This window comes from Rhodococcus ruber (assembly GCF_027270735.1).
Classification (GTDB): domain Bacteria; phylum Actinomycetota; class Actinomycetes; order Mycobacteriales; family Mycobacteriaceae; genus Rhodococcoides; species Rhodococcoides rubrum_A.
In genome coordinates this window covers 113,388-156,055 of sequence record NZ_JAPWIJ010000012.1, presented here as the reverse complement: position 1 = coordinate 156,055, position 42,668 = coordinate 113,388, and the positions used below count along the sequence as shown (strand labels likewise).

Below are 42,668 nucleotides of genomic sequence, written 5' to 3'. Positions count from 1 at the left end.
CGGACTCGGACATGCATCGGTGCACACCCTCGGACCCACCGACGTCGTCGCACCGGCAGGTTTCGCCCGTCCCTCGAGCAAGAGGCTCCCTGGGATTGGCTTCAATTGTGTGGCAGCGGAAAATCGACACTTCTGAGGTGCCTCTACCGGGCGCTGACCCCGTCGGCGGGGGCGGTGCGGGTCGATGGCGTCGACAACCGCACTGTCAGCATGCGCCTGAACGCTCTGCAGGTGGCCGCGCTCACCCAGGATTCGCCCCTGCAATTCGACTTCACCGCTGCCGAAGTCGTCGCGACCGGCCGACCTCCCCACGGACGCACCGGGCACGACCGCGGTCCGCGAGAACAACATCATGGCCCTTCCCTACGCGGCGCTCGTCGAAGGCCCACGCAATCCGCAGGCGGTAACCGACGTCGCCGAATTCCTGCGATCGAAAGGTTTGTAACAGCGATCACGGCACGCGACGCCTGACCGGTACGTCGGAGCGCCCCGGCACGCCGCATGTGGATAGGTGATGGATGCCGTGGCATTGGATCGATCCAGACCGACAGTCATCGTATGCCGCGGATGCTGTTGCGGCACTGCCGACAAGCATCCGGACATCGACCACGACGCCGAGCTCGAGAGTCTGCGCAACTTGGTCGATGGTGTCGGCAACTTTCGCGTCACCGAGTGTCTCGGACCATGCGAACGATCGAACGTTGTCGTGGTCGCCCCATCGAGATGCGGGCATCGAACCGGTGGCCGACCAACGTGGCTCGGTTTCGTTCTGGGCGCAGGAATGAAGGAAGAGATTGCAGGTTGGCTCGACAGCGGAGGACCTGGGCTTGCCGAGATGCCGACGTCTCTCGCTTCCCACTGCTTCGAGCAGCGGCGGCAATAAGCTCGGGGTAACCGCGGGCGTCGATACGAAAATCATCTGTGTGACAGAGGATTGAGAATTTTCGTCGATGCGAGCGGATGGAGTTGTGGCTCAGCGGATGGCTAGCGCCGTCGACGAACGAGGCGGCACGGTGAAGCGCAGTTTCCGCACCCACACGCCCCAGCCGCGTGGGGACGCCGATCCTTGAGTTAGGTTAGGCTCAACTCGAATCGATCCTGAGGAGTTATCACGTGGCGACCAAGACGGTGCAGCGCTTCTTCTATGCCGAGGTAGTGAGTACCGCACGCATCTCGCCCTCGATCGTGCGAGTCGTGTTCGGCGGCGACGGATTGGCCGGCTACACGTCGAACGGTGTTGCTGACGAGTGCGTCTCGCTCTACTTCCCAGGTGGGAGCGAGGACAGGCCGCCGGCGATGACCGAGAAGGACGGCGACTGGGCGTACCGCGACATCGACGAACCCGAGCACCGCAACTACACGGTTCGGAGCTGGGACGAGGCCGCCAAGGAAATGACGATCGACTTCGTCGCGCACAAGGGCGGCATCGCGGCGGCGTGGGCCCTGGCAGCGGCACCCGGTGACATCGTCGGGCTCTGGGGACCGCGCGGCTGGTACAGCCCGCCGAGTGGCACGGCGTGGCAATTGCTCGTCGCCGACTTGACGGGGCTTCCAGCTCTGTCTCGAGCTGTCGAAGAGTTACCGGAGGGGTTCCCGGTTCGGGCGATCGTGGAAGTCCTCGACGACGGTGACAAGATCCCGATCGAGACGAAGGCCGACCTGAGCATCGAGTGGCTGATCGGCGGTAACGGTCATGGGCCGTCGCGACTGGTTGCCGCCGTGCGCGCCGAGGTCCTTCCGGATGGACCGGGCTACGTGTGGTTTGCCGGGGAGGCAGCCTCGAGCCGGGATGTGCGCAAGTATCTGCGCGCAGAGCGTGGCTTCGGCAATGCTCAGTTCGAGACCATCGGATATTGGCGCGTTCGCGCCGAGGAGTGGTTACAGAAGTACGAAGCGGTCGAAGACCGGCTTCACGGCGAATATCAGCAGTTGATCGACGCCGGAGTCGAGGAGGCGGACGCCGAGAACCGCTGGGAGGAATTGCTCGAAGAAGCCGGGCTATAGCAGTGTTCTGTCGATGAGCCACAGATCTGTCACTCGCGGTAAGTCAGCTCGTCGCGGGGCACTCTTCTATCCGACTTCTGTTGAAGCGGACGCTACTTCGTCGGTTGTCGGATGCGCTGTCGGCCCAGCGGTGTGACTGCAGGCATGCCCGTAACCGGGTCGGGCTGAACGACGCACTCGAGTCCGAAGACCTCGTACACGAGGTCGGCGGTGACGATGGCCGACGGCGCGCCTTCGGCAACGATGGCACCGTCCTTCATCGCGATGAGGTGCGTTCCGTACCGGGCTGCGTGGTTGAGGTCGTGCAGTACCGCGACGAGCGTCCGGCCGAGGTGATTGAGGTCCGTGAACAGTTCGAGGAGTTCGATCTGGTGGGCGATGTCGAGGAAGGTGGTCGGCTCGTCGAGCAGCATGATCTCGGTCTCTTGCGCCAAAGCCATTGCCACCCAGACGCGTTGGCGCTGTCCGCCGGAAAGTTCGTCGACCGGCCGCCCGGACAACTCGGTGACGCCCGTCGCGTCCATTGCCGTCAGCACGGCAGACTCATCGGATGCGGTCCACTGGCGCAGGAGCTTCTGATGCGGGAATCGGCCGCGGGCGACCAGGTCGGCGACGGTGATCCCGTCCGGTGCGACGGCGCTCTGCGGCAGCAGACCGATGCGGCGGGCGACCTCTTTGGTCTTGTACGACCTGACGTCGACCCCATCGAGTATCACCTGCCCTGAGTTCGGAGTGATGAGCCGAGACAACGCACGCAGCAGGGTCGACTTTCCGCAGGCGTTCGGTCCGACGATGACGGTGAACGACCGGTCGGGAATCGACACGGTCAAATGCTCGGCGATGATTCGTCTGTCGTAACCGATCGTGGCGGAATCGACGCTCAGTCGATCGGAGGGAACCGGTGTGCCGGCGCGACCAGTCGGTGTGGAGTGACCGCCTGAGTGGAGGTTCGTGTTCGGCAATCGTCTGGTCCTTCTACAAGAGACCGGGGGCCTCGCGCCTTCGAGATTTCAGCTGTCCGGATGAACAGACCTTGGCGACCGCGGACCCACGCGGGGTGCACGGTACCGAAGATAGCCTAGCCTTAACTAATTTCAGTTGCTACTCTCCGGTGCGAAATGTCCGCATTACAGACCGGACCTGCCGGTGGTGTGTTTCTGCGAATGACTGACCAGCCCGAATTTTCGAAGTACACGAGAGGAACCTCCATGAAACCGCTTCCCGCGCGAAAACGCGCGACGGCACTGTTTGCGGGCCTGGTGAGTGTCGGCCTGGTGCTCACGGGTTGCGCGAGCGACTCGTCCGACGGTGCCACCAACGGTGCATCCAGCGACAGTGCGTCGAGCACCGGTGCTTTTCCGGCCACGGTCGACGCCGCCTACGGTGACGTCACCATCGAGAAGAAGCCCGAGCGAATCGTCGCTGTCGGAACGGACTGGATCGGGTTGTTGGACATTCTCGGAGAGAAGCCCGTTGCGGTGTCGGGGGAAAAGTCCGATCTCGACGACTACCCGTGGTTGCAGGGCCGCTACGACGGCGACTTCGACGCGGACCTCTTCACTGCGGACTACACGGACTCGCCGGAGGCTATCGCGGCGCTGCAGCCAGACCTGATTCTGACCAGTGTCTGGAGCGTCGACGAGCAGCTCTACGAGCGGCTTTCTTCCATTGCGCCAACATATGTCGGTCTGGAGACGAGGGACGAAGGCGGCGATACCAGCTGGCAGGACAATCTCACGTCGCTTGCGGCCCTCACCGGGCACGACGAGAAGATCGTCGAGGAGACCGAGGCCACATACGACGCCGCGCTGTCGGATGCCGCCGCGAAACTGCCTGGCCTGCAGGGCAAGACGTTCCAGCTGGGTGTGCTCAGCGGCGAAGATCAGCAGCTGTGGCTCACTGAGTATGCGAACGAGCCCATCGAGGCCTTGGGCTTGACGCCCGGAGACGGGCAGCCGACAGGGGAGGGCGACAGTATCGGGGCGAACGCACCCAAGTACTCGCTGGAGAACATCGACAAGTTCTCCGCTGACGTCGTGTTCATCGTCACTCATGAGTCTGCCGATCCGGAGAACAAGTTCAGGACGGCGTTCGAGGCCGATCCTCGAGTTCCCGAGCTTGTTGCCGCGAAGCACGGGACGCTCGTCTACCTCTACGGTCCGCAGTGGCTCGCGGTGAATCCGCCGACTCCATCGAGCGTGCAGTGGTGGCTCGACGAGGTTGTTCCGCAGTTGGAGGCTTCGGCGCTCAATACGGGCGCCTAGCCAGACCGAATTTCTGATCCAGCCGCCTCGTGGCGAACGAGGCGGCTGGATGTGCGCTCACCATCAGGAGATATGTCGAGTGACAACCCGAACCGGTCATGATCCTCCGCCCGCGCAAACGCAGGAGGGGGTTCGCCGCGCAACCGCGTCGACGAGCCTGGGACGTCGGGCGCTGGGATTGCTCGTCGCGATCGTTTCGCTGGTCGTCTTGGTGGTCCTGAGCATCGCCGTCGGTTCGAAGGACATTCCGCTGCCGGTTGTGTTCGATGCACTCCTGCACAACACGGGCAGGGGCGACGCGTTCGTCGTGTGGGACATGCGGATTCCGCGAACCGCAGTGGGTTTCGCCGTCGGCCTGGCGCTCGGGGTGTCCGGCGCACTGATCCAGGCGTTGACTCGCAATCCGCTTGCCGATCCCGGCATTCTCGGGGTCAACGCAGGTGCCGAATTCTTCGTCGTGGTCGGCATTGTGGTGTTCGGGGTGACCACTGTCAGCGGTTACGTCTGGTTCGCGTTTCTCGGTGCGTTGGTCGTCACCGTCGTTGTCTACGTGATCGGTTCGATGGGGCGCGGCGGTGCAGACCCCGTCCACCTGACGCTGGCGGGTGTCGCATTCGGCGCGGTCCTGTCCGGAATAGTGACCGGGTGGGTTCTGACCGATCCGCAGACGTTCGATCGGATGCGCGGTTGGTACGCAGGCAGTCTCGTCGATCGAGGGTGGGACGTTCTGCTGCCGGTGCTCCCGTTCTTGGTCGTCGGCGTGGTGCTGGCAGCGATCGCAGCCAGTTCACTGAACACCATCGCACTGGGCGACGATCTGGCCAGCGCGCTCGGTGCGAACATCGTTCGCACGCGGGTGATCGTGATCATCGCGGTGACGCTGCTGGCCGGCGGTGCGACGGCGATCGCCGGTCCGATCGGCTTCGTCGGCCTGATGGTTCCGCACGTCGCGCGCTGGATCGTGGGACCGGATCAGCGCTGGATCATCGGACACACGCTCGTTCTGGCCCCGTCGCTCGTGCTCGCCGCCGACATCGTCGGTCGTGTCGTCATCCGGCCGGGTGAGTTCCCGGTAGGCATCGTGACCGCGTTCGTCGGCGCTCCGGTGCTCATCCATCTGGTACGCCGAGCAAAGGTGAGTGGCCTGTGAATCCACCAGGTCTCGCGAGGGCGACCGAACGGCGGGTGGACTTCGGGCACCGCACATTCGTCGTTCGCAAGGCTGGCTCCGCTCTACGCTGGCATGGCCGCAGTGTCGTCGTATGCGTCGTTCTGGCGGTGTCGGCGCTTGTGGTGACGGTGTGGGCATTGACCCTCGGGGACTATCCGCTGAGCCTTGCGCAAGTGTGGGCGGCGATCATGAAAGATCCGGAGGCCGGTTTCGCTCGCACCGTCGTCGTCGAATGGCGGGCACCGCGGGCAGTTGCGGCGCTCGTTTTCGGTGCTGCGTTGGGGGTATCGGGCGCGGCTTTCCAGTCGCTGATCCGTAATCCGCTGGCGTCACCGGACATCATCGGATTCACTGCAGGGTCCTATTCCGGCGCGTTGGTCGTGATCATCGTGATCCACGGTTCTTATCTGCAGTTGGCCGCCGGGGCACTAGTCGGCGGTATCGCAACGGCAGCTGTTGTCTACCTTCTCGCGTGGCGGGGTGGGGTGCAGGGATTTCGCCTGATCATCGTCGGAATCGCTATGTCCGCGATGTTGACCTCGCTCAATTCGTGGCTGATGCTCAACGCAAACCTCGAGGTCGCGATGAGTGCCGCAGCGTGGGGTGCCGGATCGCTCACCGGGACGACCTGGAATCAAGTCCTGTCGGGCAGTGCCGTCATCCTCCTGCTCCTCGGCGTCATGGCTGTGTTCTCGCCCGCCCTCAGGCAGCTCGAACTCGGTGATGACGCCGCGAAGGCCACAGGTGCGCGTGTGGAACGCGTCCGTCTCGTCGTGCTCGTGATCGGTGTCGCGTTGACCGCGACCGTCACGGCTGCGGCAGGCCCGATCGTGTTCGTCGCGCTGGCGGCCCCGCAGATCGCCCGTCGCCTGACTCGCAGCCCAGGCATGACCCTCGCGCCTGCAGCGTTCACGGGAGCGTTCTTGCTGGCCGGGGCCGACGTCACGGCGCAGCACGTACTCCCGGTCGCATTGCCGGTCGGTGTCGTGACCGTGGTCGTGGGAGGCGGCTATCTCGTGTGGTTGCTCATCCGAGAGGTGCGTCATCGCCGCTGAGATCAGTGGCCTCGGGAGGCTCGACTACACCCCTGAGTGACGGTGTTCCGGTAGAGGCGTCGAAGCGTTGGATGTGTGGCGAACTGATTGTCGCACAACGGCTCTCATGAAACGTGGTTTGCTGTACCCGAGCGGAACAGTGTCCTGACGGCCCCATGACTACCGCTCAGGCGAACATGACGGTGGCTCTCGTGCACGCCGGCACGGGGAAGTCGAGTCCGTACCGTGGCTCGTCACGGGTCAAAGCTCCGCGGCAGATCTGTATCCAATCATCAACTGCTGCCCAAGCTTCCACCTGGAAGGCATACCGACCCGGTGCACGCCGGCGGCTGCGGCGTCGATGTCGCCGGTAGGTATGCGATGGTGACCGAGGGCGGGCTGGTGGTCACCGAGGCGGTGCCACCGTCCGGAGCGAGCGATGACCCGCCGCCTCCGGCACCACCGAGGGCCAGTCCAATCCCGTCGAGCGTGACGGAGCCTGCTCCTCCGCCGCCTCCGCCGTACCAACCACCTCCGCCACCGCCACCGTTGATGGCCAACACATTCCCGAGTAGGTACTCACCACCGGTGCCGCCGACACCGAAACTTCCCGACCCGGCCTGTCCGAGACGTGAGCTTGCGGTGTCCCCTCCTGCGCCTCCAGCTGCTATCGTGCCTGCTCCGCCACCCAGGGGGCCAACTCCGGGCGCACCTGCATCGCCGCCCTCCCCGTCAGTGCCGCTGCCTCCGCCCCCGCCCGCTACCACTACGCGAGTGGCCAGATCGTCGGGCCCGGTGCGAATGTCGGAGGCTCCGCCACCGCCGCCGCCCGTTCGGTTGCCGGCCGGTCCTGCTTCCGTGCGGCCGCTGTTGCCTCCGCCGTTCGCGCCGCCGGTTGCGCCGGTACTCTGACCGACGAAGTCGCCGCCGTTTCCGCCGACGGACACGTACAGGGTTCGTGTTTCTGCAGGTACCGAAACGGTTGAGGCCACGACTGCAGCTTTCCCGCCAGGGATGAACGCGCCGCCGGAGTAGACGTAGTTCCCACCGCGACCGCCGATTGCAGTGACCTGCACCGACGTAACCCCCTCTGGAAGAGTCAAGGCGGTAGCACCAGAGGTATACGTGCACGTCACCAGTCCCGCCGCTTCGGCCTGAACGCATTGCGCAGGAAGCGGATCCGCCGACGAAAGTGCGGGGAGTACGAGCGTTGAAGTGCCCAATACGACGGCAATCAACCAACGTCGCGCCGAAAAGATATTTACCATCTGATTCTCCTCATTCGACCTAGCTACCGCGATCTTTCGTCGCCCTTGCCCAGTAGCCCCGACTGACTTTGTGCACCGAAGTTTTCGGTGGTGATGGGGGAGGCGGTGTGGTCGTATTCGTGTCGGATGCTTTCTCCGCTCGTGGTGGTGACTGTGATGGTGGCCAGGTGGGGGCGCCTGGGCGGTGTGATGCGTACGGTCATGGTGGTTCCAGACCGCGCCGCTTGCAGGTGTTCGACGATCGAATGATGCAGTCTCAGTGTGATTTCGGGTGTGCAGCCGTCGAGTGCACCGTCGTCGAGCAGGATGACCGCCACTCCGCGCGCGCGTGCGTCCCATACCGCTTCGGTCAGTGCTGGGGTGTCGAGGGTACGGGCACGGATGCCGTCTCGTAGTCGGGCTTCGAGCAGAACCAGGACTTGTTTGTCATCGGAGTTGGGTGAGGGGTGTTCGGTAAGGTGACCCAGCGCCGGTCGGGCGAGGTCGTCGAGGCGCGCAGTTTGGCGGCGGTGCTCGTGTATGGAGGCGACGGCGGCGGCACGTTCGGCCGCGCGGACGGTCTGCGCTGCACGCAGCGAAAATACCTCTCGTGCAGCGGGTCTGAGTAATGCAGCGAATACGGTGGCCGCTGTCATCACTGCGACGGCAGGGATGACGACCTGACTGGCGGACTCGGCATCGAGTCCCGCGCGGAGTGTCCATGCAGTGTAAAGGGCGCAAGAGGCAAGGTGACCGGTCCACGCCCAGCCTGCGCTCCCGCGCGCGCACAAGAACGCACACACCACCAGCCCGCCACTGAGTGCGGCGGCGTTGCGCAACGGGTCGCCGATCGGCTCGGAAAGTCCGGTAGCTGCGAGCACGATCTGCACAGGTGCTGTCAGTGCGCAGGCACCCGCCCAACGCCGGTTCAGCGGATCACCGTCGACGGTGATCACGATCCAGATGCCTGCAGCGAGCACCGTCAGCGATCCGATCGCCGCCGCAGGGTCCATGCCCGCAGTGATCGATGCGACCGTGGCCACGGCGGCGCACAAGAGAAAGATTGCCGCCACTGCAATCGACCACCGCGAGGTGATACCGATGAGATCGGAGACTACCTCGGCAGGGGGCAGGCGCGTCGTCGGCCCGGTGATTCTCCGGACGCCTCTGGCCTGGTCCGGCGCAGCTGCGGATGTGGTGGTTCTGGTCCAGTGCAGTTCGACTCGGGTGCCCGAGCCGACACCGGTCGTGATGGCAGATCGGCCACCGGGGATCTGTGTCATCCGGCCCGTGATGCTGTGCTCGATTCCGAGCCTACCCGGCGTCACGATCTGCGGATCGAACCCGCGTCCTCGGTCGAGGATCACCACCCCGAGGCTGTCGGTGGTGATGTCGAGGGCGACCTGGGTCTGCGCCGCGGTGCCGGCGTGCACGATGCTGTTGCGTACTGCTTCGGACGCCGCATCGGTCACTGCAGACACCGCGTCGAGGGGATAGACCGATGCGAGGTCTTCGACCCCAGCGACGGAGAGGGTCACCGATTCGCTGATCGGGGTGATCACTGCGCGCAGACCGTCGATCACTGCGGTCGCCGTGACAACCTCGTCTGTGCTCGACGCGGCGACCTCGTCGAGTGCAGACAGCGCTGCGCGCGCTTGGGCCGGAATACGGTGTGGTGTGGTCGTGCGTGCGGCTTCGAGTAGAACGGCGAGGACCCGGTCGTGTACGAGCGCGTCGAATTTTGCGCGCTCACGCTCGCGTGCCGCGCTCGCAGCAGCGGTGGCCGCAGCTCGCGCAAAGGATATTTCGGTAGCATCGAGCAAGTACGAGGTGCGCACCGCCATGATCGTCGCGGCGACGAACACCCCACTGAACCCCACTGCCCACACCGTTTCCGTGCAGACCCTCAGCCACAACGGGTCTGGGGACATCAATGCCGTCTGATTGATCACCGACGAGCCCGCCGTGGCCACCACTTGTACTGCAGCTACCCACACCGGGCGCCATATCAACGCCGCACACAGTCCGACCAACCCCGAAAACCGCACCAACCAGGTACTGCTCGAGCCCGAGACGGCGTCGCCTGCCCACGCAGGCAGCCAGCTCACTGCCGCTGCGCCATACCCGGCGACCGCGCAGAGCGCCGTGATACGAATCGCGCGTTCGGCTGCCGGTCCGGCCCGAAACGACAACGCCGACAAAGCTATTCCCGGACCAACCGCCACTACCAGGGCGGCTGGAGTCCACCACCACGCAACCGTGGCACCGCCGTGACCGATCTGCGCTGCGGTGACAGCCAAGTAGGCGAGGTATCCGATTCCGATGAAACGCGCCAGTAACCGGCGGATCCGCGCACCCCCGGACTGCGCGCCCACGGCCGTCGGCGCAACGTCGTGCAGGGGCCGGGGGTCGGTGCAAGCAGCCGCCCGCGAGGTCGTCACCGGCGCCTGATCCGGGGCGCACGCGCAGGCATCGGCAGCCACCCGTCTTCCACTGCCCGCTTGAACAATTCGAGTTTCGACTGCGCAGGCCGGCCGGCCTGCGCGTACTTGTCGCGGATCCGCTTGAGGTATTCGTGCACGGTGTCGACCTGCACTCCGATCTCGCGGGCGACTTGCGCGGACGTCTCGCCGGCGGCGTAGAGCGCGAGCACCCGCTGCAACTGCGGACTGAGTTGCACGGCATCCAGATCGGGGTCGGCGTCGAGAGCGGCTGCCCACTCGGTACCTAGCACTGTGTCTCCACGGCCGGCGGCCCGCACAGCAGCGATAACCTGTTCTTGCGGCGCGGCTTTGAGGACCACGCCCGACACTCCCGCTTTCGCTGCCGACCGCAACAACTCCGGGTATTCGCCCGAGGTGTACACCAGCACGTGCGCTCCAGCCGACTGTAAGCGTTCGACATTGCCCTGCGGGGTCGAGCCGTCGGCCAGACGCAGGTCGAGCACCACCACATCCATATCCGGTGACCGGCACAGCAACCCCGACACCGTCTGCGCCGACCCCACCCAGACGATGTCAGCACACGTGCCCAGTACCCGTTCGATGCCCCACACCGGGGACTGGTGGTCATCGACCATCCCCACCCGCAGCCCCGCCGTAGCGCTCACCCGCGTCCCCTCTCGTACCGCTCGGAGCCGGCTCGTTTACACCGATCCGTTCGTCGATCCGTGCTGCGCCGAATACATGATCGTAGAGCCGCAGAGGCAGTGCAGGACAGTCCCCATTATGGGGTGTTCCAACGCGGCGGTCACGTGTTGTGATCGTGGGCGCCACGTAGGCACGGCGCGTGTACCTCCGACGACAGCAAAGGACATACCGACAATGAACACCTCACGCACTGTCATCGACCACCACATCGAGGCGTTCAATGCGCGCACCCCCGACCGCGAACCATGGTCGAGCGGTGCCGAACTCGTCTCACCCGGCGGAACGTTCACCGGACGCGACGCAGTGCTGGGGTTCCTGTCGGTCTTCCAGAACGCCTTCTCCGAGGGCCGGCTCCGTGTCGACTCGGCTGTGATCGAAGGAAGCATGGCTTCAGTGGAAGGCCGATTCGACGGCACGCACGACGGCATCCTGCAGAGTCCGTCAGGACCGGTCGAGGCCACCGGCAAAACGGTGTCGTTCCGATGGAGCGCGACCTACCTCACCGACGGCGACGAACTGGTCTCCGAACACCTGTACTTCGACCAACTCGATTTCCTCGGACAACTCGGCCTGCTACCCGAATAGTCATGTCGACGTGCGTTTTTGGGCGACGTCGATAGTCGCTGCGCAGCGACCGCAGTCAGATCCAGCGCAACCTGCGTCCCACCGGATCACACAGCTTCGCAGGGCTGGGGTGAATCTACGAATCGAACACCACTCGCGTTGCTCAGCCGTTGGAACCATCGTCCGTCGCGGTGAACGATCAGCTGCTGCCGAACGTTCCGGTAGGGAGGCACACCGACCCGGTGCACGCAGTCGGTGGTGGCGTGGAGGGTGGTTGGTAGGTGATGGTGATCGAGGGTGGGGCGGTGGTCAGTGCGACGGTGCCTCCGTTCGGGGCCAGTGACGATCCGCCGCCACCGCCGCCGAAGCTGACACCCGCACCGCCACCTCCGCCGCCACCTCCGCCGAACCAGCCGCCACCACCTCCGCCGCCCGAGCTGTATCTGTCGGCACCGCCGGTGCCGCCGACACCGAAGCTCCCGGGAAGCCCGCTACTCGAGTCGCTACCTCCTCCGGCACCTGCGGTGGTGTCGGTTCCGGCACCACCGGAGTAGCCGGCCCCAGTGCCGCTGGCACCGGCGGCACCGCCCGTGTGGAAGAAGGTTGCGCCGCCGCCTGCGCCGGCCACCACCAGTCGTGAGGCCAGGTCGAGGGGGTCGGTGCGGACATCGGAGGCCCCTCCACCACCGCTGCCGACATAGTTCGGTTGCGACGGTGCGCCGCCGTTGCCGCCGCCGTTCGCTCCGCCGACACCGACACGATTGCCCCCATCGGTGTCACTGCCGTTGCCGCCGACGACCGCGTACAGGGTGCGTGCGCTGACTGGGACGGTAGCGGTCGCAACCGCACCCTGACCGCCGGTCACGACATAGCCGGTGACCCGCGAGTCGTTTCCGCCTCGGCCGCCGATGGCGGCAATCTGTATCGAGCTCACCCCTACGGGGAGGACCAATGCGCTGGTACCGGAGGTGTAGGTGCATGTCACGGGACCGACGGGGTCGGGTTGGGTGCATTCGGCGGGCAGTGGGTCCGCCGACGCTGTAGCGGGCACAGCGAGTAAGCAGGCACCCGCTGCAGCAGCGACCGTCCAGTACCGCGCCGACGACATACTGTTCATGCGAATTCTCGTCTTTCTTGTTGTCCCACAGAGAGATTTCTGTCGTGATAGAACCACGTCCGAGCATGCGCCAACACCCCATAATTGGGACTACCCGTCGTCCGCGCACTGCTCTACCGCACAGGAGATGCGGACACCGCCCAACCCGGCTCGCCCTTCGTGGACCACGGTGAGAACCGTTCGATGCCCGATCGACTGCGGACCAACGAACAAGGCAGTGATCGTCCAGTCCGGCGAGGTTCCGACAGTCCCACTCTTGGCGCTGGTCCATCCTCGTCCCAGCTGTCTCCTCGGCGTGTCGAACCAAGGACCGGATCCACCGTTATACAGACAGTCCCGTCGATCTCGGCTCGTCCGGCACCCTGTTCACGTATATGGGTAGGGCAGGTCGGTGTCGACGTCTTCGTCGACGAGTAGCCGGCGTCCGAGTTGCGGGAACGCGCGCTGGGAACACGAGGTGCGTTCGCACACTTTGCATCCGGGACCGATGGGTATCGATGCACCGGGGGAGTGGACCGGCAGGTTGTCGGCGTAGACCAGTTTGTTCGCATACGCGATGTCGCATCCGAGGCCGATCGCGAAACTCTTCCGTGGTGATCGGTATCCGAGTCCGCCGCTGTCGGTGGCGCGCGCAATCCACAGATAGGAGCGGTCGTCGGGCATGGTCGCGATCTGTGTCAGTATTCGTCCCGATGCCGCGAATGCGTCGTGCACAACCCACAGTGGGCAGCTTCCACCGACACGTGAGAAGTGGAATGCGCTCGCGGACTGACGTTTCGAGATGTTGCCAGCTCGGTCGGTGCGAACGAAGAAGAACGGAACGCCCTTCGCGCCTGGTCGCTGCAGCGTGGACAATCGGTGACACACGGTTTCGAAGCCGACCTCGAAGGTCAGCGACAGCAGATCGATGTCGTATCGCAGCGACTCCGCAGCGGCGAGGAACCGTTCGTAGGGCAACAGCAGGGCTCCGGCGAAATAGTTGGCCAGCCCGACGCGGGCCAGCTCTCGGGCCTGAGTGCTCAGGTGCGTATCGGCATCGACGATCGTGTCTATGGTCGTCGACTGCGAGAGAAAAGCCAGCTGGGTTGCGATCTGGTACGCGCGTTGCCCGGCGGTCAGTCGACGTGCGAGCAGGAGAGTCCCGCCGGTGTCGTCGAAGATTCGTTTGGGGCCGAGTAAGCCAGGATCGTCGTCGCCGATAGTCACCGTGATGCCGTGGTCCGCTTCGATGACCCGTGCGAGTTGTAGATCGAGTGCCCCGATACCGAGCCCACTTCGATCGAAGAGTTCCTCGGCCGCAGTGTCCAATTCGGCGATGTGGTTGCGGCGGTCGTAGAAGAAGTCTCGGACTTCCTCGTAAGGCATCGGGGCATGGCCGCCCGACGGGACGTTTGGTCCGCGCCCGTCCAGTCCGACCGTGAGCCGGTCCACCTGATCGGTCGCTGCATGGAGCTTGCGGTGCAGCGAGACGAGCGTGCGCCCGATGTCCGGCATGCGCGAGACCAATTCCTGGACGTCGGACATCGACACCTCGCCTCGGTCGGAGGTTTCGGTGAGCACGTCATGCAGGTCGGCGACGAGGCGCGCGTCGGTGTCGGTTGCGAAGAACGAGGGGTCGAGCTCGAACATCGTGTTGAGCTTGAGCAGTACCTGGACGGTCAGAGGTCGTTGGTCGTTCTCGAGTTGGTTGAGGTAGCTCGGCGAGAGTTCGAGTGTCTTCGCCAGCGCGGACTGCGTCAACTGTCGATCCTCGCGTAGGCGACGCAGGCGCCCGCCTGCGTAGATCTTCTGCATCTCTGTCGTTGCCTCCTTCGGGTGTCGACACTGTAACCGATCTGAACTTCGCAACCTTTGCCGATTTACAGAAATTGCATCGCAAAAATAGGCATTTGCGATGCCTTCCGCAGCTCCGGACTCCTGCGTAACTTGTGAATGAAGCGTAGTAATCCTATTCATCGGCACGGAGGATTTTCTGTGAAGACCCATCTCGTACGCACTCGCACATCCGCCGAAAACTTCCCTCAGTCCGAGCATCTGGCCTGGAAGGTCGCCGAGGTCGCCGCTGACGAGGTGGAGGTCCCCGAAGCGACGGCGGAGATGATCGTCAACCGGATCATCGACAATGCCTCGGTGGCTGCGGCGTCGCTGGTTCGGCGACCGGTGACGAGTGCCCGCACACAGGCGCAGGCGCACCCGTACAGCCCCGGTGCCACTGTGTTCGGAATCGGTGGAAAGTACTCACCCGAGTGGGCCGCGTGGGCCAACGGGGTAGCGGTGCGAGAACTCGACTTTCACGACACGTTCCTCGCCGCCGAGTACTCCCACCCGGGGGACAATATTCCGCCGATCCTCGCGGTCGCCCAACACGCCGGGCGCTCGGGGCGTGATCTGATCCGTGGTCTGGCCACCGGGTACGAGATTCAGATCGACCTTGTTCGCGCAATCTCGTTGCACGAGCACAAGATCGACCACGTCGCCCATCTCGGGCCCTCTGCTGCCGCCGGAATCGGCACCCTGCTCGGCCTCGACACCGAGACCATCTACCAGGCCGTCGGGCAAGCGCTGCACACCACGACGGCCACCCGTCAGTCCCGCAAGGGGTCGATCTCCAGTTGGAAGGCCTACGCCCCCGCACTCGCCGGGAAGGTTGCCGTCGAAGCCGTCGATCGAGCACTGCGCGGCGAGGGGGCCCCGTCGCCGATCTGGGAGGGCGAGGACGGGGTCATCGCGTGGCTTCTCGGGGGTCCGGACGCCGAATACCATGTGCCCCTTCCCGGCCCGGGCGAAGACAAGCATGCAATCCTCGACAGCTACACCAAGGAACACTCCGCCGAGTACCAGAGCCAGGCTCCGATCGACCTCGCCCGACGGATGCGGGAAAAGATCTCCGATCTCGAACAGATCGAGACGATCGTGTTGCACACCAGTCACCACACGCATTACGTCATCGGCACCGGATCGAACGATCCACAGAAGTTCGATCCCACTGCCTCCCGGGAAACTCTCGATCACTCGGTGATGTACATCTTCGCGGTCGCACTCGAGGACGGAATCTGGCATCACGAGCACTCCTACGCCCCCGAACGCGCGCAGAGGCCGAACACGGTCGCGTTGTGGAACAAGATCTCGACCGCAGAAGACCCCGAGTGGACGCGCCGATACCACTCGGTCGATCCGGACGAGAAAGCGTTCGGTGCACGCGCGGAGATCACATTGAAAGACGGCACGGTCATCGTCGACGAACTCGCGGTCGCCGACGCGCACCCTCTCGGTGCCCGCCCGTTCGCCCGTGAGCAATACATCGCGAAGTTCCGTTCGTTGGCGGACGGCGTGATCGCACCCGCGGAACAGGACCGCTTCCTCGACGCCGCCGAGCGGGCTTCCGAGCTCGCCGCAGGTGAGCTCGATCAGCTGACCTTCACCGTCGCCGACGATGTTCTGGCGAGGGCTCCGAAGACCCCGAAGGGCATCTTCTGATGCCGGGTCTCATCGCGGCCTCGACCTCGGTGCCGGACAAGCGAATTGCACTCCGCGCCGCGCTGTCGTCGACGTCGATCACACGGCTTCCCGGCGCCATCAACCCGCTGACCGCGAAGTTGATTCAGGAGATCGGCTTCGAAGGGGTGTATGTCTCTGGTGGCGCATTCTCTGCCGGACTCGGTCTGCCCGACATCGGACTCACCACGTTGACCGAGGTCATCACCCACAGTGCGCAGATCGCGGCGGTCACCGACTTGCCGGTACTGATCGACGCCGACACCGGATTCGGTGAGCCGATGTCCGCGGCACGCACGGTGCTGGCGGCAGAGGATGCGGGGATCGCAGGGCTGCACCTCGAAGACCAGATCAACCCCAAACGCTGCGGGCACCTCGACGGCAAAGCGATCGTCCCGACAAACGAGATGGTGCGACGCCTTCGTGCGGCCGTCACCGCGCGACGTGATCCGAACTTCGTCATCTGCGCCCGCACCGACGCAGCGGGTACAGACGGAATCGACGCCGCGGTCGAGCGGGCAAAAGCGTACGCGGACGCCGGAGCAGACCTGATCTTCACCGAGGCACTCGTCGAGGAAGGCGACTTCGCGAAATTCCGTGCCGCAGTGAATACCCCGCTGCTGGCGAACATGACCGAGTTCGGCAAGTCCGAGCTGATCTCCGCGCACACCCTCGAGGACATCGGCTACAACGCTGTCATCTATCCGGTCACCACATTGCGACTGGCCATGGGCGCCATCGAAACCGGGCTGCGTGAGATCCACGACCGCGGAACGCAGAAAGGACTCCTCGACCGGATGCAGACCCGCTCACGTCTGTACGAGTTGCTCGACTACGAGCGTTTCAACGAATTCGACACCGGAATTTTCAATTTCAGCTTAGGAGAGCAGTGATGACCGAGGCGATTCCCACGATCTACAAGGGGCTGGCCGGTGTCGTGGTCGACACCACCGCTATTTCCAAGGTGGTACCCGAGACGAACTCGTTGACCTACCGGGGATATGCCGTGCAAGATCTCGCCGTGCACTGCAACTTCGAGCAGGTCGCCTACCTGCTGTGGCACAGTGAGCTCCCGTCCGTGCAGCAACTCGAACTGTTCGTTCAGCGAGAGCGCGCACAACGGCGAGCAGACCGCTCGTTGCTCTCGCTCGTCACGAAAATGCCCGACACTTGTCATCCGATGGACGTGGTGCGCACCGCGATCAGCTACCTCGGTGCGGAAGACGCTGCTGAGGAGGACAATTCGGCATCAGCGAACCTGTCCAAGGCTCTGCGCATGACGGCAGTGTTGCCGACCATCGTCGCCGCCGATCACCGCCGCCGACATGGCCTCGATCCCATCGCCCCTCATTCTCATCTGGGATTCGCAGAGAACTTCCTCTACATGTGCTTCGGCTCCGTTCCCGAACCGGAAATCGTCAAGGCCTTCGAGGTTTCCCTGATCCTGTACGCCGAGCACAGTTTCAACGCGTCCACCTTCGCGGCCCGCGTGGTCACCTCGACGTTGTCGGATATCTACAGTGCCGTCACCGCCGCCATCGGAGCATTGAAGGGTCCGTTGCACGGCGGTGCCAACGAAGCTGTCATGCGAGACATGCTCGAGATCGACGATCCCGAGCGGGCCGAGCAGTGGCTGCAGAACGTACTCGCAGCCAAGAACAAGGTCATGGGGTTCGGTCACCGTGTCTACAAGAACGGCGACTCGCGCGTACCGACGATGAACGCGGCATTCCGCGATGTCGCCGGGGTGACCGGCGGAGACAAGTGGGTGCGTATGTACGACATCCTCGAAAGAACCATGCACGATGCCACCGGCATCAAGCCCAACCTCGATTTCCCTACCGGCCCGGCGTATTTCCTGATGGGCTTCGACATCGACGTGTTCACGCCGATTTTCGTCATGAGTCGCATTACCGGTTGGACAGCTCACATCATCGAGCAAGGCGCGTCGAACGCGCTGATCCGACCGCTGAGCCAGTACTCGGGAGTGCCCCAACGCGCTGTCGTCGCCTGACGCCGGCCAACCCGTGGGTCCGATTCCCCACTGCGTGCGATGATTTGATTCATGGCACGGGACGTCGCGAAATCAGTGCGGGGCATTACCCTTCAGCAGTTGCGCTATTTCGTGGAAGTGGCCGCCGAGGGGTCCATCAGTGCCGCGGCGGACTTGCTGTACGTTGCACAACCGACCATGTCGGCCGCATTGAAAGACCTGGAACGTCGCGTGGGTCGGACCCTCTTCGTTCGCTCGACCCGCGGGGTGACACTCACCGAGGATGGAGCCGAATTTCTCGGCTACGCGCGTCAGGTGGTAGAGCAATCAGAGCTCTTGGAACAGCGGTACCTCGGCCGAGGGCCCGCTCGACGGCTCTTGGCCGTATCGACTCAGCACTACTCGTTCGTCGTCGACGCCTTCGTTCGCATGGTGAAAGCGTCTGAGACTCCGGAGTATTCGTTCAGTCTTCGAGAGACCCGTACGTGGGAAATCATCGAGGATGTCCGCACGCTCCGCAGTGAACTCGGTGTCCTCTATCGCAACGAGTTCAATGCAAGCGTGATCGACAAGCTGATTCGCGAGGCAGGTCTGGTGTTCACGCCGCTGTTTCTGGCGTCGCCGCATATTTTCATCGCCCGCACGAATCCCCTGGCGGGGCGAAAGAGTGTGGAGCTGAGTGATCTCGAACAATTTCCGCGTCTCACGTTCGACCAGGGCGCGAATAATTCCTTCTACCTCTCCGAAGAGATACTCTCCACCCGTTCCTCCAAACAAGAGATCCGGGTGAGCGATCGTGCCACCATCTTCAACCTCATGATCGGTCTGGGCGGCTACACGATCTCCACCGGCATTGTCTCGGATGATCTCGATCCGTCCATCATCGCTGTTCCGCTCGACGTCGACGATCGCATCGAGATCGGTTGGATCGGTCATGCCTCGGTGTCGTTGACCGTCCAGGCTCAACGCTTCGTGGCGGAGATGCGCGACGTCGTGTCTGGCTTCGGCGTCGACCTATTGACATAGCCTTTTCCTATGTTCAGCCATTGTCGAGAGTGATTATCCTATGACGAGTGGTCCAACTAGGCTGGTGCGCAGGCCGCTTCGGACAGCCGCCTTTCGGTTCTGCCTACCTGAGAAACCGGCCCGACCGCCGAGAACTTCGGTCGAAGCGGCGCGACGGCTCAGTTGATGAACCCGTGTGGTGACGCGTTTGTCACCACATTCACCGCACGTGATTGGGGCTACTGGTCAGCATGACGAACGACTGTACTTTCAGCATCAGAACGACGCGCTTCGACGAGGACTACACCCCATCGACGAACTCGCGTCACACGACCAACTTCGCGAATCTCGCACGCGGCGAGAACGGTCGACGGAACTTACGTAGCGCGATGACGATGATGCACACCCGGCTCAACGAGCTGGTTCAAGACGACGATCCACGTGGCGACCGCTACTTACTCGAATTGGACATCATCTCGGTGGATCTGCATCTCGAGTCCGTAGGAGCCGACGCAGCCTTTCCGGTGATGGAAGTTCTCGATGTCGGCATAGTCGATACCGCTACCGGCACCCGCACGAAGGGCATCGTCGGAAACAACTTCTCCTCATACATTCGCGACTACGATTTTATCGTTGAACTCCCGAAGCACCGAGAAACGGGCATTCCCAGCGACTTCGGCGATGTGCACGGTCAGGTCTTTCAGCGTTTTGTCGATTCGCGCGAGTACCGAGATCGGTTCTCGCAGCCACCGGTCATCTGTATCAGCGTGTCGACATCCAGAACGTATCGTCGACTCGCCAATCACCACCCGGTCCTCGGGCTGGAGTACGAGGCGGACCAGACGTCGATCACCGATCAGTACTTCGTGAAGATGGGTCTCGAGGTTCGCTACTTCATGCCTCAGGGGTCCGTCGCTCCATTGGCCTTCTACCACTGCGGTGACTTGCTCGAGGACTATTCGTTCCTGGCGCTCGCGGGAACGATCGCAACGATGGAGACCTTCCAGAAAATCTATCGTCCTGAAATCTACAACGCGAATACTGCGGCCTTGGAGGTCTACCGGCCGAGTCTCGACAACGAAAACTATTCGCTTCCGCAGGTGAGCTACGACCGTGTCGAGCGCAATCGACTCGCAACGACACAGGCACGGTTCACCGAAGTGAATCTCATGCAACCGTATGGCTCTGTTCTCGAGCGATGGGCTTCCGAGCAACCCGCCTGACCGTGCGAGACCGAAAGGTATTGAAATGAACCCACTCTTGCCCACCTCGATCGTCGGCAGCCTACCTAAGCCGTCCTGGCTCAGTGAGCCGGAGAAGCTCTGGTCACCGTGGAAATTGCGAGACGACGAACTGCGCGAAGGGAAGCTCGACGCCCAGGCGCTCGCAGCCGACGAACAGCGTCGTGCCGAGCTCGACATCATCAGCGATGGTGAACAGACACGTCAGCACTTCGTGACCACGTTCATCGAACATCTCGAGGGTGTCGACTTCGATCGGCGCGAGACTGTGCGAATTCGTGACCGCTACGATGCGAGCGTCCCGACAGTCGTTGGCGCGGTGAGCCGCGAAAAATCAGTGTTCGCTGCCGATGCCAGGTGCCTCAGAGCAGTGACCGACCGGCCGATCAAATGGGCACTGCCTGGCCCTATGACAATGATCGACACGCTCTACGACGACCATTACAAGAGTCGCGAGAAGCTCGCATGGGAGTTCGCGACTCTTCTGAACCAGGAGGCGAAGGACTTGGAAGCGGCAGGCGTCGACATCATTCAGATCGACGAGCCCGCATTCAACGTGTTTTTCGACGAGCTCGAAGACTGGGGAATCGCGACACTCGAGCGCGCAGTCGAAGGGCTGAATTGCGAAACTGCCGTCCATATCTGCTACGGCTACGGCATCAAGGCCAACACTGACTGGAAGGCAACACTCGGGGCCGAGTGGCGGCAGTACGAACGGTCGTTCCCACTGCTGCAACAGTCTTCGATCGACATCGTGTCGCTGGAGAGTCACAATTCGCGCGTACCTGTCGACCTGATCGAACTGCTTCGCGGTAAAAAGGTCATGCTGGGTGCCATCGATGTGGCGAGTGACACCGTCGAGACTCCTGAAGAAGTCGCTGAAACCCTCCGCCGTGCACTTCCGTTCGTCGACGCGGACAAGCTGTACCCGAGTACCAATTGCGGTATGGCACCACTCGACCGACGCGTCGCACGAGACAAGATGGTCGCGCTCACCGCTGGCGCGGACCTTCTGCGACGTCAGTTGTCCGAGTGATTCGCGTGACCCGGCGACACCCGAGTCGGCTGACATCGGCGCTGCGGGTACGCGCCGCTTCAGTTGGGCTCGATGCCGGCGGACGCAAGGATTCGTGCGCCCTCGGAAGTGCGGCAATCGGACAGACCTACCAGGGCCCTTCGTCTCAGGACGGTTCGATCGTGCTGATGCGAGTGACGCTCGATGTCACGTAAGTGTCACAAGTCGGTACGAATCGTCATGGACTGGTTCGGACGGCCGTGCACGAAAAACGTTGTGAATAAACATATATCGAGTCCATTGAAGTTCATGCGAATCCACTTCCACGGACTTGAATCCGCACAGTGTCGGTTCGAGTCCGACTCGGGGCACGGAGTCCATATGGATCCGAAAAGTAGGGTGAGCAACGGGTTTCGGCGGGGGTCGTGGACTTCTGCGTACGTCGGCTGTGAATGGACAAGTGGCGCAGCGGGATTTGAATCCTCTCTGCCACCGATCAAGTACATGACGCACATTGTGGAGGGAGCATTGTGGACCCGGCGTCCTGCCTTTGTTCTGCGTTTCGCCTCTCAGCGTGACCGGTGCGTCAGTGACCACGTGCAGATGTGCCGGTTGCGGTGACTAGAGGGACGCAACCGGCGACATCTTCTGCGCTACTCGGGTTCAGTCGAGCGGGGATTTTATGGTTACGACGGGGCAGGGTGCGTCGAGCATGACTCGTTGGACTTGGCTCCCGAGTAGCAGCTTCATCGTTGCCGATCGACGGCGCATCCCGATGACTACGAGGTCGGCCGAGACTGACTCGGCGACTTCGACGATCTGTGTCGCTGCATCATGGCCAGCTGGATGGACGGTGTGAGAAATTCCGACTCTTACAAGTTCAGCGGCGATCGACTCTCCGAATGTGGGTGAGCTGTAGTTGGGGCTCGCCGGAGAATCAGCACCGCCGACGAGCACGACGTGGACGTGTAGATCGGTGGGGCTGCTGGCCATTGCGGTGCCATGGTTCAGAACCCAGTCGAATGCGAGTCGGCTTTCGGGTCGATCGTTCTGTGCGATGACGATATTCATGGATGTCCTCATCCGGGGTAGGCGGCGGTGAGTGCGCCGACGGCGAGCATGACCACGCAGACGAGTGATGCGCGCCAGATTGCTTTCCGAAGGTGCGCTCCGAGTTCGACTTTGGCGAGTCCGATGAGCAGGAGGAACGATGCAACCAACGGGCTCGACGTGTGCAGGGGTTGACCGACGATGGCGGCCCGTGCCATTTCTTCGCTGGTGATGCCGTAGTGCGATGCGGTTTCGGTGAGCACCGGTAGTACTCCGAAGAAGAAGGCGTCGTTGCTCATCAAGAACGTCAGCGGGATGCTGAGTACGCCGGCAACGATGGCCAGGTGGGGTCCGAAGGCGTCGGGGATCACGTTGACGAGCCACCGGGACATCTCTTCGACCATGCCGGTGCCGTTGAGTACGCCGGTGAGAACCGATGCTGCGAAGACGAGGGCGACGACGGAAACGACGCTCGATGCGTGGGCTTTGATTTGGTCGGACTGCTCGCTGACACGAGGAAAGTTCAGTACCAGTGCAATGCCGACGGCGATCATGAACGTAACCGGTGGTTCGACGATATCGAGGACGAGCAGTGTCATCACGGCGATGGTGAGAGCGAGGTTGAGCCACACCAGCTTCGGGCGGGCTTTGGGTCGGTGCAGGTGTGCCGCTGCGTCTTCGGGGAGATCGCCGAAGTCGCTGGTCTCGGGGGTCGCTGTCGCGGGTATGTCGTCGCCGGTGCCTGCGGAGCCGGTGGCCGGTCGATCCGATCCGGTGGAGGCGCTGCCTCCCGTTCCTGCTGTGGTGGTCACGCTTTCGCGCCGGAGGATGCGTGATTCGGGATCGAGGGTGAGCGTACCGACTCGCCTGCGTTCCGCGCGGCCGAGGAAGTAGGCGAGGACCGTGACGGCGATCAAGCCTGCTGCAATAGCTGGAATCATCGGGACGAAAATGTCGATCGGAGAGACGCCGAGCGCTGCCGACGCACGTGCTGTCGATCCACCCCAGGGAACGGTGTTCAGGACGCCGTTGGCTGTGGCTGCAACGACGGTCAGGACGACCGGGCTCATGCGGAGTTTGAGGTAGATCGGCAGGAATGCCGAGGTCACGATGATGAAGGTGGTCGATCCGTCACCGTCGAGGGAGACGATCGAGGTCAGTAGTGCAGTACCGACGACCAGACGCATCGGGTCGTTCTTGACGAATTTGAGGATCAGTCTGATCAGGGGGTCGAAGAGCCCGACGTCGATCATGATTCCGAAGAACGTGATGGCGAAGAACAGCAGTGCTGCAGTGGGCGCGAGTTTGAGCAGAGCTTCCATGATGATGTCGCTCAGGCCCAGACCTGCGCCTGCGAACAGGCCGAACACGGTAGGCACCAGGATAAGTGCCGCGACCGGTGTGATGCGTTTGCTCATGATCAGGTACATGAAAACCGCGATCATGGAAAAACCGAGTATGACGAGCATCGTCGCCCTTTCGTGTAGTGGTGTGCATCACTGTATACCGTATGGCATTCCTTTGCGAGTGCCGAGCGGTTGGCTACGATGCATTCATGACGGGTGACAGCAAGAGTGATCGGGTGTATGCGCAGCTCAAGGCGGAGATCATGTCGGGTGAGATCGCGCCTGGCTCGTCGCTGGGCGCGATTTCCATCGGTGAGCGGCTGAATGCGTCCAGAACCCCTGTGCGGCAAGCATTTGTGCGGCTCGAGGCCGAAGGTCTCGTCACGCTGGTCGACCGGCAGGGTGCACGGGTGGCACCGATATCGATATCGGGGGTGCGTGATCTTTTCGAGCTTCGCTCACTGCTCGAGTCGACGGCTACCGGGATGGTTGCCGATGCGGTGCGTTTCGATCCGGCTGCGGCTGCGCCGTTCATCGAGATTCTCGGCGAGCTCGACAGCATGGAGAACGAGGAACCGTCGAGTCAGCGGTGGGAGCACTTCTACGAACTCGCCGAGCAGTTCGATCGGGCGGTGATCTCGTACACGCGTAACGCGCACTTGTCTCGATCGATTGCCGAATTGCGGCCGCACAGTGCGCGTTTGAGGTCGATTGCGCACACCAGTCCGGATCGCCTCGAGCGATCGCTGGTGGAGCATCAGCAGATGTGTCGGGCGATCATCGCCGGAGACTCGTCGGCTGCGAAGGCAGCGGCGGCCGAGCATCTCGAGGCCACCGAGCGAACCATCCTCGATGCAGTGATGAATCCTGCACGTGCGGGCGGTGGTCCGCGGATCGACGTTGTCACCGCCTGAGCTTCGTCCGGTCGGCTGATGGTCGGGCGGGCCGCAGGACTCGGCGTTTTGACGGAGTCCTGCGGCCTTCGGGTGCGACGCGGGCGAACGCGTCAGGCGATGTTGGTGCCGTGTTCCTCGTCGATGCGAGTGGTCACGCCGGTGGAGATCACGGTGCGGTTGGCGTCGATGGAGGCGTAGGTCCAGAAGATGTGGAGTTCGTCGGTGTCGGAGGTGTTGTGGAAGAAGTGTCGAATACCTGCCGGGATGAACGAGTTGTCGCCGACGGTGACGGGATACTCCTTTCCGTCGATGTGTGCGACGGCCGATCCTTTCAGGACCAGTACCGACTCGTCGCAGTTGTGAATGTGTTCGGGTATCGCCGATCCGGGGGCGAACATGGTGATGCCGTTGAGGAAGTCCTTTGCGCCGACCTGTTGTGAGACAAGCGGAATGGTGCGGGCTCCTCCGCCGCGTTGGCGTGGAGTGATGCCGGAGGAATGCAGCACGACGGCGGGGCGGCCGTCGTCGCTGGCGGAGTCGGTGACGGTACGGCCTTCGGTGGTAGTCATCGGTGATGGTCCTTTCGGGTGATGCGGGCTGTGGGGCAGTGCACTGAGCAGTGGGGTGTCACTCCGATGTGGGTGCAACCGAGGCAGGAGTGTTCATGGCCCACCAGGTACGCACGTTGACGAATTCGCGGATACCGGCGGAGGCGAGTTCTCGGCCGTAACCGGACCGCTTGGTGCCCCCGAAGGGCATTCGGGCGTCGGAGGCGACGACGGCGTTGACGAAGCAGGCACCGGAGGTGACTCGTTTTCCGACCGCAATGGCCCTGTTCACATCTGCGCTCCAGATGCTGGCGCCTAGCCCGAATCGGGTGTCGTTGGCGACGTGAACTGCTTCGTCGGCGTCTGCAACGGTGATAATGGACGCGACCGGGCCGAACGCTTCTTCGTGGTACGCCGCCATGCCGGTGCCGACGTTGCCCAGGACCGTGGGGGCGTAGAAGTTACCGGGCCGATCGAGGACCGTGCCACCGGTGAGCAGGGTCGCGCCCGCGTCGACTGAGTCCTGGACCTGTGCAGCGACGCCGTCGCGTAGATCAGCTCGCGCCATCGGACCGACGTCGGTGCCGTCGGCTTCGGGATCGCCGACGGTCAGTGATTCGACTGCAGCGACGACCAGTCGGGTGAACTCGTCGGCGACCGGGGCTTCGACGATGAACCGTTTCGGGGAGATGCAGGATTGGCCGGCATTGAGGAAGCGGCCCTTGGCGGCCAGGTGCGCGACCTTGGGGAGGTCGGCGTCGGCGAGAACGATGAAGGGATCCGAGCCGCCGAGCTCGAGCACCGATTTCTTGATTTCGCGTCCGGCGATGGACCCCACCGCAGATCCGGCGCGTTCACTGCCGGTGATGGTCACGGCACCGACGCGGGGATCGGAGATGAGGCGTTCGGTGACCGCCGGTACGTCGACCTCGGCGACGAGCAGGGTGGTGAACAATCCTGCGGGCAACCCCGCGGCTTCGAGAATGGCCTGAGCTTCGAGAGCAGAGCCCGTGGTGTTGGGAGAGTGCTTCAACAATGCGGCGTTCCCGGCCATCAGCGCGGGCGCAGCGAAACGAAAGACCTGCCAGAGCGGGAAGTTCCACGGCATGATCGCCAGCACGATCCCGATGGGTTCGTACGACACCCAGGAGGTGTCGGCGGAGGTTTCGTAGGTCTCGTCGGCGAGGAAGCCGGCAGCGTTGTCTGCGTAGTACTCGAGGCCGACAGCGCATTTTTCCACTTCGGCTCGAGACTCTGCGAGCGGCTTGCCCATCTCTCGGGTCACCAACAACGCCAGTGACTCTGCGCGGGATCGTAATTCGGCGGCTCCGTCGTGCAGAATTTTCGAGCGGTCATCGAAACCGGTATGCGCCCAGTCGGTCTGGGCGGCCGAAGCAGTGTCGAGCGCAGCGTCGATGACCGCGTCGCTCATCGCTTCGTACGTAGCGAGCTCGCGGCCGGTCGCCGGGTTGATGGTGGTGATGGAAGCAGACATTGATGAAGTTCTCCTGGATAGGTGGCCCGAAAACGAGAAACGTCAGACGGACTCGGACGCGATCACGGTGGTGACGGAACTGCCGAACGTGTTGTGTTGCGAGCCGGGAACGATGACGTCCTCGGCGATCTCCCGCCAGGCAGCGAAATGTGGGGACGCTTTGTGCGCGTCGAACGCAGCGCGGTCGGTGTAACGCTCGTAGTAGAAGAAGTGGTTGGGTGTGCTCTCGTCCTCGAATACGTCGAACTGATGGCATCCGGGCTCATCCCGCACCGACGACACTGCGTTCTCGACGATCGCGCCGATGAATTTCTCGCGCTTGTCGGGCTTGACGCTCACCGACACCAGCAGGTTCATCACGGAAAGGCTCCTCGACTCGAATGTGATCCACGTTATGTATGTCGTAGTGTATACCTAAACGTATCGATTGAAACGAGGGATTGATTCCATGACCGACGAAACCCGCATCGAACCCGATGCGCTCACCGAGTTCGCTGCCGCGGTCCTGCGGTCTCACGACGTTCCCGAAGCCGATTCCCGGCTTGTGGCGGACAGTCTCGTTCAGTCCGACCTGTGGGGGCATCAGTCCCACGGTGTGCTCCGTTTGCCGTGGTACGTGGCGCGGCTCCGTACCGGTGCGATGACTGCGGTCACCGCACCGGAAGTCATCGCGGATGCGGGGGCCCTGCAGATCCTCGACGGCCGCGACGGTATCGGCCAGGTATTGACCGAAACCGCCCGGAAGTCGGCGATCGAACGGGCACGTCAATACGGAATCGGAATGGTCGGAGTCCGCAATTCGAACCACTTCGGCACGGCGATGTACTACACCCGGCGTGCAGCACTCGACGGCTGCGCGTCCATCCTGACCACCAACGCCAGTCCAGCGATGGCACCGTGGGGTGGGCGCGAGAAACGCCTCGGCACAAACCCCTGGTCGATCGGGGCACCTGCACCCACGCCAGGGGGAGCAGTGGTCGTCGACATCGCGAACACCGCCGTTGCCCGCGGCAAGATCTACCTCGCGCGAAACAGAGGCGAATCGATCCCGGACACGTGGGCGATGAACGCCGACGGTCGCATCACCACCGACGCATCCGAGGCGATCGACGGCGTCATCTTGCCCATGGCGGGCCATAAGGGTTACGCCATCACCTTCATGATGGACATCCTCTCCGGCGCGCTCACCGGCAGTAACACCGGCACAGCAGTGACGGGACCGTACGTCGCAGACCGGCCCAGCGGAGCGGGCCACATGTTCATCGCCATCGACGTCGCCAGCGCAGGCAAGACCGAGCACTATCTCGAGGCTGTACAAGGACTGATCGACGAGGTGCATTCCACCCCGCTGGCGGAAGGTAGCGACCGCATCTACTACCCCGGCGAGGTCGAGGACAACGCTGCGGCAAGCAATCTCGCTGACGGGGGAGTGGTGCTGGCCGAACAGACCCTCTCCGACATCCGGGCCCTGGCAACTGAAACCGGCACCGCTCTTCCCTTCTGAATCCTGCCCGCCCTTTTCTGAATTGTATGAGGAGATCTGTTGCCCGTCTTCACCGTTGACCGCCGTGATCGACGCGATGGAGACCTATCACGTCGAACTCGGCGGACGGCAAGCTAACCCGAACCGTTGGCCGCGAATTGCCCTGCGGTCCAACGCAACACGAACGGCAGTCCAGTCATGGCACCGATGAAGTGGTCGCCTGCCACGGGCTCGTAGTGCACGTTGGCACCCTTGCTGCGCCACTGCTCGATCAGGGCGGTCACGCCGGCCTCGGGGATGAAGCGATCGCCGATCCACTTGCTCGCGGAACCGTGGAAGAACGCGACCGGCGCCGACGGCGCGTCGGCACCCGGACGGTTCGCGGCGATCACCCGCCGCGCGATATCGGAGTCGAACGGGTCGGGCTGGGACGCCAAGTCCTCGATTCGCATGCGTACCAACCCTCCCAAGGCCAGGGGGAGGACGGACATGTCTTTCACCCAGGACGCCAACAGCAGCGCCTTCGGGCCGAACAACTCCACCATCTCGGGGTGCTCACGCGCGAGACCCATGCTCGCCGCGCCCAGCAGGCCGGCCGCGACGGTGCCGTTCATGGTGTCCAGCAGCATCGAGAAGTCGGTGGGCGTTCCACCGGCGATGGCACCCGCCAACCTCACGTCCGGCGCGTACCTCGGCTGCAGCTGAGCCGTCCACGTGGTGGCGATCGCGCCGCCGCTGTAGCCGTAGGCCACCACCGGGCTGTCGGCGAGCTCCGGGGCGACGACCGTCATCCCGCGTAGCGAGTCCAGGACGGCATGCCCGGCCATCGTGCCTTCGGAGTACGACATCCGCGGGCCTTGGTGATCGGCGACGAGGACGGCGTATCCGCGGGCGAGCCAGAGCGGCATCACCGGCGGGAGGTCTGCACCGACACCGTGCACGAGCCGGTACGACGGCGTGCTCTTGGCTCCGAGGGAATCGATGGCCACGTTGTGGGCGACGACGGGCCGCGGTCCGCGCCCGGTCCACGGCCGCCTCGGGATCAGCAGCGAGGCAGTGACGCCGGCGGGGAGACCTCGCGCGTCGGTCGATCGCACCATGAACTGATGCATTGCGGTTCGCGGCCGGGGCACCAGACCGCGGGTCGTGCGCTGCCGGAGCACCGCACCGGGTGCGAGGTCTTCAATGCCGGGAGGGGTGAGGAAGAAGGCGTCGTTGTCGATCGGGGTCGGAAGGATCGCGGCATGGGGATCGTCCGGAGGCTCCAGGGGCAGTCGTCGAGTCAATACGCGATCGAGCACACCGAACAGAGTCATGATCCCCCGACATTCTTCTCGAGCCGTACCGATCCCCGCGGTCACCGTACACCGCGAGGCGGACGGTGAAAACGAGAAAGGGAGACGTCCCCGCGGCCCTTGGCTCCCACGTCGAGCAGGTTCTGTGACTGCGTCCCGTCGACGACGTGGCGCACCCCGAACCCGCCCGCTGCCGCGTCCGGGTCGACGGTGACCCGCGCACAGATCGTGTTGTCGCACAGGTGCAATGCCGTCACCTCGTCGAGAGCGCCCCGAACGCCGCCAGCCGAGTGATGTCGACAGGGAAGCGGACGGCTGCGAACGCTGCGGCGTCGACGCGACTGTCGAGGTGTGCGGACATCGTCGATCGGGCCGGATGATGGACTATCGCAATGCTCCTGTGCCGGTCTTGCGTACCGCGGCGATCCCGGGAGAGAGTGGTTGCGTGAGCAGTGATCGAACGGCCGGCCCGTCGCGTTTCCGTGGAATTCCCATCAACGAGATACCTGCTGTGGTGCCCGTTCACTTGGTTCTGGCGAGGACAGACCGCATCGGTGTCTGGCTGACAGGTGCGAAGGTCTACAGCACGTGCATGACCTTTTCCGTCGAAGCCAGCGTTCGACGGGCCGATCGGTTCCTGGGTATGTACGGGTTCGGCAAACCCGAGTCGGGTTGCACGCCGCCGATGTTGCTGGGCTTCGAGGACGTGGGTGGAACCATCTCGACGAACCTGCCGGGCAAGCGAACTGGTCTTAGTGCGAACGGCGGGGGTGGTGGCGGCCTCCACAGTCGCGTCGGCCTCATCCTGACGCCTGTGCCGCCCGCGGGCCCGTTGCAGGTGTACTTCGCGTGGCCGCACTTCGGCGTCGCCGAAACACGGCACGTTCTCGATGCGAGTCAGTTCAGCTCGGCAGCAAGCGAAGTGACGACGTTGTGGGACGAAGTCGACCCGTCGACCGGCGCGCACATCGATATCGACAACAGGGTGACGCCCGAACTCGAGATCCCACCGGCAGGATGGTTCGCGGCGGCTTTCGAGCTCCAGAAGCGACCGCCGCCGGACCCCAATGCCCCTCGCCGCGTCAACTCGGCGTTCGTCGTGCGGCGGGAGGAATGACTGTTGGGGTCGAACACGTAGTCACCATCATGAGCTGGACAGTTCGGTATCGCCGGCCCTGACGCGAGCGTTCGTACTGCTACGCTGACCCGGCGCTGGGGAGGGCGCGACGCGACTGACCGGGGGGATACCGATGTTGAAAGTCGATCTCGACGCGTTGCGGGCGTTGGGGAGTGCGCTCGGAGCTACCGCCGATTCGGTGGGGTCGTTGGATCCGGTAGCTCCCATTGCGGCCGCTGCCGATGCGATGCCCAACTCGGCGTTCGGCGATGTTGCCAGGTCCGCTGCGATTCCGACCCTCGCCTCCTATCGCGGAGTGGCGGATCGTATTCGAGAGATGTCATCCGCATCGTTGGCCTCGGCGGACAGCTACGAGGACACCGACCGGGCTTTCAGCGATCAGCTCAGGCGTGTGAACACGGATCGTCGATGAGCGCAACGGTCTCGCAGGTTCGCGGATGGAATCCGACTGCCCTCGTCGATGTTGCTTCCGATCTTGCTGCGGTGAACGCGGAATTCGACGACTTGGTCAGCGATGTCGGCCGCGCCACGAGGGATGGCCTGAGCCAGTGGAAAGGGGACGCGGCAACAGCGGCATCTGCCAGGTCGTTGGCCGATCGACTGTCCGCGACCCATGTGGTCACCGCCGTAGACGACGAAGCGGTCGAATTCGGCACAGCGGCAGGGCAACTGACCGAGGTGCGGATATCGACCCTAGCCGCAGTCGATGCTGCCGTTGCCGGCGGATTCACGGTCGACGATGCAGGTTCGGTAACCGCACCCATCTGCTCGACCGGTGACATTGTCGCAGACCTGTTGTTGCAGAGCAGTTTCGATGAGCAAGCGCGCAGTCGCGAGGCCACAGTCCGAGGTCTGTTGAACAGCGCAGCCGCCGTCGACCGAATGTGCGCCGACTCGCTGCAGCGCGCGATCGATGCCCTCGCAGACCTCACCGAGTCTCCCGGTGCGCCGGACCACTACAGCGAAGTCGTTCGAGACATACTCGACGGCAACGCTTTTCTGCCCGACGATCCTCGAGATCTCGCTGCGTTCTGGGACGGCTTGACGCCGGCCGAGAAAGACGGTCTGGCGGCCTGGGACCCGACTATCGGAAGCCGGGACGGGTTGCCGGCGGTGGACAAGGCACGTTTGAACGAGGATTTGTTGGTACCGATCACGGCAGAAGCGGAGATCGATCTCGCTGCTGTCGAGGCTCGCCATCCTGATTGGGCCGTAGGGGAGAACGTGCCGCCGTCCAGTGGCGTACTGGACGAGGAACAGCAGGCTCGTCGCAAGGCTTGGGAGAGTTGGACTGCCGATCGCGAGAAGGCGTCCAGTGCGGTGGCGGGTCTTCACGAAGTACGCAACCAGCTCGATGCCGAGGACGGTGTTCCCAAGTTCTTGATGAATATCGACGACCACGGCCGAGGTGCGATCGCGCTGAACAATCCGGACACCGCGCACAATGTTGCGACCTACGTTCCGGGGACGGGCACCGAGTTGTCGAAGATGGGCGGGGACTTGGCGCGGGCCGAACGAATTCTGCTCGAAGCCAACAAAGTGTCGCCGGGAAGCGAGAACTCGGTGGTCATGTGGATGGGGTACGACGCACCGCCTGGGCTGTCCGACGCCGCGCGGACAACCTTCGCCGACGCCGGATCTCCCCGGTTGGACAGTTTCCAGGACGGTCTGCGTGCCGCGCACGACGGCCCACCCTCGCACAACACCGTCATCGGTCACAGCTACGGCAGCACAGTCGTCGGGCATGCGATGAGCGATGGAGGCTCGCTCGATGTCGACAGTGTCGTGTTCGCGGGTAGCCCCGGGGTGGGGGTGGCCCGGGTCGGTGATCTTGCGCTCGACGGCGTCGCACCGGATCGGATGGTCGATCACGTGTTCGCTACCGCTGCCCCGGCAGACCCGGTGACGTGGATCGGGGTGCTGGTGCCGGAAGTAGCGCACGGCGCGGATCCGACGTCCGATGTATTCGGAGCGACCGTATTCGAGAGCGCACCGGGCAACGACTCGATCGACATACCAGTGCTCGGTGATGTCGGGTTCGACCCCGACTCGCACAGTAGCTACTTCGAGCCAGGCACACCGTCGCTGCGATCGATGGCCGAGATCATGACGAACACAGGAAAAGTCGAATGACTGATCGGACCGTCCGGGGTACGCCCAGAACATTTCTCGCGATCGCACTGACGTGTGCTCTTCTCTCAGTCGGGTGCTCGCAGAACGGAGTAGATGTGGACAACACATTGACACAGGAGCAAGCCCAGGCTCGAACCGTCGAGGTGCTGGGTCGCTCGCTCTCGGCGCTGCCTGCAGGCACGCGGTTCGATGTCGAGAATCCGACGTATCCGCAGTCGGATCTTCCCAGGGGTGGATTCGCACCCTGCTACGACGACAACACCATCGACTACGGCCCGCATCGATTCGATGCCGGCTACTGGGTGGTCGGCGACGGAACGCATCGAGGCAATCTCGATTCACTGTTGGCCAGCTGGGGCGAATGGGGCTGGACAGTCGAGGACGAGAGCAAGGACGGTGGAAAGCGGGCGTCGGCAACGACACCGGATGGGTATCGGCTTTTTGCCGAACTCGGCACGCCCGAATTTCTGAGCGTGGGAGGGTCCTCGCCGTGTTTCGAGATCGAGGCAGGGCAGACCCCTCCGCGCGCTGTTGCTCCGCTGGTGATCGAGCAACGATGAGCAGCCGGCCCGACGCGGACATCGAAGAACTCACAGTCAAGGCCGCTCGCGTTCATCGATCCCTGTCGAAGCTACGAGGCAGGGCCACTTCGAGTGACGGCGACGTGACGATCGAAGTCTCCATCGACGGTCGAATCACCGAGATGGTTGTTTCACAATGGTTCTCGCAGACGAGTCCGAACGCTGCCGCCGCCACGATCGCCCGCACCCACAGCGAAGCATTGGCCGACGCGGAGGCGACGGCGGCGGAAATTCGCCGGGAGCTCACCGAAGACTATCGGGTGGCCCGAATCGTGGATCGTGTAGCGACGGAACGACCGTCGCACCATGCCGACAACAACCGGGGCGATGACGGAAAGTCCATCTACGACAGATGGTAAACCTGTTGACGTTTCTGGGGCGGGACCTGTCGGCTGCTTTCGGACGCCGATACCTCCACGCGGACGGAAGCCGGTAGTCGACGCCTACCGGCTTCCACGATCTGACGGCGCATCGGTGGCCACGCCCAACGAACTGTGCGAGAGCTGCGTAGCGCGCAACCGTCGCAGCACCGCAGTCGCGCCGATTCGCTCGGCGCGGTCGCGGACCGCGGCGACCTCTGCGACGTCGACGGATCCGGTCGCGGCCTGGATTCGGAGTGCGAGTGCGTCGGTCTCGACCGACCACGCGGCGAATCCCCGCTGTGCATGAATCGTCCGGGCCGCGCCGATGTGACGGTGCGCGGTGGCGTCGTCTCCGAGTGCCCACGCCAGCGAGGCGAGATGGTGGTGCACGACGCCGTAGAGGCTGGCCCAGGTGAGCACTACACAGTTCTGGTGGTCGAGCAGAAGTCGATAGACGTACTCGCACAGCCACGTCAGCACCAGCTCGGATGCGGCCCGGGCGATCAAGGTCATGGTGGACAACCACATCGGGTCGACGGGGATAGCGTCCAGGCGCTGCGGTGTGTACCACTCGATGAGTTCGGTCGCCTCGGCAGTGCGGCCCACGTCGATCAGGGCGACAGCGAGCGCGGGCCGCAGTACGGGGTTGTCGTGTGTGCGCGCACGCATTGCTTCGGCCTGACTTGCGACCTCGCCCATATCGCCGCGCAGTGTCCGCAGTGCGGTCAGCGCCGGCAGCAACCGGCCGTAATAGCCTGTGTCGGTAGGCGACGGAGGTACCGCTCGTATTCCATCCAACGCTGCCTCGCAGGCGATGAGATCGCCCGCCGCGAGTGCCACGCCCAGTCGTCCGTAGTCGATGAGCCATCGCAGTTCGGGGTCACCGTCGACGTGAGCGTCGGTGATGGCGTCCAGACATGCCATGGCACCGCCGAGATCCCCGGCTTCGAGTCGCGCCCGCGAGAGCCACACCGCCACCGTCGCGTCGTTCATGACGGACGGGTCGGCGTCGACGAGTTCATCGAGGTCGACAAGTGCGGCGGCGACCACATCGGCGCTGTGGGGAACGCGCAATCCGATGAGCGCGGCGACGTTCACCGACGCCAACAGCCTTGTGTCGCCCAAGCTTCGGGCGATGCCGGCAGCGTGAACGATCGTGCGAGCTCGCTCGCGGTAGTCGGTACCCCAGGCCTGCTCGATGACGCGCTGGGAGGCGAGGACGGCGTACTCGCGTGACACCGTCCGACCCTCGGCCTCCAACTCGGCGCACATGGAATCGATGACCGCGACTCGCTCGGCGTCGGATGCGTACCGCTGCACGAATTCCATTCCACGTCGCTCGCTCGCTGCGATCGCGTCGTTCTGCAACGTTCGATCGCCGAGTTGCCGCGCCATGGTGAGTGCGGCCATTGCGGTATCGCGGGCGCTCGGGTCCCGCATGGCCCGCAGGGACAGCCCGAGCCCGATCGACATGGAACACCGGGTGGCAGCCTCGTCGACGGGCGTCCAATCGAGTGCTCGACGGTAGTGCTGGACGGCATCTTCGTAGGCACCGAGCGCGTAGGCGTTCTCGGCAGCTCGGTGTGCGTACGAGCCCGCACTACCGCGGTCGTCGATGCGGCCCCGGCCGAAATGAAACGCGAGCCGCGCAGCGTCTTGCCTGTCTCGACTCGTGCGTTCCAACGCACGCCCGACCTTGGAATGGAGGGCAGCGCGAGCGCCCGGACCGATGACCGAGTACACGACGTCGCGGACGATGGGGTGTCGCAATTCGAAGAGATCTCCGTCGTCGGCAGGCGCGATCAACCTGACGCGGACGAGTTCGTCGAGCGCGTCGTCGAAGCGATCGTTGGTGAGCTCGCCGGTCGCGCCGCGCAGCACGATGTGCGGTACGGACATTCCTGTCACTGCGCACGCATGCAGTAACAGCCGGGCGTCCGCGCCCAGACGATGCTCGGCTCGACGGACGAAACTCACGATGGAGGAGGGATATTCGGAGCGCTCGGCTGGGTCTTCGCCGCGGCCGGCAGCCAGAATGGACGTCACGAACAGGGGATGTCCGCGCGTCGTGCTCAACAACTGCACCGGATCGAGGTTCGACTCGTGCGCGGTGACGAGTTCGCGAAGGTGTCCCAACTCGAACTCGCGCAATTCCAGTCGGAGGGTCCGTCCCAGTCGTGTGGCCGTGTCCAGTGTGGCGCTCAGTTCCACATCCTCGAGCGATTCGGTGCGGGCTACGGCGACAAAACAGATCGCGGCCGTCGTACACACCTGGAAGAGGTAGCGCAGCAGGGACTGGGACGCCGGTGACGCCCACTGCAGGTCGTCGACGACCAACATCGTCGGCGTCTTCGTGACAGTACCGGTGAGCCAGCGACGAACGGCGTTCATGGTCGATACACGATCGTTGTTCGACGCGTCGAACTCGACATCGATGTGAGCGAATCGCTGAGCGCTTCCCGGCAGCAGCCTGAGAACGTCGGTGCCGTGGGCGTCGACCCACTCCCGCAGCTGCGCGGAGTCGACGTCGTCGAGTTGCCCTTCGATCGCGTCGACGAATGGCTCGAACGGCACAACGGCATCCTCGCTGCATCGACCGAAGATCACCGTGACGCCGCTGGCGCGTGCCCGTCGCATCGCTTCACGGACCAGCGTCGTCTTTCCACTCCCGGCGTCACCGGTGACGACGACGCAATGGCTGCTTCCGGGTGCGGTCGAGTTCAACGTCCGCGCGATCGCATCGAGTTCGGTGTCCCGGCCCACAATCAGCGGAGCGGCGGCCGAGAAGGTTTCGTGTTGCGCCCGGTCGTCCTGCAGCGCGTCGGCGAAGAGTTGTGCGGTCTCGGCCGAAGGATCGACACCGAGGTGCTCGGTGAGTGCTCGACGGCATCGTGCCGCCACCTCCAGTGCCTGCGCGCGGTCGCCCAGTGCGATGTGGCCGCGCATGGCGTGCCGGTATGCGCGTTCGACCAAGGGGTCGATGGAGATGACCGCCTCGGCACAGGAGATGGATCGTTCGAATGAGCCGTCTTCGGCCGATGCTTGCGCGTCGATGTCGAGAGCCGTCACGAGAAGCGATACGCGCTCGGCCTGAAGTTCGTCCGCCCACGCTCCGACGACTCCCCGCAGGAGGGGGTCGGACAGCGCGCGGTGGGCGTCGTGCGCTCGATCTGCCCTGACACGAGCAGGCAGACCGCCGCCGGAGCGTCGGCAGAACTCGCGAATCACTTCGAGATCCACCTGCACCCAATCGGGCAGTGCAAGCTGCAGCAGGCCACCGCGTGAGCGCAGGCTGTCACCGGGAATGCCCGCAGTGTTCAGCGCCTCGCGCACCTTCGTCAGGACACTTCGGGCTGCCGCATTCCAGGACTTCGGGCGACCTCGAGGCCAGATGATCGAGGCGAGCTCGTCTGCCGTGACATCGCGGTGCCGATGGACCGTCAAGTAGGCGAGGGCTTCGACGCAGCGCGGCCCGCCGATGGTTCGCGGGTCGACAACGCTGGTGCCGCGGACTGTCGGTGTACCGAGCAGTTCGATACAGGCACTGTGCGCTGTCACAAGTGGAATGTAAGCACAGTCCCCGAACATTGGGTTGCAAAACAATTGCACTGCCGAACTAACGTCAGGTATCCCTCCGATCCGCAACGAAAGGCTGTCCATGTCCGCCGTTCAGTACCGCAAGGCCTCCATCGCACTCGCCACCTTCGCCGTTGCCGCTGGTGCAGCGCTCGTGCTCCCCGGTACAGCCTCTGCCGCGACACAGGAACGTGATTACACGGTGTCCGCGTCAATAGGGGGCTTCCAGCCCACCGACTTCGTGCTGGTGGAAGGCACACCGGTGACCGTGACGGCCGAGGGGTCCGCCACGTCGTCCACCGCCGGGGAGCCTGCTTACTACGGCCCCAACGGTTCGGTCGACACATGCACCGTCGACTGTCAGGATCCCGCCGGTCAGTATGCGGCCCTCTATGCCAAGGTCGGCGACGGTGCCCCGATACTGGTCGGAGCCGGACCGGTCGTCCTCACCGGAGCAGGTCCTCTGTCGTTCGCATTCAACGACGGTAGCGAGAGCTTCGGCGACAACGCCGGCTCCTACGTCGCCACCGTCACCTACGACGACGGCATCACGCCGGTTGATCCCGGCTGCTCCGGGTCCGCCTGCTTCGACTTGATGGACTTCTTCGGATCTTCGGCGGCCTGATTCCGCGTAGTTCCCGACGATCACCCGCATTCCAGTCAGGAATGCGGGTGATCGTTTGTTGTGGGCACTGTGTTCCGCACCCATCCTGTGTCGATGATGAGATTGCAGACCTACCCCGAGGCGCAAGGAGTTCTTCCCTTTGTTCCGCCGATCCGACAGGGGCGTACGGAAGGCGTCTTTTGTGGCCCGATGTCTTTGTGTATCAACCGATTCGGCCGGCGAATGCGCGTCCGGTAGACATGGCGAGTCCGAGCAACCCGCGTAACCCCGGCAATGATCCCGCCAGTGACCACACGGTGTTCGTCGACGATTCGTCGGTCGGCCTGCCCGCGAAGCGATCCGAGAGCCAATCCAGGGTGACGGGGGCTGCGATCGGATGCAGCGACAGGTGTTCACTGAGGCGATCACGGATATAGGTGACGTTCGCTCCAGCAGCGCGATACCGGCGTACTTGCCCGTCCACGTCGTCGACGTCGATCATCGGATCGTGCACTGCCTGCACCACGAGAAGCGGAAACTGGGGTGCCGACTTGCCGGGCTGAATATCCTGAAAAATCTGCACCATCTCGGGTGTCGCCAGGAGGTCTGCCATCGGCATATCGAGGTGCCGCTCCAGATCGTGCATCACCATGGACGCGACCGCGTGCACTGTCGTCTTGCGGTGCAGGGACGAGAGTGTCTCCAGCCCCGCAGCAGCGACGTGTTCGCGAACGAGGCGGTCGAGTACGGGGTAGGTGCGACGTAGGCCCTCCACCACCATCGCGGGTAGCGCCGCGAACATTGTGCCGTTGAGGCGGGCAAATGCGGACCCGGGATCGCCGACGGGCGATCCGAGTGCTGCGCCGACGATGTCGAGTTCAGGGGCGTACTCGGCCGCAGCCTCCGCGGCCCACGACGTCGCCAACCCGCCGCCCGAGTACCCCCACAGCGCGACAGGGGTGGTGGCGGCGAGGTCGAGCGGCTCGAAAGACAGTGCCGCGCGGACTCCGTCGAGTGTGCAGTAGCCGGGCTCGACGGGTGCTCCCCATTGCCCGTTCATACCTTCGTGATCGGGAAGGGACAGAACCCATCCGCGCCGCAGGGCATACAGGATGATCATGAACTCGAACTGCGGTACGGAGCCGACAGCGCGAGCACCCGCCCGCAGGACGTAAGACGGGAAACACCGATCCGACACGGCGTCGATCGCGCACTGGTAGGACAGCAGAGCGCGCTGCGATCGCTGTCGGCCCCCGACCGGAAGAATCACCGTCGTGACCGCGACGCGCGCTGCCCCGTCGAGGCTCGTGGTCCGGTACAGAAGTTGCCACGCCGACACCTTCTGCCGGATGACGCCGAACAACGCGAGGGTCACCTTGCGGGACCGCAACACCGTCCCCGGCTCCGCGCGCTCGAAACCGGCGGGGGCCCGATAGAACGGGTCCATGCTGGGAATCGTGATGTTCGATTCCGTGCCGGTGCGGTCGGCCGCGGCTCGCGGACGACCGGTCGACGCGGCATCGGGTTCGATACTCATGGTGAATCACTTCCTGGTGCGGGTGCGATGGTGTCGACGAGTCGGTCGATGACCGCTCGGGAGTCTGCAGGTGACGCCGCGTGAGTCAGCAATCCCTCGACGACGAACGTACCGATGCGGAGCATGGCGTCGGCCGCCTCACCGGATAGGCCGGCAGCCTCGATATCGGCGGTGAACAGCGATTCCGCGAAGGCATGAAACCCGTTGTGCCATTGATCGATGGCCTCGGACTCGCTCACCCGATCGTGCACGGTGGAGACCAACGGACCGACTTTGCGTAGCCGCTCCACCAGCCAGAACAGCCGGTCGGCCAGTGGTAGGTCGACGACGTCGAGATAGTCCGTGGCGTCCTCGGCGGCGATGGCCGTCAGAACAGCGACCAGGATGTCGTCCTTGTCGCCGAAATACCAGTACAGCGTATTCGGTGTGACGCCTGCTGCTTTCGCCAGGCGGCTGATCGAGGTGCGATCGAAGCCGTCGGACACGAACATCTCGCGGGCGGCGACCACGATGTCCTCTCGCTTGCTCTCGCGGTCGTGAAGTCCGCGGTTCTTGGGCATACGACCAACCATATCTTGATTGGTCTTCAAGAGCCTGTTACCGTCCTTGAATACCGTTCAAGAGTGGAGGCCCGTCGATGTCGAAGACCGGAAGAACCGCGCTGATCACAGGAGCATCAGCGGGCATAGGTGCGGCTTTTGCACGACACCTCGCGGCCGAGGGGCACAACCTCGTTCTCGTCGCGCGACGCGAGGACCGACTCATCGCTCTGGCAGACGAATTGTCGTCCCGGCACGATGTGCGATGCGACGTCGTGCCCGCGGACCTCGCCGACCGCTCTGCGCCCCGGGCCATCCTCGACAAAACGAAATCCCTCGGCGTCGACGTCGACATCCTCGTCAACAATGCGGGCATGTCGGGGAACTCCACGTTCGCAGATGCGCCGTTCGACGCACTCGCCGCGGAGATACAGGTGATGATCACTGCCGTCACCGAACTCGCTCATCTCACGGTGCCCGGCATGAAAGAGCGCGGATACGGCCGAATCGTGAATCTGTCGTCGTTGGCGGCGTTGCTTCCACCCGGTGCAAGTCTGCTGTACACCGGAATCAAGTCCTATGTGCTCGACATGTCGCAAGCACTCGACATGGAGTTGCGCCCGCACGGCGTCCACGTGACTGCACTCTGCCCCGGCTTCACCCACAGCGAGTTCCACGACGTCATGGGAACCAGGGATGCCGCATCATCGAAGCTGCCCTCTCTGCTGTGGCAGTCGCCCGAGGACGTCGTTCGAGAGGGATGTCGGGCCGTGAACAACGGCACGCCGGTGTGCGTGCCCGGGATGGTCAACAAAGTGACTGCTGCTGCAGCCAAACCGATTCCGACCCGCATCGGGTACTACCTCGGCAAAACCCTCAACCCTTTCAAGCTGTGAGATCCGATCACCGACCTGCTCTGGAACAGAGAGAATACGCATGAGCACCGACAACCACACCGGCTTCACCCGCACCGAAACATCGTTCATGTCGGACGGAGTTCGTTGTGCGGCAACGGTATTTCGTCCCGCTGGGTCCACCGCCAAGGCACGGCCGGCAATTGTGATGGCGCACGGATTCGGCACTCCTCGGGCGATGCGCCTGTACGCGTACGCCGAGCGTTTCGTCGAGGCCGGTTATGTGGTCTGCGTTTTCGACTATCGGTACTTCGGGGACAGTGACGGCGAACCGCGCCAACTGTTGGACGTGAGTTCGCAGCTTGCCGATTGGCGAAGCGCGGTCGGCTTCGCTCGCTCGCTCGACGGCGTCGACGAGAACCGAATCGTCGGATGGGGCACGTCGTTCGCCGGTGGCCACGTACTCACATTGGCGGGCAACGGCATTCGGTTTGCGGCGGTCATCGCCCAGGTGCCCCACGTCGACGGCATTGCCGCCGTTCGCGCGACCGGGTTCCGGCAGGCATTGCGGCTGGCACCGGCCGCCATCACCGACAGCGTCCGCGCTGTGCTCGGGCGATCGCCACGCTACGTCGACAGTGTCGGGCTACCGGGTGCGCGCGCAGTGATGGTCTCACCCGACGCGGTGAAGGGGCGCGACCGCTTGGTGCTCGAGTCTGGCCTGAACGACGGCGACTACCCCGAGACCGTGGCGGCCCGGATTCTGTTGAAGATCTGGCGCTATTCCCCGGGCCGGACGATGTCCGCGATCGACTGCCCCACGCTGGTGCAGATCGCGTCCGATGATGCCGTCACCCCGGCTGCCGTCGCACGACGCGCCGCGGCACAAGTCCGCAAGGCCACGGTACGTACCTACGACGGTGGCCATTTCGATCCGTACGTCGAGCCACTGTTCTCCTCGGTGATACGAGACCAACTGACCTTTCTGGCCGACAACGTGCCCCTGTAACTCCGGGCCGTCCCCTCCGCCTGGCCGAACGGTTCGGTGCACCCCACAGTTCTCGGATTGGATCACCATGACCGACGGAAAGAACCACTCTGAACTGTGGCTGTTGCGAACATATTTCGGTGATGGCGACGATTGTGCGTGGACCACCCTGACGGAGCAGGCCCACCGCGCGCGATCGTCGGTACCAGATGCTGCGCTGGTCATTTCATCGGACCGGACGCAATGTCAGCAGCGCATTCGTCGGGTGCTCGCGCGACTGGCCACACGCGCCCAGGCGAACGATGGCTTGTATGTTGCCATTGCCGACAAGCAGACGTTCCTGCGCCACGATCGAATGCTGCTCACCATCGACTGTTCGGCAGTTCCACGAAACGCCGAACGCATTCCCGCAATCCGTATGGCCCCGCCCAGTGCGTTTCGGTTGGGTATCGACGGCGGATCGCCCAATACCGAGCGTTCGATCGACCCGAATCGCCGACCGATGGCGGAAGCTGCACTTGCACAGATCGATTCGGAGAGCACCGTTGCCGATTTCGCGGCGAGCGTGGGCGACGCGATCCGAGCGAGTCTGCGGTGGCGAACGGAGATGGCACGAGACGGTTCCTGTGGGTAGACACCGGGAATCGACGGCGAGAACTGCGCCAACCCACATTTCGTCGGGCGCTCGGACGTACGACGAGCCTCCCGACCCGCTGCTGCGAACAGGCGTCCTCGTTCAGACATTGCTGTTCGGGCTCGTCGGCATCGGCAAACACGACGTCGACGACGACATCGCAATCCCGGGCAGCATCGGCGGTTCGTTGCCGCACATGGATCGCAGCACTTCCCGGCAGATATTCGACGGGACACTGGCCGCCGCCGACGCTGCTCTCTTCACTGCAAAACGCAACGGCCGCAACTGTAGTGCTCTGGATCGCCCACAC

General features: G+C 63.8%; 40 protein-coding genes and 2 pseudogenes (1 of these 42 only partly in view). 26 read left to right on the top strand and 16 right to left on the bottom strand.

All coding sequences use genetic code 11. From position 1 onward, the window contains the following. Window positions 1–111: 111 nt before the first annotated feature. The 3 genes and pseudogenes from O4220_RS24120 to O4220_RS24110 all read left to right on the top strand — a co-directional run. A pseudogene (locus O4220_RS24120) lies at window positions 112–315 on the top strand (ATP-binding cassette domain-containing protein); the annotation flags it as partial. A gap of 10 nt (window positions 316–325) precedes the next feature. Further along, window positions 326–445, top strand: a pseudogene (locus tag O4220_RS24115) (iron transporter); the annotation flags it as partial. A gap of 668 nt (window positions 446–1,113) precedes the next feature. Then, window positions 1,114–2,004: a siderophore-interacting protein gene (locus tag O4220_RS24110; RefSeq protein ID WP_269608075.1), complete on the top strand. Its 891-nt coding sequence runs from the start codon at window positions 1,114–1,116 to the stop codon at window positions 2,002–2,004. A 92-nt stretch (window positions 2,005–2,096) separates the two neighbouring features. Here O4220_RS24110 and O4220_RS24105 read toward each other — a convergent pair whose 3' ends face one another. Then, window positions 2,097–2,966 (bottom strand): ABC transporter ATP-binding protein, encoded by an 870-nt coding sequence (locus tag O4220_RS24105; RefSeq protein WP_269608074.1) that lies wholly within the window; start codon window positions 2,964–2,966, stop codon window positions 2,097–2,099. A gap of 246 nt (window positions 2,967–3,212) precedes the next feature. On the opposite strand from O4220_RS24105, the gene O4220_RS24100 reads away from it, so the two are divergent. The 3 genes from O4220_RS24100 to O4220_RS24090 all read left to right on the top strand — a co-directional run bounded on the left by O4220_RS24100 (window position 3,213) and on the right by O4220_RS24090 (window position 6,494). Continuing rightward, the gene (locus O4220_RS24100; protein WP_269608073.1) at window positions 3,213–4,268 is read left to right on the top strand and encodes an ABC transporter substrate-binding protein; all 1,056 of its coding nucleotides are present in this window, start codon (window positions 3,213–3,215) and stop codon (window positions 4,266–4,268) included. A gap of 79 nt (window positions 4,269–4,347) precedes the next feature. After that, complete coding sequence (locus tag O4220_RS24095; protein ID WP_269608072.1) at window positions 4,348–5,418, top strand: iron chelate uptake ABC transporter family permease subunit; 1,071 nt, start codon at window positions 4,348–4,350, stop codon at window positions 5,416–5,418. Beyond that, window positions 5,415–6,494: a FecCD family ABC transporter permease gene (locus tag O4220_RS24090; protein ID WP_269608071.1), complete on the top strand. Its 1,080-nt coding sequence runs from the start codon at window positions 5,415–5,417 to the stop codon at window positions 6,492–6,494. The genes O4220_RS24095 and O4220_RS24090 overlap by 4 nt, the downstream gene beginning before the upstream one ends. Window positions 6,495–6,766: 272 nt before the next feature. Here O4220_RS24090 and O4220_RS24085 read toward each other — a convergent pair whose 3' ends face one another. The 3 genes from O4220_RS24085 to O4220_RS24075 all read right to left on the bottom strand — a co-directional run bounded on the left by O4220_RS24085 (window position 6,767) and on the right by O4220_RS24075 (window position 10,829). Beyond that, entirely contained in the window at window positions 6,767–7,549 is a 783-nt protein-coding gene (locus tag O4220_RS24085) for a glycine-rich protein (RefSeq protein WP_269608070.1), read from the bottom strand. Window positions 7,550–7,764: 215 nt separating this feature from the next. Beyond that, window positions 7,765–10,203, bottom strand: a complete 2,439-nt coding sequence (locus tag O4220_RS24080; protein ID WP_269608069.1) for a hypothetical protein — start codon at window positions 10,201–10,203, stop codon at window positions 7,765–7,767. Further along, window positions 10,158–10,829 carry a DNA-binding response regulator gene (locus O4220_RS24075; RefSeq protein ID WP_420030455.1) on the bottom strand — a complete coding sequence of 224 codons (672 nt, stop codon included), beginning with the start codon at window positions 10,827–10,829 and terminating at the stop codon, window positions 10,158–10,160. Before O4220_RS24075 ends, O4220_RS24080 begins: the two co-directional genes overlap by 46 nt. 214 nt (window positions 10,830–11,043) lie before the next feature. Between O4220_RS24075 and O4220_RS24070 the strand changes: the two genes are divergently transcribed. Beyond that, window positions 11,044–11,454: an ester cyclase gene (locus tag O4220_RS24070; protein ID WP_269608068.1), complete on the top strand. Its 411-nt coding sequence runs from the start codon at window positions 11,044–11,046 to the stop codon at window positions 11,452–11,454. Window positions 11,455–11,632: 178 nt separating this feature from the next. Here the strand turns inward: O4220_RS24070 and O4220_RS24065 are convergent, their stop codons facing one another. Both O4220_RS24065 and O4220_RS24060 read right to left on the bottom strand, forming a co-directional pair. Next, on the bottom strand, window positions 11,633–12,550 hold the full coding sequence (locus O4220_RS24065) for a glycine rich domain-containing protein (RefSeq protein WP_269608066.1): 918 nt from the start codon (window positions 12,548–12,550) through the stop codon (window positions 11,633–11,635). Between the two features lie 366 nt (window positions 12,551–12,916). Beyond that, the gene (locus O4220_RS24060) at window positions 12,917–14,344 is read right to left on the bottom strand and encodes a short-chain fatty acyl-CoA regulator family protein (protein WP_269608065.1); all 1,428 of its coding nucleotides are present in this window, start codon (window positions 14,342–14,344) and stop codon (window positions 12,917–12,919) included. Window positions 14,345–14,524: 180 nt separating this feature from the next. Between O4220_RS24060 and prpD the strand changes: the two genes are divergently transcribed. The 7 genes from prpD to O4220_RS24025 all read left to right on the top strand — a co-directional run bounded on the left by prpD (window position 14,525) and on the right by O4220_RS24025 (window position 21,514). Continuing rightward, window positions 14,525–16,027 carry a 2-methylcitrate dehydratase PrpD gene (gene prpD / locus O4220_RS24055; protein ID WP_269608064.1) on the top strand — a complete coding sequence of 501 codons (1,503 nt, stop codon included), beginning with the start codon at window positions 14,525–14,527 and terminating at the stop codon, window positions 16,025–16,027. After that, window positions 16,027–16,938: a methylisocitrate lyase gene (gene prpB / locus O4220_RS24050; RefSeq protein ID WP_269608063.1), complete on the top strand. Its 912-nt coding sequence runs from the start codon at window positions 16,027–16,029 to the stop codon at window positions 16,936–16,938. The genes prpD and prpB overlap by 1 nt, the downstream gene beginning before the upstream one ends. Beyond that, the gene (locus O4220_RS24045) at window positions 16,938–18,059 is read left to right on the top strand and encodes a bifunctional 2-methylcitrate synthase/citrate synthase (protein ID WP_269608062.1); all 1,122 of its coding nucleotides are present in this window, start codon (window positions 16,938–16,940) and stop codon (window positions 18,057–18,059) included. Before prpB ends, O4220_RS24045 begins: the two co-directional genes overlap by 1 nt. A gap of 51 nt (window positions 18,060–18,110) precedes the next feature. After that, window positions 18,111–19,064: a LysR family transcriptional regulator gene (locus tag O4220_RS24040; protein ID WP_269608060.1), complete on the top strand. Its 954-nt coding sequence runs from the start codon at window positions 18,111–18,113 to the stop codon at window positions 19,062–19,064. 230 nt (window positions 19,065–19,294) lie between these two features. Further along, window positions 19,295–20,266: a putative oxygenase MesX gene (locus O4220_RS24035; RefSeq protein WP_269608059.1), complete on the top strand. Its 972-nt coding sequence runs from the start codon at window positions 19,295–19,297 to the stop codon at window positions 20,264–20,266. 25 nt (window positions 20,267–20,291) lie between these two features. Beyond that, window positions 20,292–21,320, top strand: coding sequence for a methionine synthase (locus tag O4220_RS24030; protein ID WP_269608058.1), 1,029 nt, complete (start codon window positions 20,292–20,294; stop codon window positions 21,318–21,320). A gap of 5 nt (window positions 21,321–21,325) precedes the next feature. Next, entirely contained in the window at window positions 21,326–21,514 is a 189-nt protein-coding gene (locus O4220_RS24025; RefSeq protein WP_269608057.1) for a hypothetical protein, read from the top strand. 448 nt (window positions 21,515–21,962) lie between these two features. Here O4220_RS24025 and O4220_RS24020 read toward each other — a convergent pair whose 3' ends face one another. Both O4220_RS24020 and O4220_RS24015 read right to left on the bottom strand, forming a co-directional pair. Beyond that, a complete protein-coding gene (locus O4220_RS24020) occupies window positions 21,963–22,370 on the bottom strand; it encodes a universal stress protein (protein ID WP_269608056.1) in 408 nt (135 codons plus the stop codon). An 8-nt stretch (window positions 22,371–22,378) separates the two neighbouring features. Further along, window positions 22,379–23,818, bottom strand: coding sequence for a CitMHS family transporter (locus tag O4220_RS24015; RefSeq protein WP_269608055.1), 1,440 nt, complete (start codon window positions 23,816–23,818; stop codon window positions 22,379–22,381). Window positions 23,819–23,904: 86 nt separating this feature from the next. Between O4220_RS24015 and O4220_RS24010 the strand changes: the two genes are divergently transcribed. After that, complete coding sequence (locus O4220_RS24010) at window positions 23,905–24,609, top strand: GntR family transcriptional regulator (RefSeq protein ID WP_269608054.1); 705 nt, start codon at window positions 23,905–23,907, stop codon at window positions 24,607–24,609. Window positions 24,610–24,701: 92 nt separating this feature from the next. Here O4220_RS24010 and O4220_RS24005 read toward each other — a convergent pair whose 3' ends face one another. The 3 genes from O4220_RS24005 to O4220_RS23995 are packed head-to-tail and all read right to left on the bottom strand — an operon-like array spanning window position 24,702 to window position 26,991. Beyond that, a complete protein-coding gene (locus O4220_RS24005) occupies window positions 24,702–25,160 on the bottom strand; it encodes a cupin domain-containing protein (protein ID WP_269608052.1) in 459 nt (152 codons plus the stop codon). A 58-nt stretch (window positions 25,161–25,218) separates the two neighbouring features. After that, window positions 25,219–26,634, bottom strand: a complete 1,416-nt coding sequence (locus O4220_RS24000; RefSeq protein WP_269608051.1) for an NAD-dependent succinate-semialdehyde dehydrogenase — start codon at window positions 26,632–26,634, stop codon at window positions 25,219–25,221. A gap of 42 nt (window positions 26,635–26,676) precedes the next feature. After that, window positions 26,677–26,991, bottom strand: a complete 315-nt coding sequence (locus O4220_RS23995) for a putative quinol monooxygenase (protein ID WP_245154485.1) — start codon at window positions 26,989–26,991, stop codon at window positions 26,677–26,679. Window positions 26,992–27,082: 91 nt separating this feature from the next. On the opposite strand from O4220_RS23995, the gene O4220_RS23990 reads away from it, so the two are divergent. Next, complete coding sequence (locus O4220_RS23990; protein ID WP_269608050.1) at window positions 27,083–28,138, top strand: Ldh family oxidoreductase; 1,056 nt, start codon at window positions 27,083–27,085, stop codon at window positions 28,136–28,138. A gap of 113 nt (window positions 28,139–28,251) precedes the next feature. Here O4220_RS23990 and O4220_RS23985 read toward each other — a convergent pair whose 3' ends face one another. Next, entirely contained in the window at window positions 28,252–29,433 is a 1,182-nt protein-coding gene (locus O4220_RS23985; RefSeq protein WP_269608049.1) for a lipase family protein, read from the bottom strand. 41 nt (window positions 29,434–29,474) lie between these two features. Then, on the bottom strand, window positions 29,475–29,669 hold the full coding sequence (locus tag O4220_RS23980; protein ID WP_269608048.1) for a hypothetical protein: 195 nt from the start codon (window positions 29,667–29,669) through the stop codon (window positions 29,475–29,477). 188 nt (window positions 29,670–29,857) lie between these two features. Between O4220_RS23980 and O4220_RS23975 the strand changes: the two genes are divergently transcribed. The 5 genes from O4220_RS23975 (at window position 29,858) to O4220_RS23955 (ending at window position 33,623) form a co-directional block, all read left to right on the top strand. Continuing rightward, window positions 29,858–30,529: a hypothetical protein gene (locus tag O4220_RS23975; protein ID WP_269608047.1), complete on the top strand. Its 672-nt coding sequence runs from the start codon at window positions 29,858–29,860 to the stop codon at window positions 30,527–30,529. Between the two features lie 133 nt (window positions 30,530–30,662). Beyond that, complete coding sequence (locus O4220_RS23970; RefSeq protein ID WP_269608046.1) at window positions 30,663–30,962, top strand: UDP-glucose 4-epimerase; 300 nt, start codon at window positions 30,663–30,665, stop codon at window positions 30,960–30,962. After that, window positions 30,959–32,683 (top strand): alpha/beta hydrolase, encoded by a 1,725-nt coding sequence (locus O4220_RS23965; protein WP_269608045.1) that lies wholly within the window; start codon window positions 30,959–30,961, stop codon window positions 32,681–32,683. The genes O4220_RS23970 and O4220_RS23965 overlap by 4 nt, the downstream gene beginning before the upstream one ends. Window positions 32,684–32,778: 95 nt before the next feature. After that, on the top strand, window positions 32,779–33,243 hold the full coding sequence (locus tag O4220_RS23960; RefSeq protein ID WP_269608044.1) for a hypothetical protein: 465 nt from the start codon (window positions 32,779–32,781) through the stop codon (window positions 33,241–33,243). Beyond that, window positions 33,240–33,623 carry a YbaB/EbfC family nucleoid-associated protein gene (locus O4220_RS23955; RefSeq protein ID WP_269608043.1) on the top strand — a complete coding sequence of 128 codons (384 nt, stop codon included), beginning with the start codon at window positions 33,240–33,242 and terminating at the stop codon, window positions 33,621–33,623. The genes O4220_RS23960 and O4220_RS23955 overlap by 4 nt, the downstream gene beginning before the upstream one ends. 84 nt (window positions 33,624–33,707) lie before the next feature. On the opposite strand, the gene O4220_RS23950 is transcribed toward O4220_RS23955, so the two are convergent. Continuing rightward, window positions 33,708–37,184: an ATP-binding protein gene (locus O4220_RS23950; RefSeq protein WP_269608042.1), complete on the bottom strand. Its 3,477-nt coding sequence runs from the start codon at window positions 37,182–37,184 to the stop codon at window positions 33,708–33,710. Between the two features lie 100 nt (window positions 37,185–37,284). Between O4220_RS23950 and O4220_RS23945 the strand changes: the two genes are divergently transcribed. After that, on the top strand, window positions 37,285–37,827 hold the full coding sequence (locus O4220_RS23945; protein ID WP_269608041.1) for a hypothetical protein: 543 nt from the start codon (window positions 37,285–37,287) through the stop codon (window positions 37,825–37,827). Between the two features lie 202 nt (window positions 37,828–38,029). Here the strand turns inward: O4220_RS23945 and O4220_RS23940 are convergent, their stop codons facing one another. After that, window positions 38,030–39,343: a lipase family protein gene (locus O4220_RS23940; RefSeq protein ID WP_269608040.1), complete on the bottom strand. Its 1,314-nt coding sequence runs from the start codon at window positions 39,341–39,343 to the stop codon at window positions 38,030–38,032. Then, complete coding sequence (locus tag O4220_RS23935) at window positions 39,340–39,903, bottom strand: TetR/AcrR family transcriptional regulator (RefSeq protein ID WP_269608039.1); 564 nt, start codon at window positions 39,901–39,903, stop codon at window positions 39,340–39,342. The genes O4220_RS23940 and O4220_RS23935 overlap by 4 nt, the downstream gene beginning before the upstream one ends. Window positions 39,904–39,980: 77 nt before the next feature. Here O4220_RS23935 and O4220_RS23930 point away from each other — a divergent pair, with 77 nt between their 5' ends. From O4220_RS23930 to O4220_RS23915, 4 genes are all read left to right on the top strand, one after another. Further along, window positions 39,981–40,778 (top strand): SDR family NAD(P)-dependent oxidoreductase, encoded by a 798-nt coding sequence (locus O4220_RS23930; protein ID WP_269608038.1) that lies wholly within the window; start codon window positions 39,981–39,983, stop codon window positions 40,776–40,778. Between the two features lie 40 nt (window positions 40,779–40,818). After that, the gene (locus O4220_RS23925) at window positions 40,819–41,745 is read left to right on the top strand and encodes an alpha/beta hydrolase (protein ID WP_269608036.1); all 927 of its coding nucleotides are present in this window, start codon (window positions 40,819–40,821) and stop codon (window positions 41,743–41,745) included. Between the two features lie 67 nt (window positions 41,746–41,812). Continuing rightward, on the top strand, window positions 41,813–42,358 hold the full coding sequence (locus tag O4220_RS23920; RefSeq protein WP_269608035.1) for a DUF6924 domain-containing protein: 546 nt from the start codon (window positions 41,813–41,815) through the stop codon (window positions 42,356–42,358). Next, on the top strand, window positions 42,351–42,668 hold the 5' portion of the coding sequence (locus O4220_RS23915; protein ID WP_269608034.1) for a hypothetical protein. The gene runs 27 nt beyond the window's last position; the window shows 318 of its 345 coding nt (coding positions 1–318); its start codon is at window positions 42,351–42,353; its stop codon lies off the right edge, out of view. The genes O4220_RS23920 and O4220_RS23915 overlap by 8 nt, the downstream gene beginning before the upstream one ends.

Excerpts from the sequence above, each read along its gene's own strand:
- O4220_RS24035 (WP_269608059.1), top strand. The coding sequence starts at position 19,295 with ATGACGAACGACTGTACTTTCAGCATCAGAACGACGCGCTTCGACGAG.
- O4220_RS23985 (WP_269608049.1), bottom strand. The coding sequence starts at position 29,433 with ATGACTCTGTTCGGTGTGCTCGATCGCGTATTGACTCGACGACTGCCC.
- O4220_RS23965 (WP_269608045.1), top strand. The coding sequence starts at position 30,959 with ATGAGCGCAACGGTCTCGCAGGTTCGCGGATGGAATCCGACTGCCCTC.
- O4220_RS24045 (WP_269608062.1), top strand. The coding sequence starts at position 16,938 with ATGACCGAGGCGATTCCCACGATCTACAAGGGGCTGGCCGGTGTCGTG.
- O4220_RS23995 (WP_245154485.1), bottom strand. The coding sequence starts at position 26,991 with ATGAACCTGCTGGTGTCGGTGAGCGTCAAGCCCGACAAGCGCGAGAAA.
- O4220_RS24015 (WP_269608055.1), bottom strand. The coding sequence starts at position 23,818 with ATGCTCGTCATACTCGGTTTTTCCATGATCGCGGTTTTCATGTACCTG.
- O4220_RS23990 (WP_269608050.1), top strand. The coding sequence starts at position 27,083 with ATGACCGACGAAACCCGCATCGAACCCGATGCGCTCACCGAGTTCGCT.
- O4220_RS24070 (WP_269608068.1), top strand. The coding sequence starts at position 11,044 with ATGAACACCTCACGCACTGTCATCGACCACCACATCGAGGCGTTCAAT.
- O4220_RS23955 (WP_269608043.1), top strand. The coding sequence starts at position 33,240 with ATGAGCAGCCGGCCCGACGCGGACATCGAAGAACTCACAGTCAAGGCC.
- O4220_RS23920 (WP_269608035.1), top strand. The coding sequence starts at position 41,813 with ATGACCGACGGAAAGAACCACTCTGAACTGTGGCTGTTGCGAACATAT.
- O4220_RS24030 (WP_269608058.1), top strand. The coding sequence starts at position 20,292 with ATGAACCCACTCTTGCCCACCTCGATCGTCGGCAGCCTACCTAAGCCG.
- prpB (WP_269608063.1), top strand. The coding sequence starts at position 16,027 with ATGCCGGGTCTCATCGCGGCCTCGACCTCGGTGCCGGACAAGCGAATT.
- O4220_RS24005 (WP_269608052.1), bottom strand. The coding sequence starts at position 25,160 with ATGACTACCACCGAAGGCCGTACCGTCACCGACTCCGCCAGCGACGAC.
- O4220_RS24100 (WP_269608073.1), top strand. The coding sequence starts at position 3,213 with ATGAAACCGCTTCCCGCGCGAAAACGCGCGACGGCACTGTTTGCGGGC.
- O4220_RS23925 (WP_269608036.1), top strand. The coding sequence starts at position 40,819 with ATGAGCACCGACAACCACACCGGCTTCACCCGCACCGAAACATCGTTC.
- O4220_RS24010 (WP_269608054.1), top strand. The coding sequence starts at position 23,905 with ATGACGGGTGACAGCAAGAGTGATCGGGTGTATGCGCAGCTCAAGGCG.
- O4220_RS24040 (WP_269608060.1), top strand. The coding sequence starts at position 18,111 with ATGGCACGGGACGTCGCGAAATCAGTGCGGGGCATTACCCTTCAGCAG.
- O4220_RS23930 (WP_269608038.1), top strand. The coding sequence starts at position 39,981 with ATGTCGAAGACCGGAAGAACCGCGCTGATCACAGGAGCATCAGCGGGC.
- O4220_RS23940 (WP_269608040.1), bottom strand. The coding sequence starts at position 39,343 with ATGAGTATCGAACCCGATGCCGCGTCGACCGGTCGTCCGCGAGCCGCG.
- O4220_RS23970 (WP_269608046.1), top strand. The coding sequence starts at position 30,663 with ATGTTGAAAGTCGATCTCGACGCGTTGCGGGCGTTGGGGAGTGCGCTC.
- O4220_RS23935 (WP_269608039.1), bottom strand. The coding sequence starts at position 39,903 with ATGCCCAAGAACCGCGGACTTCACGACCGCGAGAGCAAGCGAGAGGAC.
- O4220_RS24000 (WP_269608051.1), bottom strand. The coding sequence starts at position 26,634 with ATGTCTGCTTCCATCACCACCATCAACCCGGCGACCGGCCGCGAGCTC.
- O4220_RS24020 (WP_269608056.1), bottom strand. The coding sequence starts at position 22,370 with ATGAATATCGTCATCGCACAGAACGATCGACCCGAAAGCCGACTCGCA.
- O4220_RS24065 (WP_269608066.1), bottom strand. The coding sequence starts at position 12,550 with ATGAACAGTATGTCGTCGGCGCGGTACTGGACGGTCGCTGCTGCAGCG.
- O4220_RS23945 (WP_269608041.1), top strand. The coding sequence starts at position 37,285 with ATGTCCGCCGTTCAGTACCGCAAGGCCTCCATCGCACTCGCCACCTTC.
- O4220_RS24060 (WP_269608065.1), bottom strand. The coding sequence starts at position 14,344 with ATGCAGAAGATCTACGCAGGCGGGCGCCTGCGTCGCCTACGCGAGGAT.